This window comes from Streptomyces sp. NPDC085900, from assembly GCF_044540925.1.
In the GTDB taxonomy this organism is placed as follows: Bacteria; Actinomycetota; Actinomycetes; order Streptomycetales; family Streptomycetaceae; genus Streptomyces; species Streptomyces gilvifuscus.
Genome location: NZ_JBITSP010000005.1, coordinates 513,500 through 569,470 on the forward strand (window position 1 = coordinate 513,500; position 55,971 = coordinate 569,470).

Here is a 55,971-nt window from a genome sequence, read left to right on the forward strand (position 1 = left end):
CCGCCGCGGGCGTCCACCACCGGCAGTCCCGCCGCGGCCCAGTCCCGCATCCCGCCGATCACGTCGACGGCCTGCGCGCCGCGGGCCACGAGCAGTTCCGCGGCCTGCCGGGAGCGGTTGCCCGAGCGGCAGATCACGATCAGGGGCCGCGCCTGCGCGCGGGCGGGCAATCCCGCCCCCGCGGCCAGCGCGGACAACGACAGATGCACGGCTCCCGGCGCGTGCCCGGCCTGCCATTCGTACGGCTCCCGCACGTCCAGCAGTACGGCGTCGGCCCCGCCGTCGCCGTGCCCGGTGCGTTCGGCCGCCACCTCCACGCTCACCCGGCCCGGACCGCCCCAGTCCCGTCGGAAGATGCTCATCTCGGTTTCTGGCTCCTGTTTCCCATGTCGGATCGGAAGTTCTCCACGCGCCGGCACGGCGTCAAGGGGTGCGGACGGTGAGGCCCGCCTTGCCGGCCGCGTCGAAGGAGTCGTCCACGGCGACGACGTCCCGGCCCGCGGCGTCCAGCAGGGAGGCCGCGATGGCGGCGCGCGTGCCGCCGGCGCAGTGCACCCACACCTCGCCGTCGGGGATCTCGCCGAGACGGCGGGGCAGCGTGTGGATCGGGATGTGCACCGAGCCCTCGATGAACCCGTCCCTACGTTCCGAGGCCCGCCGCACGTCCAGGACGACCACGCCGTCCCCGGCCCGTCCGGCGAGGTCGGCGAAGGTGCCCCGCGCGAAGGCGGCCGGGGCTTCGCCCTCGCGCAGCCAATCGGCCGGTCCGCCCGTGGCCGCGGCCGCGGGGCGGTCGATGCCCACCCGCACCAGCTCGCGCTGTGCGGCGGCGAGCTGCTCGGGCGACTCGGCGAGCAGGGTGACCGGCTTGCCCCACGGAATCAGCCAGGCCAGATACGTGGCGAGCTGCCCCTCCGCCTCGAAGTTGAACGAGCCGGCGACATGCCCCTGGGCGAAGGCGACGCGGTTGCGCAGGTCCACCACCCACTCCCCCGCGGCCAGCCGGGCGGCGATCTCCTCGGCGTCCGCGACGGCGGGCGGGGTCAGATCGACCGGCGCGGGTCCGGCGGCGTTGGCCGGTCCCATGTGCGTGTAGTAGGCGGGGACGTCGTCGAGGCCGGCCAGCAGGTCGGCGACGAACACGTCCACGTCCCGGGTCAGGGCCTCGTTGGACACCTTCTCCTTGCCGATCGTCGTGTCACCGCCCGAGGACTGCGTGGACGAGCAGAAGCTGCCGAAGCCGTGGGTGGGCAGTACGGCCGTCTCGTCGGGCAGCTCGGCGGCCAGCCGGTGGGCGGAGGCGTGCTGGGCACGGGCCAGGTCCTCGGTGAGGCGGGGCTCGACCAGGTCGGGGCGGCCGACGGTGCCGATGAGCAGCGAACCGCCGGTGAACACGGCGATCGCCGCGCCGTTCTCCTCCAGTACGTAGGAGGTGTGGTGCGGGGTGTGGCCGGGCGTGGCCAGCGCGCGCAGGGCCAGGTCCGTGTCGAGGGCCGTGACGTCGCCGTCGCGCACGGGTATCCGCGCGAACGACACCCGCGCGTCGGCGGGAACCAGGTAGACGGCCCCCGTGATCCGGGCGAGTTCCAGACCACCGGTGACGTAGTCGTTGTGCACGTGCGTCTCGACCACGTGCGAGATCCGCACCCCGCGCCGGGCCGCCGCCGCGATCACCCGGTCGATGTCGCGGGGTGGATCCACCACCACCGCGGTCCGCTCACCCCCCGCGAGATAGCTGCGGTTGCCGAGTCCGGCGACCTCGATCGTGTCGACGAAGAACACGAGGTACTCCCTTCCGGTGAAGATTTACCCCTGGGGGTATATCAACGACGGTAACATGAGTACCCCGGGGGGTATCCAGAGGAGCAGGGAGACCCCAGGAATCAGAGCTCGAGTACCTCGCCCGCGCCCGGACACCCGTCCCGTGCCGCGCGAGCATCCAGAAGGAACGGATCACCACCATGCGCTACGACCGCACAGTCCGCCTCGACGCCGACTTCGCCACCGCCGTCACCCGCACCCGTGACGCCATCGCCGAGCAGGGCTTCGGCATCCTCACCGAGATCGATGTCACCGCAACCCTCAAGGCCAAGCTGGACCACGACATGGAGGACTACGTCATCCTCGGCGCCTGCAACCCGCCCCTCGCCCACCGCGCCCTGGACACCGACCGCTCGATCGGGCTGCTGCTGCCCTGCAACGTGGTCGTCCGCCGCGACGGCGACGGCACCGTCGTACAAGCCCTCGATCCGAACACGATGGTCGCCCTCACCGAACTCGACGCCCTGCGCCCGGTCGCCGAGGAGGCCACCCGCCGCCTCGACGCCGCGCTCGCCGCTCTCGTCAGGACCGAGGGGGAGAACTGAGGCCGGTCGACGACGACGGGGTGGCGGCCGGGGCCGAGGAGTCGGGTGCGCCCGAACTCGGGGCCGTCGAGACCTCGCCCGAGGCCGGTGGTGCGGAACCGGGCACGCCGGTCGTCGCCGTCGCCGAGCCGCCGTTCGCCGAGGGCGACGAGGTGGCCGGGGTCGCGGACGGCGAGGTTCCCTGGGTCGGGGCGGCGGGGGTGGGTGACGTGGACGGCCGGCCGAGGGGCGTGAGGACCGCGTCGGTCACCAGGCCCTGGCCGTCCGTCGTGAGCACCACCGGGTTCCCGGAGTCGAGCAGCCGGTCGCAGCCCAGGTTGGTGAACGACTGGTTCGCGCGTGAGGCCAGGAAGCCGAAGAGGTCCGGCGCGGTTCCCGGGTCCGGCGAGGGCGCGGCCCGCAGAAGCGCCCGGTCCGCGAAGACGCGCCGGATGCCGGACGGATCGGTGAACAGCGTCCGGCAGTAGGCCGCTCCGTTCCCGTCGTCGCCCGCTCCGGTCCGGGGCATGTCGACTCCGGCGCGGTAGAGGTCGGTCTTTCGGACACTGGCGTGGCCGTCGACGAGCGTCATCGGGTCGTTCTGCGGGATCAGCGCGATCGGCGCCCGCTGGCGGGCGGCGGCGGACAGCTCGTCCAGGGGCAGGGCCGACGAGGCCCGGCCGTCGTTGGACTGGTCGGGCGCGGTGAAGGGCCTGCAGCCGAGGGCGGGGTCGATGAAGTGGGTCAGCAGGCGGTTGTCGCTGCCGTTGGTCAGGTCCGTGGGCTTCGCGCCGGCCCTACGCATGACCGCCCTGCTCGCGGCGTTGTTCTGGGCGATGCGTCCGTGTGCGTCGGCGAGATAGCGGGCGACCACGTTGTCGCTGCCGTCCTGGTCCACGACCGAGAAGTCCCGCGTGGTGGGACAGGGCCGGCCGTCCCTGGCGGTCCCCAGCGCGGGGATCCGGAGGTGCTTCTCGGCCGTCTGTACGCCGGCGGCGCGGAAGAAGGCCGGTGCGTTGCAGTAGGCGAACTGGCCGAAGGCGGAGCCCGGCACGCCGTTGACGCACCTGCCCTGCGCGAGGCTGTGGGAGCGGCCGTTCGACTTCAGGGTGAGCTGTGCGGCGTTGAACCCGAACCAGATGCCGACCGTCGAGCCCTTCGGCACCCTGGGCCGGACGGTGCTCGCGGCCGGCCTCGTGCCCCGGTCGATCACGAGCGGGTCGTAGACGGTCAGTTTGCCGTCCTTGGTCAGGATCGCGGCCTCGACGAAGGCGGCCTGGTCGGGATTGGCCTCGTGGCAGGGGCCTTGGCGCGGGTCCGTCGCGACGAGCCGGTAGGGCGTGGCCAGCCCTCGGGCGGTGAGGGGGTGCTCGGGAACGACCAGCGTGCAGTTCGGGTCGGGATCGGCGGCCCGCGTCGGCTGTGCGGAGGCTGCCCCGCCGGGTGGGCCGGGGTGCCGGTGGTGGCCGCCGGCCGCGAACACCGAGCCGGCGACGACGGCCAGGATCACGGGCCCGCCGACCACGGCGAGCGACCACTTGGACCGCGCACGGCGCCGGGCATGCTCGCGCCGCACGGAATGCGGCGCCTGCGACTTCTTCCGGGGCACTGGTCTGCTCCTCACTGCGCTTCCCACCCGTGGGCCAGCGACGCTAACAGCGCCCACGTGGACAACTCACAGCCCTTTGCCAACGAAACCGAAGCCCGGCAAGACGGCGGATGAGTCGCCGGCGACCTGAAGTCATTGATGGGACAGCGGAATTGGACTGGTGCCGTCCGAGTCGACGGTGACGGAGGCGTTCGGCGAATTTGCGCCGGCGACATCGCACGCTTCGGGCCGGAAACCGGCGCCGCCGTCACCTGCCTCTGTTCCGGGCCACCGCGGAAGGAAAGGATGGGGGTGACGGACCAAGACGACGGACAGAGGCCAGATGACGCAGACGGACACCACGCACATCACTGACGGCCCGGTCGACCTCGGTGCCTTGGGCGAGGACTTCACCCGCGACCCGTACCCCGTCTACGCGCGGCTGCGTTCCCGTGGGCCGGTGCACCGGATCCGGATGCCCGGAGGCGGGGAGGGGTGGCTGGTCGTCGGGTACGAGGCCGGGCGGGCGGTGCTGGCCGATCCACGGCTGACGAAGGACTGGGACAAGGCCTCGCCCGCGCTGGGGATGACCACGGTCGCGGCAGGCCGTCACATGCTCTCGTCCGACCCGCCCCACCACACCCGGCTGCGCAAACTGGTCGCCAAGGAGTTCACCCCGCGACGCGTGCAGGCCCTGGAGCCGTGGGTACGGCGGATCACCGACCGCCTGCTGGACGCCATGCTGGCCGCACCCGGCGGGCGCGCCGACCTGGTGGCCGCCCTGTCGTTCCCGCTGCCGATGTCGGTGATCTGCGAGCTCATCGGCGTACCGGCACTGGACCGCGAGGAATTCGCCGCCGCGTCGAACACGGCCGTGTCCTCCCCCGACCCCGCCGAGCAGCGCGAGGCGGCGAGGACGACGTCCCGGTTCATCGGGCAGCTCCTGGCGGACAAGCAGCGCGAACCCGGCGACGACCTGCTCAGCGCGCTGATCCGCACCTCCGACGAGGACGGCGACCGCCTCACCGCGAACGAACTGACCGGCACCGTCTGGTTGTTGCTGGTCGCCGGGTTCGAGACCACCGTCAACCTGATCTCGAACGGGGTGCTCGCGCTGCTCAGCCACCCCGACCAACTGGCCCTGCTGCGCGCCGAACCGTCCCTGATCGACAACGCGGTCGAGGAGATCCTCCGCTACGACGGCCCGGTCGAGACGCCCACGTACCGCTTCACCACCGATGCCGTGGACATCGCCGGCACCACCGTCCCCGGGGGCGGGGAGCTCGTCCTGGTCGCCCTCGCCGACGCCGACCGGGACCCGGCGCGCTTCCCCGACCCCGACCGGTTCGACATCCGCAGGGACGCCCGCGGGCACGTCGCCTTCGGCCACGGCATCCACTACTGCCTGGGCGCCCCGCTGGCCCGGCTGGAGGCCCGGGTGGCGATCGGCGCCCTGCTCCGGCGGTGCCCGGACCTCGCGCTGGACATCCATCCGGCGGCGCTGACCTGGCGGGGCGGGGTGCTCATCCGCGGCCCGCTGCACCTGCCGGTGCGGTTTTCGGCATCAGTGCCCGCGCGAGTGGGCTGAGGACTCCGACTGCGGGACACCCTCACGCTGTTGTGCGGAGACGCGGTACAACTCCTGCGAGGTGGTGATCAGTTCCTGTCGCTCCTCCCGCGAACCGACCATGGGCTGCGAGCCGTTGAGCGGGACCTGTGCGGTCTCCGGCAGGAACTTCACCGTCACCAGGCCGATCACCCCGGCCAGCATCAGGTAGTAGGCGGGCATCAGATCGTCGCCGGTGACGTTGACCAGGGCTTCGGTCACGAGCGGGGTGGTGCCGCCGAACGCCGCGACCGCGATGTTGAAGCCGATGCCCATCGCGGCGTACCGGACGGCCGTCGGGAAGAGCGCCGGAAGGGTGGCGGCACTCGGCGCGGCGAAGCAGGCCAGCAGCGTGGACAGGATGAGAACACCGAAGACCGGCGGCCACGTTCCGGACATCTTGATCAGCAGGAAGGAGGGCACCGCGAGCACGATCATCGCGGCCGCGGAGACCCCGTAGACCGGACGCCTGCCGATCCGGTCGCTGAGGCGGCCGATGAAGGTGATCAGCACGACGATCCACACCATGCCGATCAGGACCAGCAGGTCGGCGGAGCCGCTGGACCGGTTCAGCGTCTCCGTCTGATAAGTCGGCAGGAAACCGGTGACCATGTAGTTCGTGACGTTGTAGAGGAGCACCAGCCCCATGCAGATCAGCAGCGGCCGCCAGTACTTGGTGACGATGGACTTGAGCTCGCTGCCCGCCGACTCCTGGGCCATGCTCTTCTCCTGCTCGTCCAGCTGCTGCTGGAACGCCGGCGACTCCTCCAGCTTGAGCCGCATGTAGAGGCCGATCACGCCCAGCGGCCCCGCGATCAGGAAGGGCAGACGCCAGCCCCAGGCCAGCATCTGGTCGTCGGTGAGCGCCAGGTTCAGCACGGTCACCAGTGCGGAGCCGAGCGCGTAGCCCACGAAGGTGCCGAAGTCCAGCCAGCTGGAGAGGAATCCGCGGCGCCGGTCCGGTGAGTACTCGGCCACGAACGTGGTGGCGCCGCCGTACTCGCCGCCGGTGGAGAAGCCCTGCACCATTCGGGCGACGAGCAGCAGGATCGGCGCGGCGATGCCGATCGTCGCGTAGCTGGGGATGAGGCCGATGGCGAAGGTGCCGATCGCCATCATGATCATGGTGGTGGCCAGTACCTTCTGCCGGCCCAGGCGGTCGCCCAGGGGGCCGAAGACGAGACCGCCGAGGGGCCGGACGACGAACGCGGCCGCGAACGTGGCGAACGACGAGACGACCTGCGCGCCGGGCGAGGCCCCCGGGAAGAAGACCTTCCCGATGGTGGCGGCCAGATAGCTGTAGACGCCGAAGTCGAACCACTCCATGCAGTTGCCGAGCGCCGAGGCGCCGACCGCGCGCCGCAGCAGCGGCGGTTCGACGACCTGGACGTCGTCGGCACGGAAGGCGTGCTTCTTGCGCCGCAGTCGGCGCGTGAGCTCCTCGCGCACCTGCCGGGGCAGTTCCGCGACCGCCTTCGGCACCTGCGCCGGCCTCGGATCGGACGCTCCGTCGGACACGGCCCCGGCCACGCTTCCACCCTCTTTCGACCACGTGCTGCTTCGCTGAGGCGAATTCTGCGGCAGGCGCGAGCCCGCCGCACGCCAGGCTTCTGCCCGTGATCGTTGAGGTCACACGTGTGAGATCGGCGCCCGGGGCGGCACCGCGCAGCGCCTTCGGCGCACTGAAGCGGCGCAAAGGGCGGGTTGGGTCGCGCGGAGTACGGCCCCGGGGACGTGGGTGCCGTCGTCGGGTACGGCCGTCGCCGGTCAGGGCTTGCGGGCGAGACCTCCGTGCTCGGCGATGACCTCGGGTGCGGGTGAACCGGGCTCGGGGCGCCACTGGGTGACCGACACGACGCCGGGGTCGACGAGTTCCAGGCCGTCGAAGAACCGGGTGATCTCCTCGACGGTGCGCAGGTTGTAAGGAACGGCACCGCTGTCGTTGTAGGCGTCCTGGGCCTGTTCGAAAACGGGGTCGATGCCGCGTGAGCCGTCGTTGATGGAGAGGTAACTGCCGGACGGCAGCGCGTCCATGAGCCGGGCGACGATCGCGCGGGCCTGGTCGTAGTCGGCGACGTGACCGAGGATGTTGCTGAGGATGAGCGCGGTGGGGCGTTCGAAGTCCAGCGTCTCGGCGGCCGCCGCGAGGATGCGGTCCGGGTCCGTGACGTCCGCGTCGATGTAGGCCGTCGCGCCCTCGCGGGAGGAGTAGAGCAGGGCGCGGGCGTGGGCCAGGACCATCGGGTCGTTGTCGACGTAGACGATCCGCGCCTCGGGGGCGATCCCCTGGGCGACCTCGTGGGTGTTCTGGGCGGTCGGCAGGCCGGTGCCGACGTCGAGGAACTGCCGGATGCCCGCCTCGGACACCAGATGGGTGATGTTGCGGCGCAGGAAGGCCCGGCTGCTGCGGGCGATGGTGACGATTCCGGGGAAGACCGCGGTGTAGGCGTCGCCGGCCTCCTCGTCGACGGGATAGTTGTCCTTGCCGCCGAGCCAGTAGTTCCAGATCCGGGCCGAATGCGGGACCGAGGTGTCGATCGTCTGGCTCAGAACTTTGTCGGGCCTCGCCCCGGGGTCGGTCATCAGCCGCTCCGCCTTTCACCACAATGAGATCGAGTCACCGCACAACCTACGCCCCAACGCCCCCCATTCGCCTGCGGGTTCGACCTTTCCGACGGTTGGTTTCGCCGTCGTGGCCAACCATCGGCAGGTGTCAGTCGTCACCCATGACGACGTGTACCGCTGGTACGCGTTCCGCCCTCGGCCCACCCCCCACAGTCCAAGAGAGAGGCCGCATGCTCCGCATTCACTTCACGCCCGAGGACTTACAGAACATCCGGATCTCCCGCCGTCCCGATCCGCTGTGGGAACTGGTCTGCGCGACCTGCCGGCTCCCCACGCATCAGGGACCGCTGGAGTTCGGAGCCTGGCGTCGCTCCGTCCGTGAACGGCTGACCGACGACCCCATGTCGCAGCGCGCCGTGCTCGCTCTGCAGACACTCGTCCCACCCATCGGATACATCCCCGACTTCCTCACCCCGTCGTCCGACCCGGAGGGAGGTCTGCCCGCGGCCCTGGAGGAGGTGGGGGCCACTCCCCCGAGCCGTCTGCGGCACGAGTTGACCAGGCTGGGCACGGCGCGACCGCTCCCCGCGTGGACCACGGCGCTCGGCCGGCCGGACGGCCGCAGCATGCGGTCGCTGGTCAGAGCCCTGGAGATCTCCTCCCGGGCGTTGCTCGAACCACGCTGGCCGCACGTCCGCAGGGCCATCCACGACGAGATCGACCTGCGTTCCCGGATACTCCTCGACGGCGGCGTGCTCGCCCTGCTGGAGAGCCTGCGTCCGCTCGCCCAGTGGAAGGCGCCCGTCCTGGAGGTCGACTACCCCACCCACCGCGAGCTCCATCTGCAGGGCCGCGGCCTGCACATCGTGCCGTCCTACTTCTGCTGGCGCAGGCCCACCGCCCTCGCCGACCCCACCCTCGGCCCCGTCCTCGTCTACCCCGTCACCGCACGGCCGCTGGACGTGACCGGCCTGCGCCACGGCGGACTGGACAGGCTGCTGGGCCGCACCAGGGCCTCGGTCCTCACGGAGGTGGCCCGCGGACGCACCCGTACCACCTCTGAAGTGGCGACGGCCGTCGGCATCGCGCTGCCCAGTGCCAGCTATCAGCTCAGCGTGCTGCGGGACGGAGGACTGGTGGCGAGCCATCGCGAGGGGCAGTACGTCCGCCACTCGGTGACCCCCATGGGCCACCGCCTTCTGGACGGGGACGCGGAGAGACTGCAGGAGACGGGTGTGGGTTCGGCGCTCGGCCGGGCCTGAGGACCGCCTTGCGGCCCCGGCACTTCGAGCAGGTTCGAAAAGCTTCAACCGGGCCGGTGAGCGGGCCATCATCACCGGCAGATCGACGGCCGTACGGCCGAACGGCACATCGCTGACCAAACGGGGGAACCATGAGATCGATCCGCGAACACCGCCTTGCCCGTCGCGCCGCGACGGCAGGCCTCACCCTGATGACGGCCGCGGCCCTGGGGACCGCCGGAGCCACCGCGTCCAGCGCCCACACCGCGGCGCCGCAGACGCAGCAGATCGCCTCCTCGGTGCTCGGCAGCACCTACAAGATCACCCTCACGGCGGTGAGGTCGACGCAGGACGAGTACGCCGCCTCGGTACGGATGCAGGTGTACACGCACTCCACCGGCGCCTGGAAGGAGTCCGACCGGGTCACGGTGGGCGAGGCCGACGGCTGGTTCTGGTACCCGCTCACGGGTGACGGTGCCGTCTGCGAGTTCTCGACCGCGAGCACGGAACCCGCGCCGGTCGCGGTCAGCCTGACGATCACGCCGTCCATCGGCTGCTCCGGCTCGCTGCACTACGTCGTGAAGCAGGGCAAGGTGTACGCCGACTGACGGTGACCCGGGGGCCGGTCGGTGCGCGGGGCGACTTCTCGCCCCGCGCACCGGCCGTTTCGTGCTCAGGCGCCGGCGGTTGCGTCGCCGTAGAGCGCCGCGATGTCCTTCGACGTCGCCCACCGGCTGTAGGTGGGTGACTGGGGCCAGCCCTCGGGCGAGTCCTGCCACTCCTCCTGCCGCCCGTAGGGCAGGAGGTCGATCAGCGGGAACGTGTGACTGAGTTGCTCGGTGCCCCGGCCGTCGGTGTGCCAGGTGCGGTGGACCCGGTCGCCGTCCCGCAGGAAGACGTTGACCGCGAATCCGCCGCCGGGCGGTGCGCCGACGTCGGCGCCGAACGGGCTGTCGGCGGTCGAGTACCAGGTCATACGGTTGCCGACGCGTCGCTTGTAGGCCAGCGCCTCCTCGATCGGGCCCTGGGTGACGACGACGAACCGGGCGTCGTAGTTGTCCAGGAACTCCAGGCGGGTGTACTGCGAGGTGAATCCCGTGCAGCCCGGGCACTGCCATTCCTGGCCGGCGGTCCACATGTGGTGGTAGACGATCAGTTGCCTCTTGTCTTCGAAGACGTCCACCAGCCGGACCGGACCGTTCTCGCCCTCCAGGACGTAGTCGGGCATCTCGACCATCGGCAGGCGCCGGCGCTCGGCGGCGATGGCGTCGAGTTCCCTGGTCGCCGCCTTCTCGCGGGCCCGCAGTGCCTGCAGCCGGTGTTCCCACGTCGCGGCGTCGACGACGGGGGGTAGTGCGTGGGCTGTCATGGTTCCCTCACAGAACTCGTAGGCGCTTGTCCTCCAGGACGGGTAGACCCCGGCCGGCCGCGGAACTCATCGGTCGACCCGCCCGGGGGCGCACGAGGGGGGCGGGCGTCAGTCCGCCGCCGGGCCTTCGGTCGGCACCGGCGGTATGCGGCGGGTCGCCGCCAGTTCGCCGAACCAGCGGGCGCTGTCCTTGGGCGTGCGGCGCTGGGTGTCGTAGTCGATGTGCACGATGCCGAAGCGCTTGGAGTAGCCGTAGCCCCATTCGAAGTTGTCCATCAGCGACCACACGAAGTACCCGCGCAGATCGACGCCGGCGGCGAGCGCACGGTGGGCGGCGGTGAGGTGGCGGTGGAGGTAGTCGACGCGCCGGGGGTCGTGGACGGCGCGGGTGCCGTCGGCGCTGACGGAGAGGTGGTCGTCGAAGGCCGCCCCGTTCTCGGTGATGACGACGGGCCGGCCGGGGAAGCGGGTGTGCAGGTCGAGGAGGAGTTCTTCGAGGCCGTCGGGGTCGATGTTCCAGCCCATGGCGGTGTGCGGGCCGTCCTGTGCGAGGAACTCGACCTGGGGTGAGCCGGGCCAGGGGGAACCGCCCATGTCCTTGTGGCCGTCGTTGTTCTGCCGCGGGGTCGCGCCGTCCCAGAGGCGGACCGTGGTGGTGGCGTAGTAGTTGACGCCCAGCAGGTCCAGGGGCTGGTGGATCCGGGCCAGGTCGCCGTCCTTCACGAAGGCCCAGTCGGTGATGCCGGCGGTGTCCTCGACGAGGTCGGGCGGGTAGTGGCCGCGCAGCATGGGTTCGGTGAAGGAGCGGTTGGCGAGGGCGTCGATGCGGCGCACGGCCTCTTCGGCGCCGTCGCCCTGGCCGCGCAGGACATGGAAGTTGAGGGTGACGGAGTACTGGGGGTCGTTGGTCGCGGTCGCCCTGAGCTGCTGGATCGCCAGACCGTGGGCGAGGTTGAGGTGGTGGACCGCGGTCAGGGCGGCGGCGCCGTCGGTGCGGCCGGGGGCGTGGGCCCCTGATCCGTAGCCCAGGTAGGCGGAGCACCACGGCTCGTTGAGGGTGGTCCAGATGCCGACGCGGTCACCGAGGGCCTCGCCGACGACGCGGGCGTAGTCGGCGAAGGCGTGGGCGGTGTCGCGGTTCGTCCAGCCGCCGGTGTCCTCGAGGGCCTGCGGCAGGTCCCAGTGGTAGAGGGTGGCGACGGGGGTGATCCCCCTCTCGAGCAGGCCGTCGACCAGGCGGTCGTAGAAGTCCAGGCCCTTGGGGTTGACCTGGCCGGTGCCGGTGGGCAGGACGCGCGGCCAGGCGATGGAGAACCGGTAGGCGTCCAGGCCCAGGGAAGCCATGAGGTCGAGGTCCTCGTCGAGGCGGTGGTAGTGGTCGGCGGCGACGTCACCGGTGTCGCCGTTCCACGTCCTGCCGGGAGTGTGGGAGTAGGTGTCCCAGATGGAAGGACCGCGACCGTCCTCGTCGGCGGCGCCCTCGATCTGGTAGGCGGCCGTCGCGGCGCCGAGGAGGAAGTGTGCGGGGAATTCGGGCTGCTGCGCGGAGTCGTTCGGCATGCACATCTCTCTGGTCATGGTGTCCGTCGGTACCACCCCGACGACACGGTCAGTCCGGTACGGCCGAGTTGCCCGTGACGCATGTGCTGTCGTACCCCCCGGTGCCGCCGCCCTTTGGCGCGGCTGCCTGCCCGTGCCGCCGTTCGGCGGCCCGACCTGCACGGACGACGCTACAGACGGGGGGACGCGGACCGACAGTGCGGACGAGCAGCGAAACTTTCGGATCGGCGTCCGGGCTGCGCGGGCGCGGCCGGACGCACCGGCGCCGGCGTCAGTCCACGGGATGTCCGGGGGCGATGTCGAGCGCCTCGCGCAGCCGCAGCAGGTGCCCCTCGGTCCGCCCGCCCCACTCCACGGGCTCGAGGACGAACCCCACGTGATCACCGTCCTCGACCCGTCGTCCGACGGTGCCGACGAACCACGCCGCGGCGTCCTCCAGTACGGCCGTCCCGCCGTGTCCGCTCCGCCACCGCACGCGTGCGAACTTGTCGGTCCGCGCACCGCACTCCCCGCCGAACAGCTCGGCCAGATCGTGCTGTTCGCGGTCGAGGAGGTGGACGGCGAGGAAGTCGGCAGCGCGGGCGACCTCGTAGGTGTGGTTGGCCGTGGACAGCCACACCATGAACCGCACCGGCCGGATGGAGCACTGCGAGAAGAAGCCCACCAGGCAGCCCGCCCGCCGCCCCTCGGCGGCGGCCGTCACCACACACATCTGTGGGTTCAGCCGGTCCGTGAACGCGTCGGCCCCTTCCACCTGCCATCACTCCCGTCCTGTGTCCCAGCCCTTGCGGCACCAGCTCACCACACTCGTGCCCGCCCGTCCCGCCCCTTCACTTCCCGAAGCGGCCCGCCGCATACATCCAGGCGGCAACTCGCTTCCCTCAACTCTTACTTCACATCTTGACGGAAGTGGTCCGTACCTTTAGTTTCACCGGGCGACCCACCCCCCACGAAAGGCCGCCCGCCATGGCCAGACCCTTCCCCCTGCCCGCGTCCGCCGTCCTCGCGGTCGCCGCCCTCACTCTCTCCGGCGGCCTGCTCGCCGCCTCCCCGGCGCAGGCCGCCACCGGCACCATCACCGGTCTCGCGGGCAAATGCCTCGACGTGGCCGGCGCCGACTCCGCGGACGGCACGGCCGTTCAGATCTACGACTGCAACGGCACCGCCGCCCAGCAGTGGACCGTCGGCGGCGACGGCACCGTCCGCGCCCTCGGCAAGTGCCTGGACGTGACCGGCAATTCGACCGTCGACGGCGCCAAGGTGCAGCTGTGGACCTGTACCGGCGGCGCGAACCAGAAGTGGACGGTCACCGCCGCGCACGACATCGTCAACCCGCAGGCGAACAAGTGCCTCGACGTCACCGACAACTCCTCCGCCAACGGCGCCCGCGCCCAGCTCTGGAGCTGCACCGGCGCGGCCAACCAGAAGTGGAACGCGCCCGCCTCCGACGGCGGCGGCACCCCGTCCTCCCCCATGGCCGTGGCGCCGTACCTGTACAACGGCTGGGGCAGCCCGCCGAGCCCGACCACCATCACCAACGCGACCGGCGTGAAGTGGTTCACCCTCGCCTTCGTGCTCAGCAACGGCTACTGCAACCCGCAGTGGGACGGCAGCCGCCCCCTGACCGGCGGTGTCGACCAGCAGACCGTGAACACCGTGCGGGCAGGCGGCGGTGACATCATCCCGTCGTTCGGCGGCTACAGCGGCAACAAGCTGGAGAGCTCCTGCTCCAGCGCGGGCGAACTCGCCGCCGCCTACCAGAAGGTGGTCAGCGCCTACGGCCTGAAGGCGATCGACATCGACATCGAGGCCGACGCCTACAGCAACCCCACCGTCCAGCAGCGCACCGTCGACGCGCTGAAGACCGTCAAGGCCAACAACCCGGGCCTGAAGGTGTACATCACGATCGGCACCGGCCAGAGCGGTCCCGACACCAGCCTCATCAACCGGGCCGCGTCCTCCGGTCTGACCGTCGACGCCTGGGCCATCATGCCCTTCGACTTCGGCGGCGCCGGCCAGAACATGGGCAACCTCACCGTCCAGGCCGCCGAAGGACTGAAGAACGCGCTCAAGAACGCCTACCACTACAGCGACGACCAGGCCTACCGGGACATGGGCATCTCGTCCATGAACGGCGTGACCGACAACAACGAGACGGTCACCGTGGGGGACTTCCGCACCATCCTCGCCTACGCCCAGCAGCATCACCTGGCCCGCCTGACGTTCTGGTCGGCCAACCGCGACCGCCCCTGCACCGGCGGCCCGGCCGACAGCTGCTCGGGGGTCGCCCAGTCCGACTGGGACTACACCCGCGTCTTCGCGCAGTACACCGGCTGAAACCCCCACCCCAGGCCAGGAGACCCCATGCTTTCCCTACCTCGCCGCGGCAGATCCCTCGCCGCCGCGGTCGTCGCCGTGACGGCCGCGTCCCTCCTCGGCACGGCCCCCGCGCAGGCGGCCGCCTCCGCCCTGCCCACCGGCCTCGCCACCGTCATGAACGCGGCGAGCGGCCGCTGCCTGGACGCCAAGGCCGCCGCCACCGCCAACGGCACCGTCGTCCAGCAGTACGGCTGCAACAACACCAACGCCCAGCGGTGGAGCTTCACCGCCACCGACAGCGGATACGTCCGGATCAACAACGCCAACGACACCGGCCAGGTCGTGGACGTCGCCGACGTCTCCACCGCCGACAACGCCCAGGTGCACCTGTGGAGTTACGGCGGCGGCGCCAACCAGCAGTGGCTGCCCGTGAACGACGGGGGCGGCGCCTACCACTTCGTCAACCGCAACAGCGGCAAGTGCCTGGACGATCCGGGCGCCTCGACCGCCGACGGCACGCAGTTCGTGCAGTACACCTGCAACGGCACCGCCGCCCAGCGTTTCCAGGTCGTCCCCGTCGACCAGTCGGCCGCCGACCCCGACCTCGGCCCGAACGTCCTCGTCTTCGACCCCTCCATGTCGTCCTCGACGATCCAGAGCAGGCTGAACTCGGTCTTCCAGCAGCAGGAGACCAACCAGTTCGGCTCGCAGCGCTACGCCGTGCTGTTCAAGCCCGGCTCCTACAACGCCGATGTCAACGTCGGCTTCTACACCCAGGTGCTGGGGCTGGGCCTGTCCCCGGACGCGGTGACCGTCAACGGCGCGGTGCACGCCGAGGCCGACTGGTTCCAGGGCAACGCCACCCAGAACTTCTGGCGCGGCGCGGAGAACCTGTCGGTCAACCCGGCCGGCGGCAGCGACCGTTGGGCGGTGTCACAGGCGGCGCCGTACCGCCGGATGCATCTGCGCGGCGGCCTCGCCCTCGACGACGGAGGCTGGTCCAGCGGCGGCCTGCTCGCCGACAGCAAGATCGACGGCCAGGTGAACTCCGGCAGCCAGCAGCAGTGGCTGACCCGCAACTCCCAGCTGGGCAGCTGGACCGGCTCCAACTGGAACATGGTCTTCACCGGCAGCACGGGCGTCCCCTCGACGACCTTCCCCAGCCCGCCGTACACGACGGTCGCGCAGAGCCCGGTGACGCGCGAGAAGCCCTTCCTGTACGTCGACGGAAACGGCGCCTACCAGGTGTTCGTCCCGTCCGTGCGGTCCAACTCCACCGGTACCAGCTGGGCGGGCGGCAGCCCCTCGGGCACCTCCCTGTCGCTCGACACCTTCTACGTCGTCAAGCCGGGCGCCACCGCCTCCCAGATCAACTCCGCGCTCTCGGCGGGCAAGAACCTCCTGTTCACCCCCGGCGTGTACCACCTCGACCAGACCCTGCAGGTCAACCGCGCGGACACGGTCGTTCTCGGCCTGGGCCTGGCCACCCTCGTCCCCGACAACGGCGTCACCGCGATGAAGGTCGCCGACGTCGACGGAGTGAAGATCGCGGGCCTGCTGTTCGACGCGGGCACCGCCAACTCGCCCTCCCTGCTGGAGGTCGGGCCGGCCGGCTCCGCCGCCTCCCACGCGGCCGACCCGACCTCCCTGCACGACGTCTACTTCCGCGTCGGCGGCGCGGGCGTCGGCAAGGTCACCACCGGCCTGATCGTCAACAGCGACAACGTCATCGGCGACCACATGTGGATCTGGCGCGCCGACCACGGCAGCGGCGTCGGCTGGACCAGCAACACCGCGGACACCGGGCTGATCGTCAACGGTGACGACGTCACCATGTACGGCCTGTTCGTGGAGCACTTCCAGAAGTACCAGACGATCTGGAACGGCAACGGCGGCCGCACGTACTTCTTCCAGAACGAGATGCCGTACGACCCGCCCAACCAGTCCGCCTGGATGAACGGCTCGACGCAGGGCTACGCCGCCTACAAGGTCGCCAACTCCGTCACCAGCCACCAGGCTTACGGCCTCGGCAGCTACTGCTACTTCAACGTCAACCCCTCCGTCGTCGCCGCCCACGCCATCGAGGCGCCGAACACCTCCGGGGTCCGCTTCACCAGCATGGTGACCGTCTCCCTCGGCGGCACCGGCACCATCAGCCACGTCGTCAACAACACCGGAGGACCGTCCAACTCCGGCACCAACGTGGCCAACCTGACCAGCTACCCGTAGGAGTCGACGTGCGTCATCCCCTCTCCCGGTCGGGGAGGTCCGCGCTGGCCGCCGTCCTCGGCGCCCTGGCCCTGGTCGTCGCCCTCCCCGCCCAGGCGAACGCGAACGTGCTCACACTGCTGCCGCAGAACGCCGACGGCCTGGAGCAGACCTTCTCCCCCGCCTACGACTACGACGGCGACGGCTGCTACGCCACGGCCGCCATCGGCGCGGACGGCACGATCAACCCCGGGCTGAAGCTCGGCGGCGACGTCAACGGCCACTGCCACGACTACGCCCAACTCGCCAACGCCAACACGTACTCGCGCGAGAAGTGCAACAACGGCTGGTGTGCGGTGATGTACGCCAGCTACTTCGAGAAGGACCAGGCCACCCTGGGGCCCGCGGCCATCGGGCACCGCCACGACTGGGAGCACGTGGTGGTGTGGATCAACGACGACCAGGTGCGGTACGTGTCGGTCTCCCAGCACTCGGGCTACCAGGTCGCGGCCGCCTCGTCCGTCCGCTTCGACGGCACGCACCCGAAGATCGTCTACCACAAGGACGGTGTCTCCACCCACGACTTCCGCTTCGCCAACGGCAATGACGACCCGCCGGAGAACGTCACCGGCGGCTGGTTCTATCCGCGTCTGGTGGGCTGGAACGGCTATCCCGCCGGCTACCGCGACAAGTTGCTGAGCGCCGACTTCGGAGCCGCCACCATCAAGATCAAGGACGGCGACTTCCAGTACGCGCTCGCCCACTCCATGCCGTCCGGCATCCCGTTCGACCCCAACGCCTGACACTCGGCCCGAAACGACCGCCGGTCCTCGATGGACCGGCGGTCCCTTTTCATGTCCCGCGACGGGATCGTTCCGCCGATATGTTGAAGCGCTTCGACGATGCCGTCGGCGGCCCTGGGCTGCCAATGCGCCGTCAGGGAGAAAGTTTCGCAGTGCTGCGGCTCTTGTTTCGTCAGAAACATGTCATTAACGTTCGCGAGCAGATGAAGCGCTTCGACGATCCAGAACGGAATCGACCGAGTGTCAGAAACGCAGCAGGCGCGTACCACGGTGTCCAATCCCGTGATCCCCGGTTTCCACCCCGATCCCAGCATCTGCCGGGTCGGCGAGGACTACTACCTCGCGTGCTCGAGCTTCGAGTACTTCCCCGGCGTGCCCGTCTTCCACAGCCGGGACCTGGTGCACTGGACGCAGATCGGCAACGCCCTGGACCGGCCGGGCCAACTGCGCCTGCCCCTGGACTCGCCCTCGTCGGGCGGGATCTACGCGCCCACCCTGCGCCACCACGACGGCCGGTTCTGGCTGATCGTCACCAACGTCAGCGCGGACGGCAATCTGCTGGTCACGGCCACCGACCCGGCGGGCCCGTGGTCCGACCCGGTCCTGCTGCCCGGCGTGCGGGGCATCGACCCGGACCTGGCCTGGGACGAGGACGGAACGTGCTGGTGCACGGTCGCCGGGGTCTCGCAGATCCGCCTCGACCCCACGACCGGGGAGACCTCCGGTCCCTCGCGCAGGCTCTGGTCCGGCATGCCCGGCGCCAAGGCCCCGGAGGCGCCGCACCTGTACCGGATCGGCGACTACTGGTACCTGCTCATCGCCGAGGGCGGCACCGAGCGCTGCCACGGCGTCTCCATCGCGCGCGCACGCGGGCCCGAGGGCCCGTTCGAGCCCTGCCCGGCCAACCCGGTCCTCACCCACCGCGGCACCGACCACCCCGTCCAGAACACCGGCCACGCGGACCTGGTCCAGGCACCCGACGGCTCCTGGTGGATGGTGCTGCTCGGGGTGCGCCCCGGCGGCGGCACCCCCGGCTGGCACGTCCTGGGCCGCGAGACCTTCCTGGCACCGGTGACCTGGGCGGACGACTGGCCGGTCGTCGGCGAGCCGGCACTCGACCTGCCCGCGCCCCCGTGGCCGCTCGTGCCCGGCCCGGTGGAGCCCGTCCGGGACGACTTCGACCGCGCCGAGCTGCGGCCGCAGTGGATCTCCCTCCGGGACCGTCCGGCAGAGCACTGCACGACCGGGGAGCGGTCCGGCTGGCTCACGCTGCGCGCCCGGGGCGGCTCCCTCGACGAGCCCGACGTCGTCTTCGTCGGCCGCCGCCAGCAGCACCTGACCTGCGAGGCACGCACCCTGATCGACCCGGCACAGGGGCGCGGCGGGCTCGCGGTCCGGCTGGACGAGGAACACCACTACGAGATCGAGGCGTCCGAGGGAGAGGTGCGACTGCTCACCCGCATCGGCCCGTTGCGCACGGTCGTGGCGTCCCTTGCGGTGCCCGCCGGGCCCGTGGTCCTCCGCCTCCGTGTGTCCGGCGCCCCGCCGCGGGACGCCCGCACCGGCCCGGACCTCGTCGCGCTCGGCATCGAGGAGCCGGACGGCACGTTCACCGAACTCGGCACCCTCGACGGGCGCTACCTGTCGACCGAGGTGGCCGGCGGCTTCACCGGCCGGGTCATCGGCATGTACGCCGCGTCCGGCACCGTCCACTTCGACTGGTTCGACTACGAGCCCCTCACCCCCTGAAACCGGCCCGCCCCCTTACTCGACCCCCTGTCCTCACCATCCCCCCACGGGCGGAACTCCGCTCGGCCAACAGAGAAAGGTCGGAGATGAAGGGAACGAAACACCCCGGTCACCGCAGACGCGGACCAGGCCGTGTGCTCGGTCTGCTCCTGGCGCTGGTCGCCGCGATCGGGCTGACCGGAACCACCGCGCTCGCCGCACCGGGCCACGCGGGCACCTCCGCGGCGGCCACCGCACGGGCACTCGGCCCGAAGGGCGTCGTCGCGGCGATGCAGCCCAGCTGGAACCTCGGCAACACCCTGGACGCCATCCCGGACGAGACCTCCTGGGGCAATCCACCGGCCACGAAGGCCCTGTTCGACACCATCAAGGCCCAGGGCTTCCGCAGCGTCCGCCTCCCCGTCACCTGGAGCGGCCACCAGTCCTCCACCGCCCCCTACACAATCGACGCGACATGGCTGAACCGCGTCAGGCAGGTCGCCGACTGGGCCCTGTCCGACGGTCTCTACGTGGTGATCAACGTCCATCACGACTCGTGGCAGTGGATCTCCTCGATGCCGACCGACCACGACAACGTCCTGGCCCGCTTCAAGGCCACCTGGACCCAGATCGCCGCCGAGTTCAAGGACTCCCCGCAGACCCTGCTGTTCGAGAGCGTCAACGAACCGCAGTTCAACAACACCACCGACACCCAGGGCAGCCAGTACCTCGACGAACTCAACACCACGTTCCACACGGTGGTGCGCCAGTCCGGCGGCAACAACGCGACCCGACTGCTGATGCTGCCCAGCCTGGGTTGCACGCCGTCCCAGGAGCGCATGGACCCGCTGGTCCAGGAGATCGGCTCGCTGAACGACCCCAACCTCGTGGCCACGGTGCACTATTACGGCTGGTATCCCTTCAGCGTCAACATCGCCGGCGGCACGCGGTTCGACGCCACCTCGCAGAAGGACATGACCGACACCTTCACGGCGATCGGCAACACCCTGATCGCCAAGGGAATCCCGGTCTACATGGGCGAGTACGGCCTTCTCGGCTACCCCGACTTCAACCACCCCCCGCGCGTCGAACAGGGCGAGGCACTCAAGTACTTCGAGATGCTCGGACACGAGGCCCGCACCACCGGAGTGACCACGGCCCTGTGGGACGCCTTCAACTTCCTGAACCGCACCACCCTGCAGTGGCGCGACCCCGACCTGATCAACCAGATCAAGTCGGCCTGGACCACCCGCTCGGGCACCGCCTCCTCGGACCGCGTGTTCCTGGCGAAGTCGGAGGCGATCACGGCCAGGACACTGACTCTGAACCCCAACGGCCTGACCTTCAGGGGAATTTGGCAGGGCGGCACGAAACTCGCCCAGGGCAGGGACTACACCGTCTCCGGCGACCAGCTCACCCTGACGGCCTCGGCACTGACCCGGCTGGCCGGCAACCGGGCCTACGGGACCAACGCGACCGTCGAGGCCAGGTTCTCGGCCGGCCTGCCCTGGAAGATCCACGTGACCACGTACGACAAACCGGTGCTGTCGAACGCGAACGGCACCACCGGCGGACTCACCGTCCCCGCCCGGTTCAACGGTGACCTGCTGGCGACCATGGAGTCCACATACGCCGACGGCAGCAACGCAGGCAACACCAGCTGGACGCCGTACCAGGAGTACGACGTGGCCTTCTCGCCCGACTACCCGGGCAACGCCATCACCCTGACCGCCGACTACCTCAACGCCCTGCGCGACGGTGCGCAGGCGACGCTCACCTTCCATTTCTGGAGCGGAACCACCGTCACGTACCACGTGACGAGGTCCGGCGGTTCGGTGACCGGCACCGTCGCCTGACCACAGCCCCGGGTGCCGTCTGTGCGGCACCCGGGGTGCTCGGTCAGCTCTTCGGCGGGGCCGTGCTCTCGCGGACGGTGAGTGTGGTCGCGATCTCGACGCCGACCTGGGGCACGTCCTCCCCGCGGCCCAGCGCCAGCGCCAGTTCGGTGGCGGCGACCGCCATCTCGGCGAGCGGCTGGTGGACCGTGGTCAGCGGCGGGTCCACCCAGGCCACGGCCGGTACGTCGTCGAAGCCCACCACGCTCAGATCGTCCGGGATGCGCAGGCCGAGCTCGCGGGCGGCCTGGTAGACGCCGAGGGCCTGCATGTCGTTGGCCGTGAAGACGGCGGTCGGGCGATCGGCCCGGGAGAGCAGGTCACGGGCCGCGGTGCGGCCGTCCTCCCGGGTGAGGAGCGTTTTGACCATCAGGTCCGGGTCCGGCGAAAGGCCGGCTTCGGTGAGTGCCGAGGTGTAGCCGGCGTTCCGGGCCAGGCAGAACGGATGGTCGGGGCCGGTGATCATGGCGATGCGCCGGTGCCCCAGTTCGATCAGGTGCCGGGTCGCGGCCTGGCCGCCCCTCCAGTTGGTGGCTCCGACGAACGGCACGTCGTCGGGAAGGTCCTCGTTCGGGTCGAAGACGACGAACGGGATGCCCTTCGCCCTGAGCTGTTCCCGCTCCCCCTCCGACAGCTGCGCCACCGACAGCACGCACTGCGGGCGCCGCCCCAGGGTGTCGTCGATGGTCCTGGCCGGCCGGTCCTGGAGGCCGAACTCCGAGACCAGCACGCCGACCTTGTTGCGGCGGGCCACCCGCTCGACGCCGCGGATGATCTCCACGGCCCACATGCTCTCCAGCTCGCGGAAGACCAACTCCACCAGATTGCTGCGGTTCTTCGGCGGCTTGCGGTATCCGTACCGGTGGATCAGTTCCTCGACGCGGGCCCGGGTCTCGTCCGAGACGCCGGACCGGCCGTTGAGGACCTTGGAGACGGTGGGGACGGAGACGCCGGCGGACTCGGCGATGTAGGCGATGGTGACGGCCGCCGGCCCTTCACGACCCGCGCTCGGCTCTTCGGTCCCTCGAGTGGAGAGTGCTTCCGATCGGTCGTCCGGCACGTCGCCCCTACCCGTCCCCTCCGCCCGGTGAAGCCCGTCATGGTGTCACCCCTCGCCCTGCCGGGAGGTGACGAAAGCATACCCGGGCTTTCGCACGTCCCCGGAGGCCGCGAGATCGACTGCCGAACACCGTCTGAGCAGGCCACCGAGCGCATCACGGCGCTTCCGGGGCAAGGCCTGGACACCGGGACCGCATCGATACTTTCGCTCGCTCCGGGGCGGGCGACCGTCCACCCCGGAGCAAGGGCACGAGACGTCAGGCGGCGCCGGTCACTCCCGGAGCGACGAAACGCCTGTGCAGCGGGGCGAACTCGCTCTCGGGTTCGCCCACGATGCCCGCCTTCTCCACTGCCGAGGCGAGCCGTTCGGCGAAGAAGGCCTGGAATGCCTGCTCGGACTCCCACACGTCCACCACGTGCAGCCCCGCCGCGTCGAACCAGGCGATGTGCAGTTCGGCGCCGGTCGGCGCGGTCTCCTCCCAGCCGACCGCGTCCCGCACCATGTCGTACTGCTCCGGTGTGACCCCCGCCCACCTCATCGACAGCACCACAGCCATGCCCCACCCCTCTCGTCGTGTTGCGAGCTCAGGCATCGTCCCGCCCGAGGGGGCCGCGGACGTAGAGCGCACCGGGGTGCGCGGCGTCCCGCCCGCGTCCCCTCACGCCCGGCGCACGGGCCTGCGAGCCTCGGCACGGGCTGTTTCAATGGCCTGCAGCGGCGTTCCGCCGGGACCGCCGTCCGCCGCCCACTGAAGGACCGCTCATGGCTGACGGATTCGGCGTCGTGGTCAGTGCCGGGAGCCTGCGCTCCGACGACGAGCACGCGGTGCGCTTCCCGCATCTCTGGACACCCGAGGGCGTCACCGTCGAGGCCGACTTCACCGGGGCGCACCTGCTGCATCTGGCGGCCGCGGGCTGTGTGCTCAACGACCTGTACCGCGAGGCGGCCGGCCTGGGGATCACCCTCGACGGCGTACGCGTCACCGCCTCCGGAGGGTTCGACTCCGGCAACTGGACCTCGACCGGCGTCGGTTACTCGGTGACGCTGGACTCGGCGGCCTCCGCCGCGGACCTGGACCGACTTCTCGACGTCGTGGACGAGGTCGCCGAGATCCCCAGGGCACTTCGCGCGAGCGTGGCCGTCAGGCGGGTGTGACGGACACGCAAAGAGCTCGTATGGTCTAGACCAAAAAGAGGTTTGGTCTAGACCGAAGCATGGACGCGAGCCGTGCGGCGGCACGAAGCTTGGGCTCTTCCCCCACCCCACCGGAGGCACACCGTGAGACGTCTTCGCGCATGTCTCGGCGCAGCCGCTGCCGTCGGGCTCACCGCCGCTGGAGCCACGGCGCTCGTGGCGGGCAACGCCTCGGGCGCGACCACAGCGCTCAGCAACCGCTGGTACGCGGCCGCCCCCTATCTGATGCCCCTCGACAACGACCCGCCGGACCCGGCCGCCATCATGGACGCGACCGGCCTCAAGGCCTTCCAGCTCGCCTTCGTGCTCGCCCCCAACGGCGGTGGCTGCTCACCCACTTGGGGCGGCACCGCCCCGGTCTCCTCCGACACCGCCGTGCAGTCCGTCATCGACACCATCCGCGGCAAGGGCGGCGACGTGTCGATCTCCGTCGGCGGTTACGGCGGCACCAAGCTCGGGCAGACGTGCGCGGACGCGGCGGCCACCGCCGCCGCGTACCAGCAGGTCATCACCAAGTACGGCCTCCACGCCATCGACTTCGACCTGGAGGAGCCGGAGTACGAGAACACCGCGGCGATCAAGAACGAGATCGGGGCCGCCAAGATACTCCAGCAGAACAACCCCGGCCTGTACGTCTCCGTCACCACGGCCGGCACGGCCGACGGCACGGGCTGGTTCGGCAAGCAGATGCTGCTGGAGGCCAAGTCGCAGGGCTTCACGCCCAACAACTTCTCCATCATGCCGTTCGACGGCGGCTTCAACGGAGCGGCCTCGCAGACCAGCGCGCTGACCAACTTCAACGCCATCCTCCAGTCGACGTTCGGCTGGGACCAGGCGACGGCCTACGCCCACGAGGGCTTCTCCGGGATGAACGGACGCAGCGACTCCGGCGAGATCTTCTCCCAGGCCGACTTCCAGACCGTCCTGGACTACGCCACCAGTCACAACATGGACCGGTTCACCTTCTGGTCCCTCAACCGCGACCGCCAGTGCACGCCGGTCGACAACGGCGGGCGGACCTCGGGCACCTGCTCCAGCGTGGCCCAGAACTCCTGGGATTTCGCCAAGTACTCGGTCCGGTTCGCCGGTGCCACCCCGCCGTCCACCACCCCCACTCCGACGCCCACCCCCACTCCCACGCCGACGGGGTGCAAGACCGCCTGGAGTTCGACCGCCGTCTACACCGCCGGTGACGAGGCCTCGTACAACCACCACAACTGGAAGGCCAAGTGGTGGACGCAGAACGAGACGCCGACCGCCACCGACTGGGGCCCGTGGCAGGACGAAGGAGCCTGCTGACGGCCCTCACGGCTCCGCGGCCCGCGCCCCCGAGGGGGAGCGCGGGCCTTTCCGTCCCCCTGCCCGTGCTTCCGTGCGCCCGCGCGTGTGGCCGAATGGCTCCACGGGATCGAACAACCGGTCGCCCGCTGGGTATCTCTTCAACACGGTTGCAAGCAGGCGGTGTTGAGGGGGCTGGCACTGTGGCGCGCCGATCCAGCACGTCCGGGCCGACATTCCGCGACGTGCTTCCCGCTCTCGCGGTGGTCGTCGTGGCGGTGTGCGCGCTGGCGGCCGTGCTCGCCGCGGGCTACCGCGCCGCCGGAGTCGGCGTGCCCCTCGCCGGAGTCGTCCTCCTGCTTCTGATCACCGCGGTGACGGTACGGCGCAGACGCCCCGGAATGCGGCGCCGCCTGGGCTACTACACACCGGACGAGCTTTTCGAACTCGACACCCAGGGGCTGGCGTTGGCCGTCGCGCGCATGCTGCGCCGGGACGGGTGGCGGGTACGCCTGCTGCCGGCCCCGGACCGGCCCCGCTTATGCGCCCAGGACCGCGGCGGCCGCCAACTGGAGGTGGTGTTCCGCCCGGTGGCCGAACCCCTGCCCGACGAGGATCCGCCGCATCCGCACCACCATCGCGGGAACGGGCAGAAACCTCTGCAGCTGATCGTGCACCGGGGCAGCTTCCGGGCGCGGGACGTCCAGTGGGCCCGGCGCCAGGGCAACACCCGTCTGCTCGACGGCACCGCCCTCAGGCGCTGGGCCGAGGGCACGTACTTCGGCGAACTGTTCTCACCCGGGTCGTGAACCGTCGCCGTGCCCGTTGTCAGTGGCCCCGCCTAGGGTCGGGGTATGGCACTGTCACGCGAGGAACGTGAAGGCTTTCTGGCCGAGCCGCATGTCGCCGCCCTGGGCGTCGCGGCCGGCGACGACCGCGGACCGCTGCTGGTCCCGATCTGGTACGCGTACGAGCCCGGCGGGCTGCCGTGGATCCTCACCGGGGCGAACTCCCGGAAGATGCGGCTGATCAGGGCGGCGGGTCGCTTCAGCCTGCTGGTCCAGCGCACGTCGCCGACCACCCGGTACGTGTCGGTCGAGGGGCCGGTCGCCGAAGTGGCGGAGGGAAGCGGCGCACTGCACCGGGAGATGGCCGGCCGGTATCTGTCCGGAGAGGCCCTCGACACCTTCGCGACCTGGGCGGAGGCGGAACTCGCCGATCACGTCGTGGTCCGTATGCGGCCGGAGCACTGGCTGACAGCCGATCTCGGCGCGGTCGGATGAGACACGGCCGGCCCTGGACGACGTGGCGCGGTCCGCCGGGCGTGAGGTGTTCGGCGTGAGCGGGTCGCCGAGCGCCCCGGTGGCCCGAGACGCGAGCGCGTCTCGGGCCACCGGGGTGGAAACAACTGCGTGTCAGCCGGCCAGGAGCTCGAGGGTGTCGATCACGCGGTTGGAGAAGCCCCACTCGTTGTCGTACCAGGCGACGACCTTCACATGACGGCCGTCGACCCGGGTGAGGGCCGAGTCGAAGATCGACGACGCCGGGTTGCCCGTGATGTCGGAGGAGACGAGCGGGTCCTCGGAGTACTCGAGGATGCCGGCGAGCGGGCCCTCGGCCGCGGTGCGGTACGCGGCCAGCACGTCCTCGCGCGTCACCTCGCGCGCGACCGTGGTGTTGAGCTCGACGATCGAGCCCACCGGAACGGGCACGCGGATCGAGTCGCCCGACAGCTTGCCGTCCAGGCTCGGCAGCACGAGGCCGATCGCCTTCGCGGCGCCCGTGGTGGTCGGCACGATGTTGACACCGGCCGCCCGGGCCCGGCGCGCGTCACGGTGCGGGCCGTCCTGCAGGTTCTGCTCCTGCGTGTAGGCGTGCACGGTCGTCATGAAACCGTGCTCGATGCCGGCGAGTTCGTCGAGCACCGCCGCCAGCGGCGCCAGTGCGTTGGTGGTGCAGGAGGCGTTGGAGACGATCGTGTGCACGGCCGGGTCGTACGCGTCGGTGTTGACCCCGTACGCGAGCGTGACGTCGGCGCCGTCCGACGGGGCGCTCACGAGGACCTTCTTCGCGCCCGCGTCCAGGTGGGCACGCGCGGCCTTGGCCGAGGTGAACCGGCCGGTGGCCTCCAGCACGATGTCCACGCCCAGTTCGGCCCACGGCAGCTCGGCCGGTTCGCGTTCGGCGAGCACCGTGATGCGACGGCCGTCGACGACGAGGGCGTTTCCGTCGACGGTCACCGGGCGGCCGAGCCGGCCGGCCGTCGAGTCGTAGGCGAGCAGCCGCGCCAGCGAGGCGGGTTCCGTGAGGTCGTTGACGGCGACGACCTCCAGGCCGCTGTCGCGCTCGAGCAGCGCGCGCAGCACATTGCGTCCGATGCGGCCGAATCCGTTGATGGCGATGCGAGTCATCAGCTGTGTCCCTTTCGTTCGCCACCAGGTTCGCTCGCCGTGCCGACCGCGGACAGTGGCGCGATCGCCATGGTTCAAAAGGATCGCGCCAAGGCGCCGAGGTGCGAGGACACCGCAACGCGCTGGCGTGTCGCCTGCGTGTCCGGTACCTGGCTACTCGCCCTGGGCGAAGGTGCGCCGGTACTCGGTGGGTGTCGTGCCCAGGATGCGGTGGAAGTGCAGCCGCAGGTTCGCGCCGGTGCCCAGGCCGACGTCGGCGGCGATCTGCTCGACGCTGCGCTCCGAACGCTCCAGCAGTTCGCGGGCCATGTCGATCCGGGCCCGCATCACCCACTGCATGGGCGTGTACCCGGTCTCCTCCACGAAGCGGCGCGAGAACGTGCGCGGCGAGACCGCCGCCTGCCGTGCCAGTGTCTCCAGCGTGAGCGGCTCGTCGAGATGGTGCAGCGCCCACTCCCGGGTGGCGGCGAACCGCTCCCCCAGAGGTTCGGGCACACTGCGCGGCACGTACTGCGCCTGACCGCCGCTGCGGTAGGGGGCCGCGACCAGGCGGCGGGCGGCGTGGTTGGACGCGGCGACTCCGAGGTCGCCGCGCAGGATGTGCAGGCACAGGTCGATGCCGGAGGCCGCACCGGCCGAGGTCAGCACACTGCCCTCGTCCACGAACAGCACGTTCTCGTCGACCCGAACGAGCGGATGCCTGGCCGCCAGGGCGCGTGTGTAGTGCCAGTGGGTGGTGGCCCGTCGGCCGTCGAGCAGGCCCGTGGCCGCGAGCGCGAAGGCACCCGTCGAGATCGCGGCCAGCCTGGCGCCCCGGGCGTGGGCGGAACGCAGCGCCTCGACCACGGTTCGCGGCGGGTCCTCGCGGTCCGGGAAGCGGTAGCCGGGGACGAAGACGATGTCCGCCCACTCCAGCGCCTCCAGGCCGTGGGCGACGTGGTAGGACAGCCCGTCGCCGCCGGTGACCAGGCCGGGCGCCGCGCCGCACAACCGCACCTCGTACGGCATGCTCGCGCGCGTCGTGAACACCTGCGCCGGGATGCCGACGTCCAGCGGCTTGGCTCCTTCGAGCACGAGGACGGCGACGCGACGCAGACGGGAGGCTGACACGCGGACACGATACGCAGCGCACGGCGTCCGGCCCGTACGAGGCCGTACGGGCCGCGTCGACGCTCTCGGGCGGACCGGTGTCAGCGTGTGCGTGCCCCACGGGACCGCAGGGGCACCGACCGCCTCGAGACGGTGGTGGTGCCGCCCGCGGCCGCGCGGGCCGGGCCGTCCGGCATGGTGAAGGCGAAGACGGCGGTCACCGCCGCGATGGCGGCCAGCACCAGGTAGGCGTGCTGGTAGGCGCTGACGGGCGGGTGCGCGGCTGCGGACGCGGGGGTGTTCAGGACCAGGGCCGTGGTCACCATGGCCGGAGCCAGGGCGCCTCCGGTCTGTCGTACGACGGTGTTGAGCGTGGAGGCCTGTGCCAGGTCGCGCCGGTCGACGGTGGCGAGCGAGGCGACCGTCGTGGGCATGAAGACCCCGCCCATGGCGATGCCGAGGAGGAACATGTAGGCGCGGAAGGTCCACAGGCCGGTGTGCTCGTCGCAGGTGGCGAAGAGCAGCAGGACCAGGGTGACGCCGGTCAGTCCGCAGCCGACGATGACACGGGGCCCGACCCGGGCGTAGAGGATGCCGGCGACCTGGACGGTGAGCAGGACACCGAAGGCCTCGGGGAAGGTGCTGGTGCCGGACTCCAGGGCCGTGCGGCCCTGCGCCTCCTGGAGGAAGAGCGGGCCGAGGAACATCGCGCCGAGGATCGGGACCAGGCCGACGAGGTTGATCAGGTTGGTGTCCCGGAACAGCCGGTTCGCGAACAGGCGCAGCTTCAGCAGGGGTGTGCGGGTGCGCAGTTGGTGGACGGCGGCGGCCACGAGCAGGACCGCGCCGGAGACCAGGGCCGTGACCACGACCGTGGAGGACCAGCCGCGGTTGGGGCCCTCGCAGACGCCGAACATCGTGGTCCCGAGCGCCGCGGCGCTCAGCAGCAGACCTGGCAGGTCGAAGCGGGGCGGCCGGTGGCCGCGGTGCCCGGCGAGGCACAGCGCCCCGAACAGCACGGCGGGCAGTCCCACCGGCAGGTTGACGTAGAACACCCAGCGCCAGGACAGGTGGTCCACCAGCAGTCCGCCCAGGACGGGAGCGGCGGCCGGGGCCATCTGCTGCGGGACGATCATGTAGCGGGCTATACGCACCTGTTCGGCGGAGCTGAACGTGGAGTAGAGCAGGGCGGCCGACGCCGGGAAGAGCACGCCGGCGGACAGGCCCTGGACGGCGCGGGCGGCGACGAGCTGGGACAGGTCGGCGGCCGCACCGCACAGGAGTGAGGAGCCGAGGAACGCGGTGAGCGCGGTGAGCAGGACGGGTTTGGCGCCGAAGCGTTCGACCAGCCAGGCGGAGGCCGGGATGGCCATGGCCAGGCAGACCGGGTAGACCACGACCACGCCGTCCAGGGCGGCGGTGGTGAGCCGGAACTGGCGGGCGATGGAGGGAAGCGCCACCGTGGTGATCGCTCCGTCGACGATGGCGATGAACGTCACGCTGACGCACATCACGGGGACGACGAGACGCTGGTCCAGGTGGAGGGACAGGGCGGACGGACGGGTTCGGCGGGGGAACGACAGCACATGCTGAGCATACTCACTATGTGAGTGCTCATAGAATTGGGTTTTCCGGCTCGGCGTGGAACGGGGAACGGCATGGCAGTGCAGGGCAGCAGCGACATCTTGATCGACGAGCTCTACGAGACGACCCACCAGCTGCGCAACTTCGTGGAGGCGCGGCTGCGGACCGGCGGGGCGTCCGTCGCCCGCCTGCGCACCATGCGAATGCTCGCCCGCGCGGAACAGCCCTTGCGCATGAGGGACTTGAGCGAGATGACGGGCGTGGCGGCGCGGACCACGACCAGCATCGTCGACACGCTGGAGCGCGACGGTCTGGTCGAGCGCGTACGCCACCCCCATGACCGCCGCGCGTTCCTGCTGCGGCTGACCGACGAGGGACTGCGTTGCCACCGCGAGGCCGAGGAGGTCGACCGCCTCGCCCTCGCGGAGGCGACGGCGGGGCTCGACGACGAGGACCGCGAGCGGATGCGGGCCTTGCTGGCCCGCATCCGCAGCGCCACCTCCTGACGACGGCCCCTCCGCGACGCGGGTCAGCGTCTGCGGCCCCGCACGTTCCAGCCGCTGCCGACGCCCGCCAGGTGCAGGGCGAGCACGGTGAGGCCGATCAGCATCACGTTGGTGGACGTGAAGGTGTCGTTCGTCGAGATGTCAGCGGCGTTGATGAGGAAGGCGATGAAGAACAGGATCGCCGAGACGATGGCCAGCATGATGTGCGTCCTTTCGACCGGTGGAGTCCCCCGCGGGATGTGAGGTCCGAATGCCCCCAACTCGGCCGTGCACACGGGGCGGACGCCTCGGCGACCGGCGCGACCGCCGTCGCGGTGCCTCAGTGGCCTCGCCCGCTCTCCAGCCGGTCGAGGACCGCCTGCGCCATGGCGGCCTCGCCCTTGGCGTTGGGGTGGGCGGGGGCCGCGGGTGAGGCCGGCCGCAGCGGCTCGATCCAGCGGTCGGCAGGCGCCTTGCACATGTCGTGGCCGCGCGTGGGTCCGTAGGTGTCCACGTATTCGGCGCGGTTGAGCGCGGCCGTCAGACGCAGCATCAGATTGAGGCGCTTCTCGGTGTCGCGCAGGTAGGGGAAGTCCTTGGTGGCGAACGGCACCGAGGGATAGCAGCCGCTGCCGTCGTCGGGCAGCAGGTCGGGGTAGCCGACGACGACCACGCGCGCGTGCGGTGCCCGGTGGTGGACGGCCCGCAGCACCTGGGCGACCTTGGGTGCCGTTCTCAGGACGGCCAGGGTCAGCTCGTCGACGCCGGAGGCCGTGTAGTGGGTCTGGCACGGGTTGCCCGCCAGGTCCTGCGAGGCGAGCTGGGCGCAGGTGGCGATGATGGAGCCGAACCCGACGTCGTTGCCGCCTATCTGGACCGTCACCAGGTCGGTGTCCCGGTCCAGGGCGTCGAGTTGGGGCGGGTTGGTGCCCTGGGGCTTCCACATCTCCTCGGTGGTCGCTCCGGCGCAGCTCACGTCCTCGAGCACGGTCGTCGTCCGCTGCGCCGCCACCAGGGAGGGGTAGTTGTGGTCGGAGCGGGCGCAGTTCGCGTCCACCTGGGTCGGGATGAGCGGTCCCGAGGTGTAGGAGTCGCCCAGGGCCACGTACTGGCGCTCGTGACCGCCGGGTGAGCCGTGCGCCACCGCGGGCGTGCCCGCGGCCAGAACCATGGCACAGCCGCTGACCGCCGCCGCGGCCGCCCTCACCCGTCGACGTCTTCGCGGCTCAGCGGCCGGGTGCGCGTCACGCATCATGGAGTGCCTCCTCCTCGGAGCCGTCCCGGCGGGGCATGGCCCCCCGTACGGCCGTCACCGGTTCAACTGGGCCTGTATACCCGCGAGTAGCGCATACGGGCCAGAGCCGTACAACGACCAATTTCCGGAGACGGGCCGTGCGGCGAGGAGGAGTTCGCGGAAGTCCGGCGGTCTACCGGGACTTGGCGACGGAGTCGCGGGTGGGCTTGCCCAGGGCCCAGAACAGCACGCCGAGGAGCATGAACGCGACGAGCGGGACGGCCTCCGTGAGCAGGTACTGCAGGCGCTCACCGTGCGTCCAGCCGTCCGGCGCGTAGGCGGAGCCGAACCAGTGGTCGCCGGCGCCCGGGGCGACCAGCTGCAGGGTGGCGAACAGCACGAGTGCGGTGAGCACCACGCTGATCGCGAGCGGGAAGGGCGCCCGGTAGGGGCGGTGCACGTCCGGGGCCTTGCGGCGCAGTACCGCGAGCGCCGGGAAGATGCCCAGGTAGCTGACGAGGGTGGTGGAGACCGCGAGGCCGAGGACGGCGCCGAAGAGCTTCGCGGCGCTGCCGTGGGTCAGCTCGTGGGCCAGGATCAGCACGAAGGTGGAGACCAGGCCGCTGAGGATGTTGACGCGGACCGGGGTGCCGAACCGGCTGGAGATGACGCCGAGGAAGCGCGGGGCGGCGCCGTCGTAGCCGGAGACGGCCAGGGCCCGGTCGGAGCCCATGACCCAGGTGACGCCGGAGGACAGCACCGTGAGGATGAACATGATCGCGGCGAGGTCGCCGAGCAGGCTGCCGGCTCCGCTGAGGGTGGCGGTGCCGTCGGCGGCGACATGGCCGCCGTAGACGGTGAAGACCTGGCGGATCGCGTCGATGAACCCGCCGAGGCCCGTGATGGCCTTCACGGGCAGGACGAGCAGGATGCCGAGGATCGGCAGGGCGTACAGGGCGATGGCGAGGCCGGCGCTGCGGAAGATCGCGAAGGGGACGTCCTTCTGGGCGTCGGTCATCTCGTCGCCGGCGGTGTTGGGCAGCTCGAAGCCGACGTAGTTGAACATCAGGACGGGGACGAGGGCGACGAAGCCCGCGTACGACGGCGCGAAGTCGCCGAGCCCGAAGCCGTGCAGGCCGTGCTTGGCGCCGTAGATCACGACGGTGACGGTGAACAGGCCGAGCAGGAGGAAGCGGCTCCAGGCGCCGATGGTGGGGATCCACTTGCCGATGTCGAAGGAGAGGATCGCGGCGAGCACGCCCACCCATACGAAGACGAGGGTGAAGGCGTAGAAGGCGGGGGTGCTCAGGTCTTTGCCGTCGTTGAAGAAGGTGGTGTAGGCGGTGACGGCCGAGACGGAGAGGGTGCCGCCGAGCCAGACGGGGTTGGTGATCCAGTAGAGGAAGTTGTTGACGGCGCCGGCCAGTCGGCCGAAGGCCCGGCTGGTCCAGATGTAGGGGCCGCCCTCGTCGGGAAAGGCGGCGCCGAGTTCGGCGGTCAGCAGCGCGGACGGCACGAAGAACACGGCGGCCAGGACGATGAGCCAGGTGAAGGCCTCGGCCCCGGACGCGGCCACCGTGCCGATGGTGTCGACGCCGACGATCGTGCACAGCAGGAAGAAGAGGATGTCGAAGCGGCCGAAGTGCTTGCGCAACTTCTGGCGCTCGGTCTGCGCGGCTACCGACGTGCCGGCTGATTCGGGTGCTATGGGGCCAGCGGTCACCGGACGCTCCTGTGTGCTTGTGCCGGGGGCGAGATTCGGCCAATGATCCGTGGCGCCACACCACCGCACAAGCACAGCTGTACAAGTTTTGACCATGGCTTCGCCGTATCAATACGGCCGAAACCGTATGGAAACAGCGCATCGGACGCCACCAGTGCGGGGGCGCCGGTCAGCCCGGCAGAAGGTAGTGGGAGAGGCGGGCCTCGGCCGCGGCCGGGGTGATGCCGAGCGCCCTGCCGATCGCCTCCGGCGCGAGTTCGTCGGCCCGGGCGGCGTACGCGGCCTCCTGGCCGATGCGGCGGGCCAGGCGTTCCAGCGCGGCCACCGACTTCAGGGCGGCGACCGGTGCCTGGTCGGCGAGGACGGTCAGCCGTTCGTCGAGCCGCAGTATCAGGTCGGTGACGTCCTCGGGCAGGGGCACCGTCTGCCGTTCGACCGAGCTGATGTGCTCGCGCCAGTCGTCGAAGGCGGCCGAGGTGTCGAGGTCGTCCAGGGGATCGTCCGGAATCCGCTGCCCGTCGAGGGTGTGGCTCTCGCCCCGCCAGCCGCACGCGCAGACGGCACGGAAGGCGGCCGCCTGGGGCCGGCCGAGTCGCCCGTCGTAGGCCCACAGCTCGCGGGTCTCCCGGCCCGCCCCGCCACCGCCGATGTCGAAGTACACCGGCGCGGGCTCGCCGCCGTCCGCGAGGACCGCGCCCACGATGCCCTCGTGCGAGTCGCCGAACTCCTCGGTGCGCCACCCCACGGCCACTCCCCTTCCTCCCGGGGCCGCCCCGCGGCACCCGGAGATCCGAGAATGCCGCAGCCGACCGCGCGCGGGGCCGGATTCACGGCAACCGGACGTCGCGCACCGCCCGGAAGGGGGTCGCCAACTCGGCACCGGTTCAAGGGGGTTGAGAGCGGTGCGACGGGAGGGATTGACGATCTCCCGCTCGGGGCATCAGGACTGAGCAGGGCCGGCCGCGCGCGAGGTGCCGCTGCCCCGGTGGGCGGACAGACCGCGGGGATACCGGATGCGCCTGGAGGGGATGTGATTCGCGATGCGTGCGCAGGAGCGTACCCATCGGCGTTCCGTGCGAGTGGAGTACCTGTTGCCCGACGAGGCCGCGTCGGCCGGCCGGGCGCGGGGCCTTACCTCCAGATTCCTCACCCATCCCCGTCATAGGGCGACGTGTGTCACGGCTGTCACGGCCGAGCGGATCGACGACGTGAAGCTCGTCGTGTCCGAGCTGGTCGCCAACGCCACCGAGCACGGCAAGAGCGGCTGCCGCCTGCGCCTGCAGATGACGGACGGCCGGGTGACCGTCGAGGTGTACGACGACAACCCGGTCCCGCCCCGCATCCGCCCCTTCACCGCCGACGGCGAGAGCGGGCGCGGCCTGGCCATGGTGCGCTGCCTGGCACAGCGGCTGGACGTCAGGTCGGTCACCGGTGGCGGCAAGCGCGTGCGTGCCGTTCTGGCGCTGCCCGTCTGACCGACGGGACACTGCCGCCCGCTCTCCCGACCTCACCCCTGACCCGCGTGCAGATGGCTGTGGGACACCTCGGGCGGGCAGGGCGTGTCCTGGCCCCGGCGGTCGCGCCGCCAGTCGTGCACCGCGAGGGCGAAGGAGCACAGCACGGGCAGGACGCCGAGGCCGACGGCGGTCGCCACCGCGAGGTGGTAGTCGTGCCCCCGGGCGGCCAGGACGACGTAGAAGACCCCCGGCAGCGCGGCCGTGCCGACGGCTCCGCCCAGCCGCTGCCCGGTCTGCAGGGCGCCGCCGGCCGCGCCCGCCATGCGCACCGGCACCTCCCGCAGCGTCATGGTGACGTTGGGCGAGATGACACAGCCGCCGCCCAGGCCACCGACGAACAGAACGGGCGGGGTGAGCCAGGCGGCGAGTCCCTTCGGTGCCAGCCACAGGATCAGCGCGGTGCCGCCCAGGCCGAGGGCCACGCCGGCGAGTCCGCAGACGGTCAGCAGCCGGCCCAGCCGGTCCACCAGCCGGCCTGCCACCGCCGCGGCCAGCGCCGAGCCCAGCGCGAACGGCGTCACCGCCAGGCCTGACCGCAGCGGCGAGTAGTCCAGGCCGTTCTGGAAGAAGAGGGCGAAGACCAGCCACACCCCGCTGAAGCCGACGAAGTAGAGGGTGGCGATGGCGGCACCGACGGCGTAGCCGCGGGTGTCGGTGAGCAGCCGCGGGTCCAGCAGGGGCTGGCCCTCGCGGGCCGCGACCCGGCGTTCCCACCGGGCGAAGGCCACCAGGAGCGCGGGGCCCACGACGAACAGCCACCACAGGTGTCGTACGCCGCCGGACTCGGCCAGCACCAGCGGCAGCATCAGCGCCAGGACGCCGCAGCCCAGGAGGGCGACGCCGCCCAGATCGAGGCGTTCGCGGCGCCCGGGGACCGCCCTGGGCAGCAGCCGGACGCCGAGCAGCAGGGCGATCGCGCCGACCGGGACGTTGACGTAGAAGATCCAGCGCCAGCCCTGGGGGCCGTCGGCAAGGGCGAGGATGAGGCCGCCGACGACGGGGCCGACGGCGCTGGAGATGCCCACGGTCGCGCCGAACAGGCCGAAGGCGCGGCCGCGTTCGGCTCCGCGGAACATCTGCTGGATCAGTGCGGAGTTCTGCGGGGCCAGACAGCCGGCGGCGACGCCCTGGGCGATGCGGGCGGCGACCAGGAAGGTGATGGTGGGAGCGGCGCCCGCCGCCGCGCTGCACAGCACGAAGGCGGTGAGGGCCAGCAGGAAGATGCGGTGCCTGCCCACCGCGTCGCCGATGCGCCCGGCGGTCACCAGGACCAGCGCGAAGGCGAGGGCGTAGCCGGAGACCACCCACTGGATGGCGGGCGCGCTCGCGTGCAGGTCCCGCTGCATGGACGGCAGTGCCACGGCGACGATCGTCACGTCCAGCAGGCTCATGAACCCCGCCACCAGGGTCACCCACAGGGCCTTCCACCGCCTGGGGTCGCTCCCGCCGTCCGTGTGCGTCGGCACGGTGCCTCCTTCGCCCGGTCGCGTGTCCGATCCGGTGAGGGTTCCCGAATCCGCCGCGAATCATCGGCCCGGAGGCACGTGCGACCCGCACGGCTCGTCCGACTTCATATTACTGAAACGTAACCTTCCCGGGGCTACCCCCGGTAACACCGACCTCGGTACCGTCCTGACACTTCGTCTAAGAACGGCGCGAGGTGCGGTGGGACGACCGCGCTCTCGTGCCGTCGGCACCTGCCCCACCAGGTCATCAGCCGCCCGAGCCGAAGACCGAGGCTCGGCCTCCCACCCCGCACCGGAGGCTCGTCATGCCCGTTTCCGCACGCCACCTCGCCGTGGCCGTCACCACCGCCGCGTGTCTCGGCGCCACCGCCGTGCCCGCCGCATCGGCGTCGCAGACCGACGCCGTCGTCTCCCGCGGCGTCACGATCCCCGAGTTCTACAACCCGCCCGCCACCCTGCCCTCGGCCGACGGCGCACTCGTGCGCAGCGAGCCGCTCCATCTCGCGCTGAGCCTGCCGGGCGTCGACGGGCCGCTGCCGGGGAAGGCGACCCGGCTGATGTACAAGTCGACGGACTCCACCGGCAGCCCGATGGCGGTCACCGGCGCCTACATCGAACCGACCACCGCCTGGAAGGGCAGCGGCGACCGGCCGCTGGTCGCCCTGGCGCCCGGCACCCTGGGGCAGGGCGACCAGTGCTCGGCCTCCCTCGGCCTCGAACACCCCCTGCTCCTCAACGGCCAGACGGTGTCGATCGGCTACGAGGACCTGGCGGCCTACCGCCTGCTGTCCGAGGGCGTCGCCGTCGTCGTCACCGACTACGCCGGGCTCGGCACCACCGACCGGCTGCACACCTACGTCAACCGGGTCGACGAGGCCCACGCCGTGCTCGACGCCGTCCGCGCGGCACGCTCCCTCCCGGGATCGTCGATCACCTCCACGTCACGCGTGGGCCTGTTCGGCTACAGCCAGGGCGGCGGCGCCACCGCGGCCGCCGCCGAACTGCAACCCTCCTACGCCCCCGACGTCACCCTCTCCGGCACCTACGCGGGCGCCCCGCCGGCCGACCTGGTCGCGGTGACCAAGGCCATCGACGGCAGCGAACTCGCGGGCGCGCTGGGCTGGTCGGTCAACGGCTTCCTGCAGTCCGACCCGGCGCTGGTGCCGATCGCCGACGCCCACCTCAACGCGGCGGGACGGGCGGCCATGAAGGATCTGTCGACCATGTGCGTGGGGGACGCGCTGTTCTCCTACGGCGGCGCGCACAGCACGAAGTGGACCACGGACGGCTCGTCCCTCAGCGACATCATCGCCTCGGAGCCGGCCCTGCGGAACTTCCTGGCCGACCAGCGCATCGGCACCATGAAGCCGGCCTCGCCGGTCCGGGTGGCCACCGGGACCAAGGACAACCTCGTCCCGCACGCCCAGGCCCGGCGGCTCGCCGCCGACTGGTGCGCCGAGGGAGCCGACGTGACGTACAAGCCGATCGGCCAGCTCGACCTGGGCAGCGCCCTGCTCAATCACCTCACCCCGCTGCTCACCGACCAGGGCGACGCCATCTCCTGGCTGACCGACCGGCTCGACGCCGAGCCGGCCACCTCCAACTGCGCGGACCTGCCGGGCCTTTCCTGAGGCACCAGGGCTACAGCTGTACGGCGCCGTCCGCGGCGCAGGCCTCGGCGGCCAGCCCGCCGGGGCCGTGGTCCGGCCGCAGCAGCTGGGCGACCAGCTCGGCCGTGGCCCGGTGCCAGGCGCCGCTGCGCCGGAGCATCGCGTGGTCACCGCCGCGGACCGTCACCATGCCGGCCGGGGTGCCCGCCGCCCGGGCCCGGCGCACGAAGTCCGCCGACTCGGCGGGCGCCGTCACCCGGTCGTGGTCGCCGTGCACGAGCACGATCCGCACGTCGCCGAGGTGGGCGACGGGGTCCGCGGGCGGGCACCAGGGCGCCAGCGCCAGCACGCCCCGCACCAGGGGGTGGGAGGCGGCGCGCAGGGCGGCCCTGGCTCCCATCGAGTGTCCGACGAGGACGACCCTCGGGGCCTCGGCCAGCTCCGCGAGTTCGTCGAGCGCGCGCAGGGCGTCGTCGGCCGGATCGCCGGTGTTCCAGCCCCGGTAGCGGTAGTGGACCTGCCCCAGCAGGGCGTCCGCGGGTGCCGCCGCGGCGGCCGCCCGCAGCACCGGGTGCATACGGAGCGCGGCCGCCTGCCAGGGGCGCACCGCGCGGCGGCTCACCTCCTGGCCGCCGTGCAGCGTCACGATCGCGGTGGAGAAGGACTGCTGCGGGGCGCGCCGCACGATCAGCGCGGACTCGTTGCGTTGCACCCTTCCACCATGCCTCATCCCCGCGGCGCCCCGGCTCCCGGGCGGCCCCGACGCCCGGTCCTCCGCACGGCAGGGGGCGCACGCACAGCCCGGTGAGCCCTGCATGCGCCTCCACCACCGCGGGGAGGATGTGCCGTGTCGGCGGCCGCTCGGCCCGGACATCGCGTACCCGAGCTCCACCCCGTCGAGAAAGCAGGTCGGCTCCGTGCTGTTGCGTCTGCCCGAGTCCGTGTCCGAAGCGCAGGAGTGCGTCGCCGAGGGGGCGGTGCCCGTCGGCGGGGCCACGCTGGTGTGGGCGAGCTGGCAACGCGACGGCTTCCCCGAGCGGGCCATGTCACTGCGCAATCTGCCGGAGGCCAACGTCGTCGAGCGCGGGAGGCTGGGCGCCGCGGTGGTGCTGAACCGGATCGACGAGCGGGTCCCGGAGGTGCTCCGGCAGGCCGCCGCCCAGGTGGGGACCGGTGCCGTGCGCCGGACGGCCACCGTCGGGGGCAACATCGTCGGCAGCACCCTGCGCTGTCTGCTGCCCGCCGCCCTGGTGCTGGACGCGCGCGCGACGGTGCTGGAGCGGGACCGCCTCTTCGAGACCGATCTGGCCGAAGTCCTGGCCAAACAGCACCTGTTGCTCAGCCTCCACTGGTCCGAGCCGCTGGTCAGCGGCTACCGCAAGCTGGAGGGGGAGGCGGGCGGTCCCCCGCCGCTGGTCGTCGCGGCCGCGGTGCACGCCGGGGAGGAGGGCCCGGCCCGGGTGCGCGTCGCGGTGCGCGACGGCTACGACGTCCTCGCCGCCGGCGTCCCGCGCGGCGACGGTGCCGGGCCGACCCTGGACAGTCTGCGGGACACGGCCGTCGGCACGCTGCACGTGACGGGCTGGGAGGTCGTACGCCGACACGTCACCGAGCTGCTGGAGCGGCCGGCGGCGTAGCGGCACCGGCATACTGGGCGCATGCGTCTCGGGGTGGTCACCGCGATCCTCTACTGCCTGCAGTTCAGCCGGGAGTTGGACGACGGCGAGGTCGAACGCATCGCGGCCATGGTCCTGGAGCGGCCCTTCTACGATCTCACGGTCGAGGAGCAGTACGCCGGCATCGAAGCGGTGCTGGCCGCACCGGCCTGGGAGGACGATCTGTCCTGGCAGCCGCACCGCGAGGCGGCCGTCCGGGACTTCCTGCGGCGGCTGCTCCAACGCCTGGACGCGCTGCGGCCGTGGCGGGAACCGCCGTACCGGAGCCTGGCGTTGGAGCGCTGGGAGGAGTACCGGAGCGGGCGGCTGCTGGCGCACGTGCGGCTGTACGCGCCGCCTATGGACCCGCTGTTCTCCCGTCTGCGGCCCGTGCCCGGGGACGAGCACCAACTGCGGGCGGCCCTGCTGCGGCTGCGCTCCGGGGACGAAGTGGCCCTGGTGGCGCCGCCGTTGTCCGGCGCGGGGGACGCGGTGCTGATGGCGCTGGCCCCGCACCGGCCGGCCCCGCAGGTGATCGAGGCGTTCGTCACCCACACCGGGTACGCGCGCGAGCGCGTCTCCCCCGCCGTGCGGCGGTGGTGGCGGCGACCGGTGCTGCCCGCGGGCGTGCGGCCCACCGGGGCGTGAATCCGCGGCCCGGTGGTCAGTCGGCCGTCTTGCGGGCGAGGGCGTTGTTGTCGATGGAGTTGTGCACGCTGAAGCTGACGGCGTCCGAGCGGTAGCGGTCGTCCGACCACTCCACCGGGCGGCCCTCGCGGGTGGTGGTCACGCGGCGCACGCGCAGCAGCGGGCTGGTGCGGCGGATGCCGAGGAGTTCGGCGTCCTGCGCGCTCGCCGCGACGGCGTCGATGACGTGCTCGCCGTAGGCGAAGACGAGACCGGTGCTCTCGTACAGCAGTTGGGTGACGGAGGCCGCGTCGGGGTCGATGGTCTCGACGGCGGGTGAGATCCAGCCGGCGTACACGGTGCGCTCCACCAGGACGGGCTCGCCGTCCAGCCCGCGCACCCGCAGGACGTGCAACACCTGTGTCCCCTCGCGCAGTTGGAGACGGGCGGCGTCCTGGGCGGTGGCGGGCAGGTACTCCTGGGACACGACATGGCCGGTCGCCTCGCGGCCCATCGCGCGCGCCCACTGGGCGAAGCTGCGCAGTTCGGCGAAGCTCTGGCTGCGCCGGCTGGCGAGGACGACCCGGCGGGCGCCCTGCCGGGAGCCGATGAGCCCCTCGGCGGTCAGCGCGGCGACGGCCTGACGGACGGTGCCGCGCGAGACGCCGTAGTGGGCGGCGAGCTCCGTCTCGGGCGGCAGCCTGCTGCCCACCGTGTACTCCTCGCGGTCGATCGCCCGCCGCAGTTCGTCGGCGATCTCCTCGTGTCGCGTCGCCACCGTGCCCCTCCGAGTCTGCTGCTGTGCGCAGCGTGACCACCCTAAACGAGGTCGGCGGCCGGTCGCGCTTTCCCCGAACTGTGCAGGGAATGGGAGGTCACAATTTCGCCACTGTTTACGAAGGCGTCACCACAGGCAGCATTACTGAGGCCAACTTGTTCAGACAAGTTCTCAGTCTTTGTGCGTCCCCTGCGCCCCCTTCTGGAGTCCCCGTGTCCCAGCCGAGAACAGCCGCTCTGGCCAGCTCCCTCGCCGTCGTCGCCGCGCTCGCCCTGAGCGCCTGCGGCGCGGCCCCCGACAACGCGTCGACCACCGCCGACGGCAAGAGCGCCGCCACCGCCACCTCCGCCGCCGACTTCGGCGGCATGTCCAAGCTGGTGGCCGCGGCGAAGAAGGAGGGCACGCTGCACGCCATCGCGCTGCCCCGCGACTGGGCCAACTACGGTGCCCTGATCGACGGCTTCCAGAAGAAGTACGGCATCAAGATCCAGGTGGAGAACCCCGACGGCTCCAGCCAGGACGAGATCAACGCCGTGACCTCCCGCAAGGGCCAGGACCGCGCCCCGGACGTCCTCGACCTCGGCTCCTCCTTCGCCCTCAGCGCCGCCCAGCAGGGCCTGCTCGCGCCGTACAAGGTGGCCGCCTACGCCGACATCCCGGCCGGCCAGAAGGACCCGCAGGCCCGCTGGTACAACGACTACGGCGGCTACATCTCCATCGGCTGCGACGCCAAGCGCGTCAAGACCTGCCCGACCACCTTCGCGGACCTGCTCAAGCCGCAGTACAAGGGCCAGGTCGCCCTCAACGGCAACCCGACCAAGTCCGGTTCGGCCTTCGGCGGCGTGTACGCGGCCGCGCTCGCGAGCGGCGGCTCCTACGACGACGTCCAGCCCGGCCTGGACTTCTTCGCCAAGCTGAAGAAGAACGGCAACTACACGCCCGTGGAGTCCACTCCGGCGACCGTCGAGAAGGGCGAGACGCCGATCAGCATCGACTGGGACTACCTCAACGCCGGCTACGCCGACGAGTTCAAGTCCAAGGGCGTCGACTGGAAGGTGGCGGTGCCCACCGACGGCAAGTTCTCGCAGTACTACTCCCAGGCCGTCAACAAGGACGCCCCGCACCCGGCGGCCGCCCGCCTGTGGCAGGAGTACCTCTACAGCGCCGAGGGCCAGAACCTGTGGCTCAAGGGCTACGCCCGCCCGGCGCTGATGACGGCCATGGACAAGGCCGGCACCCTCGACAAGGAGGCCGCCGCCAAGCTGCCCGAGGTCTCCGGCACGCCCTCCTTCCCGACCGAGGCCCAGCAGTCCAAGGCCAAGACGGTCATCGCGCAGGGCTGGGCGAAGGCCGTCAGCGGATGACGGCGACCCTCACGGGCGTGGACGTGGCGCCGCCGGTCACCTCGGTGAAGCGGCGGCGCCGTGCCCCCGGCTGGCTCGCCGTCGTCCCGCTGCTCGTGTTCACCGCGATCGCCTTCGGGGTGCCGGCGATCGCCATGCTCGACGGCGCCTTCAGCGTCAAGGACCAGGCCACCGGCGCCAGTTCGTACAGCGCCGCGAACCTGACCACCTCCCTGCACGGCGCGTATCTGACCGCGCTGCTCGGCAGCGTCAAGCTGTCGGGCGTCTCCGCCGGCATCGGCACGGTGCTCGGGCTGCCGCTCGCCCAGGTCGTGGTCACCTCCCGGTTCCGGGCGCTGCGCGACGCCGTGCTCACCGCGTCCGGCGTGCTCGCCAACTTCGGCGGCATCCCGCTGGCCTTCGCCTTCGTCGCCACGCTCGGCAACGCCGGCGTGCTGACCCGGCACCTGGGCCTCACGAAGGCGGGCTGGGACCTCTACAGCTTCTGGGGCCTGGTCATCGTCTACCTGTACTTCCTCATCCCGCTGATGGTGCTCACCATCACGCCGGCCCTGGAGGGCCTGCGCGCGCAGTGGCGGGAGGCCGCGCAGAACAACGGGGCCACCACCGTGCAGTACTGGCTGCATGTCGCCCTGCCCGTGCTGCTGCCCTCGCTGCTGGGCGGGTTCGTGCTGCTGTTCGGCAGCGCGTTCGCCGCGTACGCCACCGCCGCGGCGATGGTGGGCAGTTCGGTGCCGCTGGTGACGCTGCAGATCGCCGACGCCATCTCCGGCAACGTGCTGGTCGGCCAGGAGAACGTGGCACTGGCCCTCAGCCTCGACATGGTCCTGGTCGCGGGCCTCGTCATGGCCGTCTATCTGCCCCTGCAACGACGGAGTGCGCGATGGCTCGCCTGAACCCGTGGCGGTGGGTCGTCCTCGGCCTGGCCGCGCTGTACTTCCTGGTGCCGCTCGCCTCGTCGGTGATCTTCACCGTGGACGTGCCCGGCCAGGGCGTCACCTTCGACGCCTACTCGCAGATCGTCTCCACCGACGGCTTCGTCTCCAGCCTGCTGCTCTCCCTGGAGCTGGCACTGGCGACCATCGCGATCGTGCTGCTGCTGATGGTGCCCGCCATGGTGGCCCTGCGGCTCGGCGCGCCCCGGCTGCGGCCGGTGGTGGAGGTGATCTGCCAACTGCCGCTGGTGGTCCCGCCGATCGCCTTCGTCGCCGGGATCTCCACCGTCCTGAAGTGGGGGCCCGACTACCTCTCGCGCACCCCGCTGTTCGAGACGTTCGTGGCCATCCAGAACCCGAGTTTCCCGTTCGTGCTGGTCATGGCGTACGTCGTGATGGCGCTGCCGTTCGTGCACCGGGCGCTGGACGCCGGACTGCGCGCGATCGACGTGCGCACCCTCGTCGAGGCCGCCCGCAGCTGCGGCGCGAGCTGGCCGCAGGCCCTGCTGCGGACCGTGCTGCCCAACCTGCGCGGGGCGCTGCTGAACGCGGCCTTCCTGACCCTCGCGCTGGTCCTCGGCGAGTTCACCGTGGCCCAGCTGCTGGGCTTCCAGCCGTTCGCCGTGTGGATCTACAGCGTCGGCGGCTCGCAGGCCCAGCTGTCCGTCGCCGTGTCCGTGCTCAGCCTGCTCGTCACATGGGCCCTGCTCCTGGCGCTCGCCGGTGTCGGCGGCCGCACCCGTACCGCTTCGTCCCGGGGATGAACCATGACCGCCACCACGCTTGAGAAGGCCGCCGTCGACAAGGCCGCCACCGTCGAATTCCGCGGCCTGCGCCGGGAGTTCGGGGCCACCGTCGCCCTGGACGGGCTCGACCTGACCGTGCGCCCCGGGGAGTTCCTGGCGCTGCTGGGCCCCTCCGGGTGCGGCAAGACCACCGCGCTGCGCATGCTCGCCGGGTTCGAACACCCCGACGCCGGGGAGGTGCTGGTCGACGGCAAGGACGTCACCGACGTACCGGCCCATCGCCGCGACGCCGGGATGGTCTTCCAGTCGTACAGCCTCTTCCCGCATCTGAACGCGCTCGACAACGTCGCCTTCGGGCTGCGCATGCGCAAGGTGGGCACCGCCGAACGCCGTTCCCGCGCGGCCGAGTTGCTGGAGCTGATCGGTCTCGCCGACAAGGGCGACCGGTTCCCGCACCAGCTCTCCGGCGGCCAGCAGCAGCGCATCGCGCTCGCCCGGGCGCTCGCCCTGCGGCCCCGGGTCCTGCTGCTGGACGAGCCGCTGTCCGCGCTGGACGCCAAGGTACGGCTGACGCTGCGCGAGGAGATCCGCCGGCTGCAGCAGGAACTCGGCATCACCACCCTGTTCGTCACGCACGACCAGGAGGAGGCCCTGTCGATCGCCGACCGGGTCGCCGTGATGCACGCGGGCCGGCTGGAACAGTGCGCCGAACCCGCCGAGTTGTACGGACGGCCCGCGACGGCGTTCGTCGCCGAGTTCGTGGGCACCATGAGCCGGATACCGGGGCACCTGGCCGGGGACACGGTCGAGGTCCTCGGGATGCGGCTGCCCGCCGAGGGGACCCTGCCGCAGGCGTCGGAGATCGACGTCCTGGTGCGGCCCGAGGCCGTACGCGTCCAAGCGGACGACACCGGCGGGGCGACCGTGATCGCCACCGCCTTCCTCGGCGCCTCCACCCGGCTGACCGTGCGCCTCGCCGACGGCACCGAGGTCAAGGCCGACCTGTCCACGCACGAGGCGGCCACGCTCGGCGCGGGGGCCGCCGTCCGGGTGTCGCTGCCCGAGCGGCCGGTGCTGGTCGCCGAACGAACGGCGTGAGGACACCCGCCGGCTCCCGGCACCTCCCCCCACACACGAAAGAAGAGACCGTGACCCGACCCCCGCTCCAGGCCGTCCTGTTCGACATGGACGGCACGCTCGTCGACACCGAGCGGCTGTGGTGGGAGGCGGTGCAGGACGTCGCCACGGGCCTCGGCCGGCCGCTGACCGAGGCCGACCAGCCGGAGGTGCTCGGCCGGCCCGTCGAGCACACCGCCGACTGGCTGGGCCGGCTCACCGGCACGCCAGGGCTCGCCGGCCGTCTGCACCGCGAGTTCACCGACCGCGTCCGCACCGGCATCGTGCCGCGCCCCGGCGCGCTGGCCCTGCTGGACGCCCTCGCCCGTGACGGCGTGCCGATCGCCCTGGTCACCGCCTCCCCGCGGTCGGTCGCCGACAGCGTGCTGGCCGTGCTGGGCGCCGACCGCTTCCGGGTGTCGGTCACCGCCGACGACACCGCCAGCACCAAGCCCGCCCCCGACCCCTACCTCGCCGCCTGCCGCGCCCTCGGCGTCGAACCGGCCCGCTGCGTGGCCGTCGAGGACACCCCCACGGGCGTCAGCTCCGCCGAGGCGGCGGGCTGCGCCGTCCTCGCGGTGCCGTCGCTCGCCCCCATCGAGGCGGCGCCCGGGCGGACGGTCGTGGCCAGCCTGGAGGACGTGACCGCGAATCGGCTGCGGGGCCTGGTCCGGCCGCGGCTGCGCGTGCTGAGCTGGAACCTCTGGTTCGGCGGCGCGAAGGTCGACGACCACCGCGCCAAGCAGCTCAAGGTCATCCTCGACACCGAGGCCGACGTGGTGGGACTGCAGGAGACGGCCGGCACGGCGGCCCGGGAACTCGCCGAGGCACTGGGCTGGCACCACCACCAGGCCGGCGAGAACCTCGGCATCATCAGCCGCCACCCGATCACGGCCCGCCTCGGCGACCCTGCCGTCGGCTTCTACGGGGCGGCCGGCGCCCGCATCCGCCTCGGCGGCACGCGCGAACTCGACGTGTGGACGGCCCACCTGCACTACACGCCGTACGGGCCCTACGAGGCCGCCTTCGACGGGCTGCCGCCGGCCGAGCTGGTCGCCCACGAGGACGTGCGGCTCGGGCAAATGCGGCAGGCCCTGCGGCAGATCGCCGAGGCGGCCGGCGCGATGACGCCGGTCGTGCTCACCGGCGACTTCAACTGCCCTTCCCACCTCGACCGGACGGACGTCGCCTGGCCGGTGACCAGGGCGGCCGAGGAGGCCGGGCTGCGCGACTCCTACCGGGAGGCCCGCCCGGACCCGGTGCGCGACCCCGGGCACACCTGGTCGCCGGTCCACCCGCGGCACGAGAACGACCCCTCGCTCCCGGAGCCGCAGGACCGGATCGACTACGTGCTGCACAACGGGCGCGGCCTGCGGGTCCTCGACTCCCGCACGGTCGTCACCGGCGTCCCGCGCCCCTGGCCCGACGTCGCCGGCAACGACTGGCCCTCGGACCACGCCGCCGTGCTCACGACGTTCGAGCTGAACCCGCCGGACTGACCGGGGGCGGACGCCCGGCCGCCGTCACCCGGCGGCGTTGTCGACCCGCAGACGCACCTGCTCCTCCAGCCGCTCCAGGCTGTGGTCGAGGGCCTCGCACGCCGCCGCCTCACCCGGGTCGTGGGCGTCCTCGAAGAAGGACAGGTGCACGGTCACCTCGCTGGTGCCGGTGTCCATGCCGGCGACCTGGAGCCAGCCGGCGTAGCCGCCGTCCTCCCGGGTGCCCCACTCCAGGCGCATCTGGTCACGGCTCCGCCGCAGGAGCGCGGGTGTGTCGTGGTCGGTGCCGTCCTCGTGGACGGTGACCGCCGGCAGGTCGTCGGGGCGCACATCCAGCTCGCCCGGCAGCCAGCTGTCCAGCTGGCCGACGTTGGCCGCCTGGTCGAAGACGTGCTCCGGCAGGGCGGGCATCGTGCGGGAGCGTTCGTACTCGGTCATCGTTCATCACCTCCGCGATCGTGGCGCAGCACACGACGCGTGCCCTTTTTGAGGTGATTGAACCCGGGGCCCAGGCATCGGCCGACGAAGGCGGCCGGGAGGCTCCCGCGCGGGTGCCGGACGACAACTTGTCTCCCCTGTACGCCAGTTACCGTCCACCGAACGGTCTTCCGGCGTCGTTTCCCGTCCATCATCCGTCAGTCCCGGAGACTCGCGTCCCGCGCCCCGGCCGCGCGCCTACCTTCCGAGGACCGGGCGGGCCGTCGGTCCGTCGCAGCCGACAACGCATTCGAAGGGGTGGGCGCCATGGCGAGCGTGGAAGTGTCACTGAAGGAAATGATGGCCGGTGTCGAGGGATCGGTGGGGGCCGCGGTGGTCGACTACACCAGCGGAATGGCCCTGGGCACGCTGGGCGGCGGAAAGGACCTCGACCTGACGGTCGCGGCGGCCGGCAACACGGATGTGATCCGGGCCAAGGTGCGCACGATGGAGCAGTTGGGGCTCAAGAGCGGGATCGAGGACATCCTGATCACACTCGACCGGCAGTACCACCTGATCCGTCTGGTCACCGGCCGCAACGGCAACGGCCTGTTCCTGTACCTCGTACTCGACAAGGAGCGGTCCAACCTGGCGATGGCACGTCACCAGCTCAAGCGCGTCGAGGAACAGCTGGAGGTCTAAAGATCTCCCCGGCGTCCGGGTGTCGTGCGCCCATGATGTGAAGACTTCTTCAACTCACCACATCAGCATGATCCCAATTCGTGCCTGCGCACGGCCCCGGGCGGCCAGGATCGGTTCCGAAGGGCAGCCGCGGCGTCCTCGGGGCCGCCGCTCCATGGCAACCGCACCCGACCCGGCAGGGAGAGAGCACTGATGCAGGTCCCCCTCTACCAGGCCAAGGCGGATTTCTTCCGCATGCTCGGGCATCCCGTGCGCATCCGGGTTCTGGAGCTGCTCCAGCACGGTCCGGTCCCCGTGCGGGACCTGCTGGCCGACATCGAGATCGAACCGTCCAGCCTCTCGCAGCAACTGGCCGTGCTGCGCCGCTCCGGGATCGTGGTGTCCATCCGGGAGGGCTCCACCGTCACCTACGCCCTCGCGGGCGGTGACGTCGCCGAACTGCTGCGCGCGGCCCGCCGGATCCTGACCGAGCTGCTGGCCGGGCAGAACGAACTCCTGGCCGAGCTGCGGCAGGCCGACACCTCTCCCCCGCCGGTGTCCACGAGCGGCCGTGTCTGACGGCGGGCGGGGAAACCGCCGCCGGCGCGTTGCTCCGCCCGAGTGGTGGATCCGTGCGCCCGGCCGTAGCGTCGAATCGGGACGGACGATGGTGGCTCGCGCTCGGGAGCGGTCATGCGCGGACAGGTAATCAGTACGGCGGTCGCACTCTGTTTCGCCGCATCGCTCACGGCGGCGGCAGCGGCACCTCCCTCGGCGGCCCGCTCCGCGCCGGAACCCGCCGCGCAGGCCGCACGGCCGGCGACCGGTCCGGTGCTCGTCGACTGCTTCTGGCACGCACGGGTCCGCCCGGCGAACTTCATGCTCGCCTGCGGGGACGGCAACAGCCGCCTGGCGTCGCTGCGTTGGACGACGTGGGGCCGGGACTCGGCGAGAGCGCAGGGCGTGAACTGGGTCAACGACTGCAAGCCGTACTGCGCGGCGGGCCGGTTCCACGCCTACTCCGTGGTCGTGCGGCTGGACCACGCGAAGCCGTGGAAGAAGCATCCGCGGCTGCGGCACTACACGCGGATGACCCTCGTCTACAACACCGACCGGCCGCGCTCCTTCCCGCGGACCGTGGTCTATCCCCTGTGGGACTGATCCTTCCCCTCGGGTGAGCCCTGATCGCCCGCGTCCAGAGGCGACCGGGCCTGGAGGGACTCGCCTGCGGTGAGGTGTTCCAGCACCTCGACGAGTTCCCTGCAGGCCTGTTCCACCGAGCGCCTGGTGTGGAGCTGTTCGGCGATCACCGCCGACAGCAGGAGAGCGGTCAGGGCCAGCGCGCCGTTGAAGGCCTGGAGCTTGATCATCACTTCGATGCGGGACATCCGGGAGAAGGGCCCCACCTGGTCCGTGGCGGCGACCGTGGCCATGACGGAGGCCAGGGCGGCGCACAGCATGCTGCCGGCGAGCTGGAAGCGCAGCGCGGCCCAGATCACCAGCGGGTAGACGAGGAAGAGCAGGCTGACGTCGCTCCGGGTGGCGAAGGGTATGAGGCCGCCGGCGATGAGGGCCAGGCCCGCGGCCTCCTTCCAGCGGGGCGTGCGCGGGAGCCGGTGCACCCGCCACAGCACGAGCAGGACCGGGGTGACGATCAGGACGCCCATGGCGTCGCCGGCCCACCAGGTGGACCAGACGAGCCAGAAGCCGCCGGCGGCGAGCTTGCCGGTGAGGACCAGCAGTCCGGCGCCTGCCGTCGCGCTGACCAGCATGGCGGTCAGCGCCGCGAGGAACACCAGGGCGAAGCCGTCCCGCAGTCGGGCCAGGTCCGTGCGGAAGCCCACCCGGCGCAGCAGGTAGTAGGCGCACACGGGGGCCGCGGTGTTGCCCACCAGGGTGCCGACGACGGCGGGCTGGATCGAGGTGATCGATATGACGACCAGCAGGGCGCCCAGTGCGATGCCGGGCCAGGAGCGCATCCCGAACAGCAGCAGGCAGGCGACCGCGACGCCGGTGGGCGGCCAGATGGGGGTGACCACGGCGCCGTCCACCAGCAGCTGCCGCATCAGCCCCAGCCGTCCGGCGGCGAAGTAGCAGGCGGCGACGGCCGTCACCTCGAGGGCATAGCCGACCGCTCGGCGCAGATCCTCGGTACCCACCACACCTGCCATCACACACCGACCACGCCGACTGTGCGAGGCGAGCGGCATCGCCCACCCGCCGTGCGGCGCCTACGGCGTCTCGACCCCGTCGTGGCCGACCACCAGTACCGCCGCGTCGTCCTCATGTCCCACCCGTTCGGCGACCTTCATCACCGCGGCGGCGAGTGCGCCCGCCTCCATGCCGGCGACCGCGGCGATACCGGCGAGGCGGACCACCTGGTCGAGGCCCTCGTCGACGCTCAGGGACGGCCCTTCGACCACGCCGTCCGTGACCAGGACGAAGACGCCGCCGGTGGTGAGCCGCGACCGGGTGACCGGGAAGTCGACGCCCGCCACGATGCCCAACGGCGGGCCCCCCTCGCCGTCGGCGATGCCGGACCGCCCGTCGGCGGTGGCCCAGATGTGCGGGATGTGCCCGGCCCGGGCGCTCTCGAGCACCCCGGTGGCCGGGTCGAGCCGCATGAAGGTGCAGGTGGCGAAGAGGTCGGTGCCGAGGGACAGCAGCAGGTCGTTGGTCCGGGACAGCAGCTCTCCGGGCTCGCTGGTCACGGAGGCGAGGGCGCGCAGTCCGACCCGGACCTGCCCCATGAAGGCGGCGGCCTCGATGTTGTGGCCCTGGACGTCGCCGATGGACAGGCCGAGGTGCCCGTCGGGCAGGGTGAAGACGTCGTACCAGTCGCCGCCCACGTTGAGCCCGTGGTAGGCGGGGGCGTAGCGGACGGCCAGGCGGAAGCCGCGGGCGACGGGCAGGTCCCGGGGCAGCATGCCGCGCTGGAGGGCGATGGCCAGCTCGACCCGGGAACGCTGCACCTCGGCGAGTTCGCGCGCCTGGGCGGTCAGCGAACCGAGTCGGGCGAGCAGTTCGTCGCCCTCCTCCGCGTCGCGCATGGTGGACATCGATCACTCCGGCGGGGCCGTGGGCCGTGGCCCCTTCAGGGCAAAACCCCCGAATTCACATTCAAGAGGATGATAGCGACAAGCGGGGGTGGACCGACGACCTCGCGTCGGTCCGCCCCCGGTACGAAGCCGCCGCGTCAGCCGCCCAGCGCCGCCATGACCACGTCCTTCGCCTCGTCCTGCACCTGGGCGAGGTGCTCGGGCCCGCGGAAGGACTCGGCGTAGATCTTGTACACGTCCTCCGTGCCGGAGGGACGGGCCGCGAACCACGCGTTCTCGGTGGTCACCTTGATGCCGCCGATGGACGCGCCGTTGCCGGGCGCCTCGGTGAGCACTCCGGTGACCGCCTCCCCGGCGAGGGTGTCCGCGGTGACCTGCGCCGGGGAGAGCTTGCCCAGCAGCGCCTTCTCCTCCCGCGTCGCGGGGGCGTCGATGCGCGCGTAGGCGGGTTCGCCGAAGCGGTCCGTCATGGCGGCGTAGTGCTCCGACGGCGACTTCCCGGTGACCGCGGTGATCTCGGACGCGAGCAGCGCCAGGATGATGCCGTCCTTGTCCGTGGTCCACACCGAGCCGTCCCGGCGCAGGAAGGACGCGCCCGCCGACTCCTCCCCGCCGAAGCCGATGGAGCCGTCGACCAGCCCGTCCACGAACCACTTGAATCCGACGGGCACCTCGACCAGCCGTCGGCCCAGGTCGGCGGCGACCCGGTCGATCATGCCCGACGACACCAGGGTCTTGCCGATCCCCGCCTGCGCGGGCCACTGCTCGCGGTGGCTGTAGAGGTAGGAGATCGCGACGGCGAGGTAGTGGTTGGGGTTCATCAGGCCCGCGTCGGGGGTGACGATGCCGTGCCGGTCCGCGTCGGCGTCGTTGCCGGTCGCGATCTGGAAGCGGTCGCGCTGCTCGATGAGCGAGGCCATGGCGTAGGGCGAGGAGCAGTCCATGCGGATCTTGCCGTCCCAGTCCAGCGTCATGAACCGCCAGGTGGGGTCGGCGAGCGGGTTGACCACGGTCAGGTCGAGGCGGTGCTGCTCGGCGATACGGCCCCAGTAGGCGACGGAGGCCCCGCCGAGCGGGTCGGCGCCGATGCGGATTCCTGCGGAGCGTACGGCGTCCAGGTCGAGGACGTTCGGCAGGTCGGCGACGTAGGCGCCGAGGTAGTCGTGGCGGCGGGTGGTCTCGGCCGCCAGCGCCCGGGTGTACGGGATGCGCTTCACGTCCTTCAGACCGCCGGCGATGATCTCGTTGGCGCGGTCCTGGATCCAGGAGGTGGCGTCCGAGCCGGCCGGTCCGCCGCTGGGCGGGTTGTACTTGAAGCCGCCGTCGGCGGGCGGGTTGTGCGAGGGGGTGACCACGACGCCGTCGGCCAGGCCGGAGGCGCGGCCGCGGTTGTGGGTGAGGATGGCGAGCGAGACGGCGGGGGTGGGGGTGTAGCCGTCGGCGCTGTCGATGAGCACGGTGACCCCGTTGGCGGCGAACACCTCCAGGGCGGTGACCCGGGCGGGCTCGGACAGGGCGTGGGTGTCGGCGCCGAGGAACAGCGGCCCGTCGGTGCCCTGCCCGGCGCGGTACTCGCAGATCGCCTGGCTGGTGGCGGCGATGTGGTCCTCGTTGAACGCGGTCGTCAGGGACGATCCGCGGTGCCCTGACGTGCCGAACGCGACCCGCTGCCCCGGGTCGGCCGGATCCGGGTGCAGCGCGTAGTACGCGGTGACCAGCCGGGCGACGTCGACGAGGTCCTCGGGGCCGGCCGGGCGGCCCGCTCGCTCGTGCTGCATGTGCCCGCTCCTCCACATCGGTTGTCCAAACTGCTTGCCGCCCCATCTTCCCTCGCCGGGGCGGCAGGCAGCGAGAGCGGGTCAGTGCCCGGACCGGCCGAGCAGCGCGCAGACGAAGTTCTCCTGAACGGCGCGCAGCCGCTGCAACAGGTCCGGCTTCAGCGCCTCGTTGATCTGGGTCGTGACCGAGAAGGTCAGGGAGCGGCGGCCGTCCGGGGTCGCGGCGATGAGCTGGGTGTAGCCGGGGAAGTTGCCGGTGTGCCCGAGGACGACACCGCACCGGGTGGTGTAGCGGAACAGCGCCAGTCCGGCGGAGTTGCGCCCGGGACCCGCCGGCTGGGACGCGCCGTCGATCCAGTGCCGTTGCTGCCGTACGACGTCCGGCCCGTACAGGCGCCCGCCCGCGTAGCCGCGGATGAAGCGGGTCATGTCGGCGGGGGTGGAGATGATGCCTCCCGACGCCCAGGAGCCCGAGGCGCTGAGGAGTTCGCTGACGTCCTCCGGCGGCGCGGGCGGGGTGACGTCGTAGCCGTGCAGGTAGGGCTCGGGGATGCGGTAGCCCTGGGGCAGGCTGGTGTCGCGCAGGTGCAGCGGGCGGTAGACGAGTTCGCGCAGGAGCTGTTCGTACGGGGTGCCGGTGACGGCCTCCGCCATGAGGGCGACGGCGATGTTGTCGGAGTTGGAGTACTGGTAGCGGCTCCCCGGGGGGAACTCCAGGGGCCGGTCGGCGACGAAGTCGAGCAGGCGCCGGGAGTCGAAGTGGTGGTGGGGGTCGGCCGCGACGATGCTGCGGAACGCGGGCGAGGCGGTGTAGTCCGGCAGACCGCTGGTGTGGGCGAGCAGCTGACGCAGGGTCACCGCGGCCCAGGCGTGCGGAAGTTGAGGAAGCCGTTGACCGATGGTGTCGTCCAGTCCCAGGGCATGCCGGTCGACCAGGGTCAGCGCGACCGCGCCGCTGAAGGCCTTCGCCGTGCTGGCGATGCGCATGTGGTCGTCGGGGGCCGGAGGGCGGCCGGTGGCGAGGTCGGCGACGCCCGCGCGGACGACGCGGGTGTGGCGGTCCCAGCGCAGTACGGCGATGACACCGGGCGGTCCGCCGGACTCGTGCGTGAGCTGCTCGGCCTGGCGGTACAGGTCGTCGTGGTGCGGTGCCGGGGTCGCTGCGGTGCCGGTCGCGGCCGGGCCCAGGGCCGTGACACAGAGCGCGACGCAGCCGGAGATCAGCAGTCGGGAACGGACGGTGAAACGGTGGGGCATGGGCACTCCTGGCGGGGGCGGGACTGCGGTGCAGGCCCAGCCTTGCCGCTCGTCCCGGCCCGCGCCCTCCGGTGCTGCTGCATCCGGTCGAACGGCACCTCTCCCGCCGTCACGCGTCGGCCGGGTACAGCTTCGTGACCTTGCCCTGCGGGGTGGCTTGGAGGTAGCCGGTCTCGCCGTAGTCGTTGGTGAGGTAGACGCGGATCGAGGCGGGCTGGTCGAAAAGGGTGCTCGGGGGCTGGATCAACACATAGGTGAGTGTCGGCTTGTCGACATGGAGCTCCTTCTGGCCCGTGGCGAGCAGGGCGGGCACCGCGTCCCAGTTGTAGTTCTTCAGGCTCACCGGGGTGGAGCCGCTGGTCAGGGTGCCCTTGATGATGCCCTTCTCCACTCCGGTCGCCGGGCGGTAGGTGTAGGAGTCGAAACGCGTCTTGCTGCCGGGGACCATGGCGTCCGCCGACACGTACTCGGGGTAGACGTGGAAGGCACCGAAGGTGTTCCTGCCCGTCTCGTCCTCGATGGCCTTCAGGGCCTTGCGAATGGCGGTGGGCGTGAGCATGCCGGTGGCGAGCTTCGACGTCCCGCCGGGCACCGCCGACGCCGAGGGCTTCGTGGGCGTCGGGCTCTGCCGCGCAGTCGTATGCCTGGTCGGTCCCGCGGACCCCGACGGGCTGTCGCCCTTGTCGCCACCGGACAGGGCCAGCCAGGTCACCCCGCCCACCAGCACGGCACCCGCGGCGACGGAGGCGATCACGGCACGGCGCGAGCGCCCGGGTCGGTCCACGACGGTCTCGGGCGGCAGCGGCGCCGACGGCGGTCGCGGAGGCGCGAGCGGGTAGGAGGTCGTGCCGGGACCGCCCGTGTCCTGCGCCGCCGTGGCGAGCAGGGCGTCGATCGCCTCGGCACCCGGCCGCGCCGCGGGATCCCGCACCAGCACGCGTTCGAGTACGTCCGTCAGCGACCCGGCCTGCTTGGGCGGCGGTACCTCTTCGTGGAGTACGGCGGCCAGCGTGGCCAGGGTCGTTCCGCGCCGCAGCGGGTGGTGGCCCTCGACGGCGACATACAGCATCATCGCCAGCGACCACAGGTCCGCCGCGGGACCGCCGTCGCCGCCCGTCACGCGTTCCGGTGCCATGTAGTCGGGGGTGCCGATGATCGAGCCGGTCGCCGTCAGGGCGGTGGCCTCGCGGACGGCGGCGATCCCGAAGTCCGTGAGCACGGGGCGGCCGTCGGTGCGCAGCAGCACGTTGGCGGGCTTGACGTCGCGGTGCTGGACGCCCGCCACGTGCGCGGCGCGCAGGGCGTCGAGCACGCCGCGGCCGATGCGGGCGGCCTCGGCGGGCGCCATGGGCCCGCCGGCCAGCCGGTCGGCGAGCGAGCCGCCCTCGACGAGTTCCATGACGATCCACGGATAGGTGCCCGGTCCGCCGTCGACGATGTGATGGATCGTCACGACGTTCGGGTGCTGGACCCTGGCCAGGGCGCGGGCCTCGCGCAGCACCCGCTCGCGGAGCATCCGCGCGCTGTCCGGGTCGTACTCGGCGAGGCCCGGGTCCGCGGGGCGGACCTCCTTGACGGCCACGGCACGGTGCAGCAGCAGGTCGCGGGCGCGCCATACGGTGCCCATGCCGCCGCCACCGAGCCTGGTCTGCAACTCGAAGCGGTCGTCGACGATGCGTCTGCCGCTCTCCCCGTCGTTCATGGCGAGGAGCTTAAAGGACGCCTCGGACAGCCCGTGTCCCGCACCTCGGTCCGGTGCGGGACACGCTCGCACGGGCCCGCTACTCCGCGCCGACCAGCGCCTTCACCTGGAACTCGTCGTAGGCGTCGGGCTCTTCGTGGCGCGCCGTGACCGTACCGAGCCAGCCGAGCAGGAAGCCGGCCGGGATCGAGACGATGCCCGGGTTCTGCAGCGGGAACCAGGCGAAGTCGGCGTCCGGGTAGAAGGAGGCCGGGGTCGAGGAGACGACCGGGGAGAAGACGACGAGGAGCACCGAGCACAGCAGGCCGCCGCAGAGGCTGAGCAGGGCGCCGGTCGCGTTGAAGCGCCGCCAGAACAGGGTGTAGACGAGGGTGGGCAGGATGGCGGACGCGGCGATGGCGAAGGCGAGGAAGGCCAGCGTCGCCGTATTGGCGCCCCAGGACACCAGCGCCAGCAGCATGCCGAGGACGCCGATGACG

The 55,971-nt window shown here is 71.6% G+C and carries 53 protein-coding genes (2 of these 53 only partly in view); 26 read left to right on the forward strand and 27 right to left on the reverse strand.

All coding sequences use genetic code 11. The features are described from left to right. Window positions 1-362, reverse strand: the 5' portion of a protein-coding gene (locus ACIGDI_RS20820) for a rhodanese-like domain-containing protein (protein ID WP_399898522.1). Its footprint begins 19 nt before the window's first position; only the first 362 of its 381 coding nucleotides appear in the window; its start codon is at window positions 360-362; its stop codon lies off the left edge, out of view. A gap of 61 nt (window positions 363-423) precedes the next feature. Further along, entirely contained in the window at window positions 424-1,782 is a 1,359-nt protein-coding gene (locus ACIGDI_RS20825; RefSeq protein WP_399898524.1) for a rhodanese-like domain-containing protein, read from the reverse strand. Window positions 1,783-1,961: 179 nt separating this feature from the next. On the opposite strand from ACIGDI_RS20825, the gene ACIGDI_RS20830 reads away from it, so the two are divergent. Continuing rightward, window positions 1,962-2,366: a DUF302 domain-containing protein gene (locus tag ACIGDI_RS20830; protein WP_399898526.1), complete on the forward strand. Its 405-nt coding sequence runs from the start codon at window positions 1,962-1,964 to the stop codon at window positions 2,364-2,366. Here ACIGDI_RS20830 and ACIGDI_RS20835 read toward each other — a convergent pair. After that, window positions 2,344-3,954: a hypothetical protein gene (locus tag ACIGDI_RS20835; protein ID WP_399898528.1), complete on the reverse strand. Its 1,611-nt coding sequence runs from the start codon at window positions 3,952-3,954 to the stop codon at window positions 2,344-2,346. The two genes, ACIGDI_RS20830 and ACIGDI_RS20835, sit on opposite strands and share 23 nt — an antisense overlap. A gap of 322 nt (window positions 3,955-4,276) precedes the next feature. Here ACIGDI_RS20835 and ACIGDI_RS20840 point away from each other — a divergent pair, with 322 nt between their 5' ends. Next, on the forward strand, window positions 4,277-5,521 hold the full coding sequence (locus ACIGDI_RS20840; RefSeq protein ID WP_399898530.1) for a cytochrome P450: 1,245 nt from the start codon (window positions 4,277-4,279) through the stop codon (window positions 5,519-5,521). On the opposite strand, the gene proP is transcribed toward ACIGDI_RS20840, so the two are convergent. Together proP and ACIGDI_RS20850 are read right to left on the reverse strand one after the other, a co-directional pair. Continuing rightward, window positions 5,498-7,069 carry a glycine betaine/L-proline transporter ProP gene (gene proP, locus ACIGDI_RS20845; protein WP_399898532.1) on the reverse strand — a complete coding sequence of 524 codons (1,572 nt, stop codon included), beginning with the start codon at window positions 7,067-7,069 and terminating at the stop codon, window positions 5,498-5,500. The two genes, ACIGDI_RS20840 and proP, sit on opposite strands and share 24 nt — an antisense overlap. A 237-nt stretch (window positions 7,070-7,306) precedes the next feature. After that, entirely contained in the window at window positions 7,307-8,122 is an 816-nt protein-coding gene (locus ACIGDI_RS20850) for an SAM-dependent methyltransferase (RefSeq protein ID WP_399898534.1), read from the reverse strand. A gap of 212 nt (window positions 8,123-8,334) precedes the next feature. Here ACIGDI_RS20850 and ACIGDI_RS20855 point away from each other — a divergent pair, with 212 nt between their 5' ends. Then, entirely contained in the window at window positions 8,335-9,366 is a 1,032-nt protein-coding gene (locus ACIGDI_RS20855; protein WP_399898536.1) for an ArsR/SmtB family transcription factor, read from the forward strand. Window positions 9,367-9,497: 131 nt separating this feature from the next. After that, window positions 9,498-9,953, forward strand: coding sequence for a hypothetical protein (locus ACIGDI_RS20860; RefSeq protein WP_399898538.1), 456 nt, complete (start codon window positions 9,498-9,500; stop codon window positions 9,951-9,953). Window positions 9,954-10,018: 65 nt separating this feature from the next. Here ACIGDI_RS20860 and ACIGDI_RS20865 read toward each other — a convergent pair whose 3' ends face one another. The 3 genes from ACIGDI_RS20865 to ACIGDI_RS20875 all read right to left on the reverse strand — a co-directional run bounded on the left by ACIGDI_RS20865 (window position 10,019) and on the right by ACIGDI_RS20875 (window position 12,986). After that, a complete protein-coding gene (locus ACIGDI_RS20865) occupies window positions 10,019-10,714 on the reverse strand; it encodes a DUF899 domain-containing protein (RefSeq protein WP_399898540.1) in 696 nt (231 codons plus the stop codon). Window positions 10,715-10,822: 108 nt separating this feature from the next. Then, on the reverse strand, window positions 10,823-12,292 hold the full coding sequence (locus ACIGDI_RS20870; RefSeq protein ID WP_399898543.1) for a GH1 family beta-glucosidase: 1,470 nt from the start codon (window positions 12,290-12,292) through the stop codon (window positions 10,823-10,825). Window positions 12,293-12,545: 253 nt separating this feature from the next. Continuing rightward, window positions 12,546-12,986 (reverse strand): flavin reductase family protein, encoded by a 441-nt coding sequence (locus ACIGDI_RS20875; RefSeq protein WP_399898901.1) that lies wholly within the window; start codon window positions 12,984-12,986, stop codon window positions 12,546-12,548. A 254-nt stretch (window positions 12,987-13,240) separates the two neighbouring features. Here ACIGDI_RS20875 and ACIGDI_RS20880 point away from each other — a divergent pair, with 254 nt between their 5' ends. The 5 genes from ACIGDI_RS20880 to ACIGDI_RS20900 all read left to right on the forward strand — a co-directional run bounded on the left by ACIGDI_RS20880 (window position 13,241) and on the right by ACIGDI_RS20900 (window position 21,188). Beyond that, window positions 13,241-14,611 carry a lectin gene (locus tag ACIGDI_RS20880; RefSeq protein ID WP_399898545.1) on the forward strand — a complete coding sequence of 457 codons (1,371 nt, stop codon included), beginning with the start codon at window positions 13,241-13,243 and terminating at the stop codon, window positions 14,609-14,611. A gap of 27 nt (window positions 14,612-14,638) precedes the next feature. After that, a complete protein-coding gene (locus ACIGDI_RS20885) occupies window positions 14,639-16,822 on the forward strand; it encodes an RICIN domain-containing protein (RefSeq protein ID WP_399898547.1) in 2,184 nt (727 codons plus the stop codon). 8 nt (window positions 16,823-16,830) lie between these two features. Further along, complete coding sequence (locus ACIGDI_RS20890) at window positions 16,831-17,604, forward strand: NPP1 family protein (RefSeq protein ID WP_399898549.1); 774 nt, start codon at window positions 16,831-16,833, stop codon at window positions 17,602-17,604. Window positions 17,605-17,844: 240 nt separating this feature from the next. Then, window positions 17,845-19,353 carry a glycoside hydrolase family 43 protein gene (locus ACIGDI_RS20895; protein ID WP_399898551.1) on the forward strand — a complete coding sequence of 503 codons (1,509 nt, stop codon included), beginning with the start codon at window positions 17,845-17,847 and terminating at the stop codon, window positions 19,351-19,353. 86 nt (window positions 19,354-19,439) lie between these two features. Continuing rightward, the gene (locus ACIGDI_RS20900; protein WP_399898553.1) at window positions 19,440-21,188 is read left to right on the forward strand and encodes a cellulase family glycosylhydrolase; all 1,749 of its coding nucleotides are present in this window, start codon (window positions 19,440-19,442) and stop codon (window positions 21,186-21,188) included. A gap of 43 nt (window positions 21,189-21,231) precedes the next feature. Here ACIGDI_RS20900 and ACIGDI_RS20905 read toward each other — a convergent pair whose 3' ends face one another. Together ACIGDI_RS20905 and ACIGDI_RS20910 are read right to left on the reverse strand one after the other, a co-directional pair. Beyond that, window positions 21,232-22,287 carry a LacI family DNA-binding transcriptional regulator gene (locus ACIGDI_RS20905; RefSeq protein WP_399898555.1) on the reverse strand — a complete coding sequence of 352 codons (1,056 nt, stop codon included), beginning with the start codon at window positions 22,285-22,287 and terminating at the stop codon, window positions 21,232-21,234. 256 nt (window positions 22,288-22,543) lie between these two features. Continuing rightward, window positions 22,544-22,843: a hypothetical protein gene (locus tag ACIGDI_RS20910; protein ID WP_399898557.1), complete on the reverse strand. Its 300-nt coding sequence runs from the start codon at window positions 22,841-22,843 to the stop codon at window positions 22,544-22,546. A 206-nt stretch (window positions 22,844-23,049) separates the two neighbouring features. On the opposite strand from ACIGDI_RS20910, the gene ACIGDI_RS20915 reads away from it, so the two are divergent. From ACIGDI_RS20915 to ACIGDI_RS20930, 4 genes are all read left to right on the forward strand, one after another. Further along, complete coding sequence (locus tag ACIGDI_RS20915) at window positions 23,050-23,442, forward strand: OsmC family protein (protein ID WP_399898559.1); 393 nt, start codon at window positions 23,050-23,052, stop codon at window positions 23,440-23,442. 123 nt (window positions 23,443-23,565) lie between these two features. After that, a complete protein-coding gene (locus ACIGDI_RS20920; RefSeq protein ID WP_399898561.1) occupies window positions 23,566-24,780 on the forward strand; it encodes a carbohydrate-binding protein in 1,215 nt (404 codons plus the stop codon). Between the two features lie 224 nt (window positions 24,781-25,004). Beyond that, on the forward strand, window positions 25,005-25,568 hold the full coding sequence (locus tag ACIGDI_RS20925; protein WP_399898563.1) for a hypothetical protein: 564 nt from the start codon (window positions 25,005-25,007) through the stop codon (window positions 25,566-25,568). Between the two features lie 45 nt (window positions 25,569-25,613). Beyond that, on the forward strand, window positions 25,614-26,042 hold the full coding sequence (locus tag ACIGDI_RS20930; protein ID WP_200700277.1) for a pyridoxamine 5'-phosphate oxidase family protein: 429 nt from the start codon (window positions 25,614-25,616) through the stop codon (window positions 26,040-26,042). 132 nt (window positions 26,043-26,174) lie between these two features. On the opposite strand, the gene gap is transcribed toward ACIGDI_RS20930, so the two are convergent. The 3 genes from gap to ACIGDI_RS20945 all read right to left on the reverse strand — a co-directional run bounded on the left by gap (window position 26,175) and on the right by ACIGDI_RS20945 (window position 29,770). After that, window positions 26,175-27,170 carry a type I glyceraldehyde-3-phosphate dehydrogenase gene (gap, locus tag ACIGDI_RS20935; RefSeq protein WP_399898566.1) on the reverse strand — a complete coding sequence of 332 codons (996 nt, stop codon included), beginning with the start codon at window positions 27,168-27,170 and terminating at the stop codon, window positions 26,175-26,177. A 153-nt stretch (window positions 27,171-27,323) separates the two neighbouring features. Next, entirely contained in the window at window positions 27,324-28,280 is a 957-nt protein-coding gene (locus ACIGDI_RS20940; protein WP_200700279.1) for a GlxA family transcriptional regulator, read from the reverse strand. An 80-nt stretch (window positions 28,281-28,360) separates the two neighbouring features. Beyond that, a complete protein-coding gene (locus ACIGDI_RS20945; protein ID WP_399898904.1) occupies window positions 28,361-29,770 on the reverse strand; it encodes a DHA2 family efflux MFS transporter permease subunit in 1,410 nt (469 codons plus the stop codon). A 147-nt stretch (window positions 29,771-29,917) separates the two neighbouring features. On the opposite strand from ACIGDI_RS20945, the gene ACIGDI_RS20950 reads away from it, so the two are divergent. Beyond that, on the forward strand, window positions 29,918-30,349 hold the full coding sequence (locus ACIGDI_RS20950; protein WP_272178353.1) for a MarR family winged helix-turn-helix transcriptional regulator: 432 nt from the start codon (window positions 29,918-29,920) through the stop codon (window positions 30,347-30,349). A 23-nt stretch (window positions 30,350-30,372) separates the two neighbouring features. On the opposite strand, the gene ACIGDI_RS20955 is transcribed toward ACIGDI_RS20950, so the two are convergent. From ACIGDI_RS20955 to ACIGDI_RS20970, 4 genes are all read right to left on the reverse strand, one after another. Beyond that, window positions 30,373-30,549 (reverse strand): hypothetical protein, encoded by a 177-nt coding sequence (locus ACIGDI_RS20955; RefSeq protein WP_200700281.1) that lies wholly within the window; start codon window positions 30,547-30,549, stop codon window positions 30,373-30,375. 119 nt (window positions 30,550-30,668) lie between these two features. Next, window positions 30,669-31,580, reverse strand: a complete 912-nt coding sequence (locus ACIGDI_RS20960) for an SGNH/GDSL hydrolase family protein (RefSeq protein ID WP_399898907.1) — start codon at window positions 31,578-31,580, stop codon at window positions 30,669-30,671. Window positions 31,581-31,755: 175 nt separating this feature from the next. After that, window positions 31,756-33,285 (reverse strand): APC family permease, encoded by a 1,530-nt coding sequence (locus tag ACIGDI_RS20965; RefSeq protein WP_399898569.1) that lies wholly within the window; start codon window positions 33,283-33,285, stop codon window positions 31,756-31,758. A gap of 169 nt (window positions 33,286-33,454) precedes the next feature. Next, window positions 33,455-34,030 (reverse strand): hypothetical protein, encoded by a 576-nt coding sequence (locus ACIGDI_RS20970; RefSeq protein WP_399898571.1) that lies wholly within the window; start codon window positions 34,028-34,030, stop codon window positions 33,455-33,457. A 295-nt stretch (window positions 34,031-34,325) separates the two neighbouring features. On the opposite strand from ACIGDI_RS20970, the gene ACIGDI_RS20975 reads away from it, so the two are divergent. Next, window positions 34,326-34,760, forward strand: a complete 435-nt coding sequence (locus ACIGDI_RS20975) for an ATP-binding protein (protein WP_390627443.1) — start codon at window positions 34,326-34,328, stop codon at window positions 34,758-34,760. 32 nt (window positions 34,761-34,792) lie between these two features. Here the strand turns inward: ACIGDI_RS20975 and ACIGDI_RS20980 are convergent, their stop codons facing one another. Continuing rightward, the gene (locus ACIGDI_RS20980; protein WP_399898573.1) at window positions 34,793-36,268 is read right to left on the reverse strand and encodes an MFS transporter; all 1,476 of its coding nucleotides are present in this window, start codon (window positions 36,266-36,268) and stop codon (window positions 34,793-34,795) included. Window positions 36,269-36,573: 305 nt separating this feature from the next. On the opposite strand from ACIGDI_RS20980, the gene ACIGDI_RS20985 reads away from it, so the two are divergent. Next, window positions 36,574-37,899 (forward strand): alpha/beta fold hydrolase, encoded by a 1,326-nt coding sequence (locus ACIGDI_RS20985; RefSeq protein WP_399898575.1) that lies wholly within the window; start codon window positions 36,574-36,576, stop codon window positions 37,897-37,899. A gap of 10 nt (window positions 37,900-37,909) precedes the next feature. On the opposite strand, the gene ACIGDI_RS20990 is transcribed toward ACIGDI_RS20985, so the two are convergent. Continuing rightward, window positions 37,910-38,590, reverse strand: a complete 681-nt coding sequence (locus ACIGDI_RS20990) for a dienelactone hydrolase family protein (protein ID WP_399898577.1) — start codon at window positions 38,588-38,590, stop codon at window positions 37,910-37,912. Between the two features lie 205 nt (window positions 38,591-38,795). Here ACIGDI_RS20990 and ACIGDI_RS20995 point away from each other — a divergent pair, with 205 nt between their 5' ends. Both ACIGDI_RS20995 and ACIGDI_RS21000 read left to right on the forward strand, forming a co-directional pair. Then, window positions 38,796-39,515, forward strand: coding sequence for an FAD binding domain-containing protein (locus tag ACIGDI_RS20995; RefSeq protein ID WP_399898579.1), 720 nt, complete (start codon window positions 38,796-38,798; stop codon window positions 39,513-39,515). Between the two features lie 21 nt (window positions 39,516-39,536). Then, entirely contained in the window at window positions 39,537-40,181 is a 645-nt protein-coding gene (locus ACIGDI_RS21000) for a hypothetical protein (RefSeq protein WP_399898581.1), read from the forward strand. Window positions 40,182-40,197: 16 nt separating this feature from the next. Here the strand turns inward: ACIGDI_RS21000 and ACIGDI_RS21005 are convergent, their stop codons facing one another. Continuing rightward, complete coding sequence (locus ACIGDI_RS21005) at window positions 40,198-40,938, reverse strand: GntR family transcriptional regulator (RefSeq protein ID WP_272178346.1); 741 nt, start codon at window positions 40,936-40,938, stop codon at window positions 40,198-40,200. 212 nt (window positions 40,939-41,150) lie between these two features. Between ACIGDI_RS21005 and ACIGDI_RS21010 the strand changes: the two genes are divergently transcribed. Genes ACIGDI_RS21010 through ACIGDI_RS21030 form a run of 5 tightly spaced genes read left to right on the forward strand, consistent with a single transcriptional unit; the run spans window position 41,151 to window position 46,598 of the window. Beyond that, entirely contained in the window at window positions 41,151-42,302 is a 1,152-nt protein-coding gene (locus ACIGDI_RS21010; protein WP_399898584.1) for an ABC transporter substrate-binding protein, read from the forward strand. Then, entirely contained in the window at window positions 42,299-43,198 is a 900-nt protein-coding gene (locus ACIGDI_RS21015) for an ABC transporter permease (RefSeq protein ID WP_399898586.1), read from the forward strand. Before ACIGDI_RS21010 ends, ACIGDI_RS21015 begins: the two co-directional genes overlap by 4 nt. Beyond that, entirely contained in the window at window positions 43,186-44,001 is an 816-nt protein-coding gene (locus tag ACIGDI_RS21020) for an ABC transporter permease (RefSeq protein ID WP_200700293.1), read from the forward strand. Before ACIGDI_RS21015 ends, ACIGDI_RS21020 begins: the two co-directional genes overlap by 13 nt. Before the next feature lie 3 nt (window positions 44,002-44,004). Further along, a complete protein-coding gene (locus ACIGDI_RS21025; RefSeq protein ID WP_399898588.1) occupies window positions 44,005-45,081 on the forward strand; it encodes an ABC transporter ATP-binding protein in 1,077 nt (358 codons plus the stop codon). A gap of 50 nt (window positions 45,082-45,131) precedes the next feature. Continuing rightward, window positions 45,132-46,598: an HAD-IA family hydrolase gene (locus ACIGDI_RS21030; protein ID WP_399898590.1), complete on the forward strand. Its 1,467-nt coding sequence runs from the start codon at window positions 45,132-45,134 to the stop codon at window positions 46,596-46,598. Window positions 46,599-46,622: 24 nt separating this feature from the next. Here the strand turns inward: ACIGDI_RS21030 and ACIGDI_RS21035 are convergent, their stop codons facing one another. Beyond that, window positions 46,623-47,036 (reverse strand): SRPBCC family protein, encoded by a 414-nt coding sequence (locus ACIGDI_RS21035; protein ID WP_399898592.1) that lies wholly within the window; start codon window positions 47,034-47,036, stop codon window positions 46,623-46,625. A 306-nt stretch (window positions 47,037-47,342) separates the two neighbouring features. Between ACIGDI_RS21035 and ACIGDI_RS21040 the strand changes: the two genes are divergently transcribed. The 3 genes from ACIGDI_RS21040 (at window position 47,343) to ACIGDI_RS21050 (ending at window position 48,857) form a co-directional block, all read left to right on the forward strand. After that, the gene (locus ACIGDI_RS21040) at window positions 47,343-47,717 is read left to right on the forward strand and encodes a hypothetical protein (RefSeq protein WP_200700297.1); all 375 of its coding nucleotides are present in this window, start codon (window positions 47,343-47,345) and stop codon (window positions 47,715-47,717) included. A 192-nt stretch (window positions 47,718-47,909) separates the two neighbouring features. After that, a complete protein-coding gene (locus ACIGDI_RS21045) occupies window positions 47,910-48,275 on the forward strand; it encodes a helix-turn-helix transcriptional regulator (protein ID WP_200700298.1) in 366 nt (121 codons plus the stop codon). Window positions 48,276-48,389: 114 nt separating this feature from the next. Beyond that, a complete protein-coding gene (locus tag ACIGDI_RS21050) occupies window positions 48,390-48,857 on the forward strand; it encodes a hypothetical protein (protein ID WP_399898595.1) in 468 nt (155 codons plus the stop codon). Here ACIGDI_RS21050 and ACIGDI_RS21055 read toward each other — a convergent pair. The 6 genes from ACIGDI_RS21055 to ACIGDI_RS21080 all read right to left on the reverse strand — a co-directional run. Continuing rightward, on the reverse strand, window positions 48,839-49,867 hold the full coding sequence (locus ACIGDI_RS21055; RefSeq protein ID WP_399898598.1) for an MASE1 domain-containing protein: 1,029 nt from the start codon (window positions 49,865-49,867) through the stop codon (window positions 48,839-48,841). The two genes, ACIGDI_RS21050 and ACIGDI_RS21055, sit on opposite strands and share 19 nt — an antisense overlap. 60 nt (window positions 49,868-49,927) lie before the next feature. Beyond that, a complete protein-coding gene (locus ACIGDI_RS21060) occupies window positions 49,928-50,755 on the reverse strand; it encodes a PP2C family protein-serine/threonine phosphatase (RefSeq protein WP_399898601.1) in 828 nt (275 codons plus the stop codon). A gap of 137 nt (window positions 50,756-50,892) precedes the next feature. Then, window positions 50,893-52,533: a phosphoglucomutase (alpha-D-glucose-1,6-bisphosphate-dependent) gene (gene pgm, locus ACIGDI_RS21065; RefSeq protein WP_272178339.1), complete on the reverse strand. Its 1,641-nt coding sequence runs from the start codon at window positions 52,531-52,533 to the stop codon at window positions 50,893-50,895. 81 nt (window positions 52,534-52,614) lie between these two features. Continuing rightward, complete coding sequence (locus ACIGDI_RS21070; RefSeq protein WP_399898604.1) at window positions 52,615-53,790, reverse strand: serine hydrolase domain-containing protein; 1,176 nt, start codon at window positions 53,788-53,790, stop codon at window positions 52,615-52,617. Window positions 53,791-53,899: 109 nt separating this feature from the next. Further along, window positions 53,900-55,492 carry a serine/threonine-protein kinase gene (locus tag ACIGDI_RS21075; RefSeq protein ID WP_399898607.1) on the reverse strand — a complete coding sequence of 531 codons (1,593 nt, stop codon included), beginning with the start codon at window positions 55,490-55,492 and terminating at the stop codon, window positions 53,900-53,902. A gap of 79 nt (window positions 55,493-55,571) precedes the next feature. Beyond that, window positions 55,572-55,971: the 3' portion of a cation acetate symporter gene (locus tag ACIGDI_RS21080; RefSeq protein WP_399898610.1), read on the reverse strand. It continues 1,193 nt past the right edge of the window; 400 of the gene's 1,593 nt are visible here — the last part of the coding sequence; its start codon lies beyond the right edge, outside the window; its stop codon occupies window positions 55,572-55,574.

Excerpts from the sequence above, each read along its gene's own strand:
- ACIGDI_RS20830 (WP_399898526.1), top strand. The coding sequence starts at position 1,962 with ATGCGCTACGACCGCACAGTCCGCCTCGACGCCGACTTCGCCACCGCC.
- ACIGDI_RS20840 (WP_399898530.1), top strand. The coding sequence starts at position 4,277 with ATGACGCAGACGGACACCACGCACATCACTGACGGCCCGGTCGACCTC.
- ACIGDI_RS20850 (WP_399898534.1), bottom strand. The coding sequence starts at position 8,122 with ATGACCGACCCCGGGGCGAGGCCCGACAAAGTTCTGAGCCAGACGATC.
- ACIGDI_RS20855 (WP_399898536.1), top strand. The coding sequence starts at position 8,335 with ATGCTCCGCATTCACTTCACGCCCGAGGACTTACAGAACATCCGGATC.
- ACIGDI_RS20860 (WP_399898538.1), top strand. The coding sequence starts at position 9,498 with ATGAGATCGATCCGCGAACACCGCCTTGCCCGTCGCGCCGCGACGGCA.
- ACIGDI_RS20865 (WP_399898540.1), bottom strand. The coding sequence starts at position 10,714 with ATGACAGCCCACGCACTACCCCCCGTCGTCGACGCCGCGACGTGGGAA.
- ACIGDI_RS20870 (WP_399898543.1), bottom strand. The coding sequence starts at position 12,292 with ATGACCAGAGAGATGTGCATGCCGAACGACTCCGCGCAGCAGCCCGAA.
- ACIGDI_RS20875 (WP_399898901.1), bottom strand. The coding sequence starts at position 12,986 with ATGTGTGTGGTGACGGCCGCCGCCGAGGGGCGGCGGGCGGGCTGCCTG.
- ACIGDI_RS20880 (WP_399898545.1), top strand. The coding sequence starts at position 13,241 with ATGGCCAGACCCTTCCCCCTGCCCGCGTCCGCCGTCCTCGCGGTCGCC.
- ACIGDI_RS20885 (WP_399898547.1), top strand. The coding sequence starts at position 14,639 with ATGCTTTCCCTACCTCGCCGCGGCAGATCCCTCGCCGCCGCGGTCGTC.
- ACIGDI_RS20900 (WP_399898553.1), top strand. The coding sequence starts at position 19,440 with ATGAAGGGAACGAAACACCCCGGTCACCGCAGACGCGGACCAGGCCGT.
- ACIGDI_RS20910 (WP_399898557.1), bottom strand. The coding sequence starts at position 22,843 with ATGGCTGTGGTGCTGTCGATGAGGTGGGCGGGGGTCACACCGGAGCAG.
- ACIGDI_RS20915 (WP_399898559.1), top strand. The coding sequence starts at position 23,050 with ATGGCTGACGGATTCGGCGTCGTGGTCAGTGCCGGGAGCCTGCGCTCC.
- ACIGDI_RS20930 (WP_200700277.1), top strand. The coding sequence starts at position 25,614 with ATGGCACTGTCACGCGAGGAACGTGAAGGCTTTCTGGCCGAGCCGCAT.
- gap (WP_399898566.1), bottom strand. The coding sequence starts at position 27,170 with ATGACTCGCATCGCCATCAACGGATTCGGCCGCATCGGACGCAATGTG.
- ACIGDI_RS20945 (WP_399898904.1), bottom strand. The coding sequence starts at position 29,770 with ATGTGCGTCAGCGTGACGTTCATCGCCATCGTCGACGGAGCGATCACC.
- ACIGDI_RS20950 (WP_272178353.1), top strand. The coding sequence starts at position 29,918 with ATGGCAGTGCAGGGCAGCAGCGACATCTTGATCGACGAGCTCTACGAG.
- ACIGDI_RS20955 (WP_200700281.1), bottom strand. The coding sequence starts at position 30,549 with ATGCTGGCCATCGTCTCGGCGATCCTGTTCTTCATCGCCTTCCTCATC.
- ACIGDI_RS20960 (WP_399898907.1), bottom strand. The coding sequence starts at position 31,580 with ATGCGTGACGCGCACCCGGCCGCTGAGCCGCGAAGACGTCGACGGGTG.
- ACIGDI_RS20975 (WP_390627443.1), top strand. The coding sequence starts at position 34,326 with ATGCGTGCGCAGGAGCGTACCCATCGGCGTTCCGTGCGAGTGGAGTAC.
- ACIGDI_RS20985 (WP_399898575.1), top strand. The coding sequence starts at position 36,574 with ATGCCCGTTTCCGCACGCCACCTCGCCGTGGCCGTCACCACCGCCGCG.
- ACIGDI_RS21000 (WP_399898581.1), top strand. The coding sequence starts at position 39,537 with ATGCGTCTCGGGGTGGTCACCGCGATCCTCTACTGCCTGCAGTTCAGC.
- ACIGDI_RS21015 (WP_399898586.1), top strand. The coding sequence starts at position 42,299 with ATGACGGCGACCCTCACGGGCGTGGACGTGGCGCCGCCGGTCACCTCG.
- ACIGDI_RS21020 (WP_200700293.1), top strand. The coding sequence starts at position 43,186 with ATGGCTCGCCTGAACCCGTGGCGGTGGGTCGTCCTCGGCCTGGCCGCG.
- ACIGDI_RS21025 (WP_399898588.1), top strand. The coding sequence starts at position 44,005 with ATGACCGCCACCACGCTTGAGAAGGCCGCCGTCGACAAGGCCGCCACC.
- ACIGDI_RS21035 (WP_399898592.1), bottom strand. The coding sequence starts at position 47,036 with ATGACCGAGTACGAACGCTCCCGCACGATGCCCGCCCTGCCGGAGCAC.
- ACIGDI_RS21040 (WP_200700297.1), top strand. The coding sequence starts at position 47,343 with ATGGCGAGCGTGGAAGTGTCACTGAAGGAAATGATGGCCGGTGTCGAG.
- ACIGDI_RS21045 (WP_200700298.1), top strand. The coding sequence starts at position 47,910 with ATGCAGGTCCCCCTCTACCAGGCCAAGGCGGATTTCTTCCGCATGCTC.
- ACIGDI_RS21050 (WP_399898595.1), top strand. The coding sequence starts at position 48,390 with ATGCGCGGACAGGTAATCAGTACGGCGGTCGCACTCTGTTTCGCCGCA.
- ACIGDI_RS21055 (WP_399898598.1), bottom strand. The coding sequence starts at position 49,867 with ATGGCAGGTGTGGTGGGTACCGAGGATCTGCGCCGAGCGGTCGGCTAT.
- ACIGDI_RS21060 (WP_399898601.1), bottom strand. The coding sequence starts at position 50,755 with ATGTCCACCATGCGCGACGCGGAGGAGGGCGACGAACTGCTCGCCCGA.
- pgm (WP_272178339.1), bottom strand. The coding sequence starts at position 52,533 with ATGCAGCACGAGCGAGCGGGCCGCCCGGCCGGCCCCGAGGACCTCGTC.
- ACIGDI_RS21070 (WP_399898604.1), bottom strand. The coding sequence starts at position 53,790 with ATGCCCCACCGTTTCACCGTCCGTTCCCGACTGCTGATCTCCGGCTGC.
- ACIGDI_RS21075 (WP_399898607.1), bottom strand. The coding sequence starts at position 55,492 with ATGAACGACGGGGAGAGCGGCAGACGCATCGTCGACGACCGCTTCGAG.